54 protein-coding genes and 1 pseudogene (1 of these 55 cut by a window edge) are annotated in these 55,807 nt (G+C 63.5%); 19 read left to right on the top strand and 36 right to left on the bottom strand.

The window, feature by feature from the left end:
• From mrdA to leuS, 7 genes are all read right to left on the bottom strand, one after another.
• On the bottom strand, positions 1–675 hold the start of the coding sequence (gene mrdA / locus PG892_RS00935) for a penicillin-binding protein 2 (RefSeq protein ID WP_010673761.1). Its footprint begins 1,239 nt before the window's first position; the window shows 675 of its 1,914 coding nt (coding positions 1–675); its start codon is at positions 673–675; its stop codon lies off the left edge, out of view.
• 64 nt (positions 676–739) lie between these two features.
• A complete protein-coding gene (gene rlmH, locus PG892_RS00930) occupies positions 740–1,207 on the bottom strand; it encodes a 23S rRNA (pseudouridine(1915)-N(3))-methyltransferase RlmH (RefSeq protein ID WP_005298242.1) in 468 nt (155 codons plus the stop codon).
• Between the two features lie 21 nt (positions 1,208–1,228).
• Entirely contained in the window at positions 1,229–1,570 is a 342-nt protein-coding gene (gene rsfS, locus PG892_RS00925; protein WP_010673762.1) for a ribosome silencing factor, read from the bottom strand.
• Between the two features lie 212 nt (positions 1,571–1,782).
• Entirely contained in the window at positions 1,783–2,436 is a 654-nt protein-coding gene (gene nadD / locus PG892_RS00920; protein WP_010673763.1) for a nicotinate-nucleotide adenylyltransferase, read from the bottom strand.
• Complete coding sequence (gene holA / locus PG892_RS00915) at positions 2,430–3,464, bottom strand: DNA polymerase III subunit delta (RefSeq protein WP_010673764.1); 1,035 nt, start codon at positions 3,462–3,464, stop codon at positions 2,430–2,432. The genes nadD and holA overlap by 7 nt, the downstream gene beginning before the upstream one ends.
• Before the next feature lie 27 nt (positions 3,465–3,491).
• Positions 3,492–3,974, bottom strand: coding sequence for an LPS-assembly lipoprotein LptE (locus PG892_RS00910; protein ID WP_010673765.1), 483 nt, complete (start codon positions 3,972–3,974; stop codon positions 3,492–3,494).
• A 112-nt stretch (positions 3,975–4,086) separates the two neighbouring features.
• Complete coding sequence (leuS, locus tag PG892_RS00905) at positions 4,087–6,663, bottom strand: leucine--tRNA ligase (protein ID WP_010673766.1); 2,577 nt, start codon at positions 6,661–6,663, stop codon at positions 4,087–4,089.
• Positions 6,664–6,905: 242 nt separating this feature from the next.
• Here leuS and PG892_RS00900 point away from each other — a divergent pair, with 242 nt between their 5' ends.
• Positions 6,906–7,394: a zinc ribbon-containing protein gene (locus PG892_RS00900; RefSeq protein WP_029314098.1), complete on the top strand. Its 489-nt coding sequence runs from the start codon at positions 6,906–6,908 to the stop codon at positions 7,392–7,394.
• Between the two features lie 85 nt (positions 7,395–7,479).
• Here the strand turns inward: PG892_RS00900 and lnt are convergent, their stop codons facing one another.
• From lnt to miaB, 5 genes are all read right to left on the bottom strand, one after another.
• Positions 7,480–9,009, bottom strand: a complete 1,530-nt coding sequence (gene lnt, locus PG892_RS00895) for an apolipoprotein N-acyltransferase (RefSeq protein WP_010673768.1) — start codon at positions 9,007–9,009, stop codon at positions 7,480–7,482.
• Positions 9,010–9,189: 180 nt separating this feature from the next.
• Positions 9,190–10,071, bottom strand: a complete 882-nt coding sequence (gene corC, locus PG892_RS00890; protein ID WP_010673769.1) for a CNNM family magnesium/cobalt transport protein CorC — start codon at positions 10,069–10,071, stop codon at positions 9,190–9,192.
• Positions 10,072–10,166: 95 nt separating this feature from the next.
• Positions 10,167–10,631 carry an rRNA maturation RNase YbeY gene (ybeY, locus tag PG892_RS00885; protein ID WP_010673770.1) on the bottom strand — a complete coding sequence of 155 codons (465 nt, stop codon included), beginning with the start codon at positions 10,629–10,631 and terminating at the stop codon, positions 10,167–10,169.
• A complete protein-coding gene (locus PG892_RS00880) occupies positions 10,628–11,686 on the bottom strand; it encodes a PhoH family protein (RefSeq protein ID WP_010673771.1) in 1,059 nt (352 codons plus the stop codon). Before PG892_RS00880 ends, ybeY begins: the two co-directional genes overlap by 4 nt.
• A 50-nt stretch (positions 11,687–11,736) precedes the next feature.
• Positions 11,737–13,170: a tRNA (N6-isopentenyl adenosine(37)-C2)-methylthiotransferase MiaB gene (gene miaB / locus PG892_RS00875; RefSeq protein ID WP_010673772.1), complete on the bottom strand. Its 1,434-nt coding sequence runs from the start codon at positions 13,168–13,170 to the stop codon at positions 11,737–11,739.
• 224 nt (positions 13,171–13,394) lie between these two features.
• Here miaB and PG892_RS00870 point away from each other — a divergent pair, with 224 nt between their 5' ends.
• On the top strand, positions 13,395–14,558 hold the full coding sequence (locus PG892_RS00870; RefSeq protein ID WP_010673773.1) for an FAD-dependent monooxygenase: 1,164 nt from the start codon (positions 13,395–13,397) through the stop codon (positions 14,556–14,558).
• 139 nt (positions 14,559–14,697) lie between these two features.
• The gene (locus PG892_RS00865) at positions 14,698–15,273 is read left to right on the top strand and encodes a cysteine hydrolase family protein (RefSeq protein WP_010673774.1); all 576 of its coding nucleotides are present in this window, start codon (positions 14,698–14,700) and stop codon (positions 15,271–15,273) included.
• A gap of 36 nt (positions 15,274–15,309) precedes the next feature.
• Here PG892_RS00865 and PG892_RS00860 read toward each other — a convergent pair whose 3' ends face one another.
• Positions 15,310–16,191, bottom strand: coding sequence for a LysR family transcriptional regulator (locus tag PG892_RS00860; protein WP_029314101.1), 882 nt, complete (start codon positions 16,189–16,191; stop codon positions 15,310–15,312).
• Between the two features lie 114 nt (positions 16,192–16,305).
• On the opposite strand from PG892_RS00860, the gene PG892_RS00855 reads away from it, so the two are divergent.
• A complete protein-coding gene (locus PG892_RS00855; protein ID WP_010673776.1) occupies positions 16,306–16,530 on the top strand; it encodes a hypothetical protein in 225 nt (74 codons plus the stop codon).
• Positions 16,527–17,198 carry an HAD-IA family hydrolase gene (locus PG892_RS00850; RefSeq protein ID WP_010673777.1) on the top strand — a complete coding sequence of 224 codons (672 nt, stop codon included), beginning with the start codon at positions 16,527–16,529 and terminating at the stop codon, positions 17,196–17,198. Before PG892_RS00855 ends, PG892_RS00850 begins: the two co-directional genes overlap by 4 nt.
• A gap of 21 nt (positions 17,199–17,219) precedes the next feature.
• On the opposite strand, the gene PG892_RS00845 is transcribed toward PG892_RS00850, so the two are convergent.
• Together PG892_RS00845 and PG892_RS00840 are read right to left on the bottom strand one after the other, a co-directional pair.
• Entirely contained in the window at positions 17,220–18,680 is a 1,461-nt protein-coding gene (locus PG892_RS00845; RefSeq protein WP_069784696.1) for a sensor domain-containing diguanylate cyclase, read from the bottom strand.
• A 105-nt stretch (positions 18,681–18,785) separates the two neighbouring features.
• Complete coding sequence (locus PG892_RS00840; RefSeq protein WP_010673779.1) at positions 18,786–19,388, bottom strand: nitroreductase family protein; 603 nt, start codon at positions 19,386–19,388, stop codon at positions 18,786–18,788.
• Between the two features lie 290 nt (positions 19,389–19,678).
• Here PG892_RS00840 and PG892_RS00835 point away from each other — a divergent pair, with 290 nt between their 5' ends.
• Both PG892_RS00835 and PG892_RS00830 read left to right on the top strand, forming a co-directional pair.
• The gene (locus PG892_RS00835) at positions 19,679–21,223 is read left to right on the top strand and encodes a sensor domain-containing diguanylate cyclase (RefSeq protein ID WP_010673780.1); all 1,545 of its coding nucleotides are present in this window, start codon (positions 19,679–19,681) and stop codon (positions 21,221–21,223) included.
• 241 nt (positions 21,224–21,464) lie between these two features.
• Positions 21,465–21,946 (top strand): annotated as a pseudogene (locus PG892_RS00830) (hypothetical protein).
• A 37-nt stretch (positions 21,947–21,983) separates the two neighbouring features.
• On the opposite strand, the gene PG892_RS00825 reads toward PG892_RS00830, so the two are convergent.
• Together PG892_RS00825 and PG892_RS00820 are read right to left on the bottom strand one after the other, a co-directional pair.
• On the bottom strand, positions 21,984–22,940 hold the full coding sequence (locus tag PG892_RS00825) for a D-2-hydroxyacid dehydrogenase (protein WP_010673782.1): 957 nt from the start codon (positions 22,938–22,940) through the stop codon (positions 21,984–21,986).
• Positions 22,941–23,061: 121 nt separating this feature from the next.
• Positions 23,062–23,832 (bottom strand): DUF3530 family protein, encoded by a 771-nt coding sequence (locus PG892_RS00820; RefSeq protein ID WP_010673783.1) that lies wholly within the window; start codon positions 23,830–23,832, stop codon positions 23,062–23,064.
• 310 nt (positions 23,833–24,142) lie between these two features.
• Here PG892_RS00820 and PG892_RS00815 point away from each other — a divergent pair, with 310 nt between their 5' ends.
• From PG892_RS00815 to PG892_RS00800, 4 genes are read left to right on the top strand one after another with little or no spacing between them, the layout of a single operon-like run.
• Positions 24,143–25,183: an isopenicillin N synthase family dioxygenase gene (locus PG892_RS00815; RefSeq protein WP_010673784.1), complete on the top strand. Its 1,041-nt coding sequence runs from the start codon at positions 24,143–24,145 to the stop codon at positions 25,181–25,183.
• 21 nt (positions 25,184–25,204) lie between these two features.
• Positions 25,205–26,017, top strand: a complete 813-nt coding sequence (locus tag PG892_RS00810) for a MetQ/NlpA family ABC transporter substrate-binding protein (protein ID WP_010673785.1) — start codon at positions 25,205–25,207, stop codon at positions 26,015–26,017.
• Entirely contained in the window at positions 26,014–26,808 is a 795-nt protein-coding gene (locus tag PG892_RS00805; RefSeq protein WP_010673786.1) for a methionine ABC transporter ATP-binding protein, read from the top strand. Before PG892_RS00810 ends, PG892_RS00805 begins: the two co-directional genes overlap by 4 nt.
• Positions 26,793–27,464, top strand: a complete 672-nt coding sequence (locus tag PG892_RS00800; RefSeq protein WP_010673787.1) for a methionine ABC transporter permease — start codon at positions 26,793–26,795, stop codon at positions 27,462–27,464. The genes PG892_RS00805 and PG892_RS00800 overlap by 16 nt, the downstream gene beginning before the upstream one ends.
• Positions 27,465–27,558: 94 nt before the next feature.
• Here the strand turns inward: PG892_RS00800 and efp are convergent, their stop codons facing one another.
• The 3 genes from efp to PG892_RS00785 all read right to left on the bottom strand — a co-directional run bounded on the left by efp (position 27,559) and on the right by PG892_RS00785 (position 30,506).
• Positions 27,559–28,125 carry an elongation factor P gene (efp, locus tag PG892_RS00795; RefSeq protein ID WP_010673788.1) on the bottom strand — a complete coding sequence of 189 codons (567 nt, stop codon included), beginning with the start codon at positions 28,123–28,125 and terminating at the stop codon, positions 27,559–27,561.
• A 45-nt stretch (positions 28,126–28,170) separates the two neighbouring features.
• Positions 28,171–29,367 carry an elongation factor P maturation arginine rhamnosyltransferase EarP gene (gene earP, locus PG892_RS00790; protein ID WP_198497700.1) on the bottom strand — a complete coding sequence of 399 codons (1,197 nt, stop codon included), beginning with the start codon at positions 29,365–29,367 and terminating at the stop codon, positions 28,171–28,173.
• 95 nt (positions 29,368–29,462) lie between these two features.
• Positions 29,463–30,506, bottom strand: a complete 1,044-nt coding sequence (locus tag PG892_RS00785) for a GMP reductase (RefSeq protein ID WP_010673790.1) — start codon at positions 30,504–30,506, stop codon at positions 29,463–29,465.
• 376 nt (positions 30,507–30,882) lie between these two features.
• Between PG892_RS00785 and rloA3 the strand changes: the two genes are divergently transcribed.
• Entirely contained in the window at positions 30,883–31,377 is a 495-nt protein-coding gene (rloA3, locus tag PG892_RS00780; RefSeq protein ID WP_010673791.1) for a retropepsin-like aspartic peptidase RloA3, read from the top strand.
• A 67-nt stretch (positions 31,378–31,444) separates the two neighbouring features.
• Here rloA3 and PG892_RS00775 read toward each other — a convergent pair whose 3' ends face one another.
• From PG892_RS00775 to PG892_RS00745, 7 genes are all read right to left on the bottom strand, one after another.
• The gene (locus PG892_RS00775; protein WP_103261708.1) at positions 31,445–32,884 is read right to left on the bottom strand and encodes an ATP-binding protein; all 1,440 of its coding nucleotides are present in this window, start codon (positions 32,882–32,884) and stop codon (positions 31,445–31,447) included.
• A complete protein-coding gene (locus PG892_RS00770; protein ID WP_041215642.1) occupies positions 32,881–33,573 on the bottom strand; it encodes a response regulator in 693 nt (230 codons plus the stop codon). The genes PG892_RS00775 and PG892_RS00770 overlap by 4 nt, the downstream gene beginning before the upstream one ends.
• An 81-nt stretch (positions 33,574–33,654) precedes the next feature.
• Positions 33,655–34,302 (bottom strand): tetratricopeptide repeat protein, encoded by a 648-nt coding sequence (locus tag PG892_RS00765; protein WP_010673794.1) that lies wholly within the window; start codon positions 34,300–34,302, stop codon positions 33,655–33,657.
• Position 34,303: 1 nt separating this feature from the next.
• Positions 34,304–35,152 carry an SDR family oxidoreductase gene (locus PG892_RS00760; RefSeq protein WP_010673795.1) on the bottom strand — a complete coding sequence of 283 codons (849 nt, stop codon included), beginning with the start codon at positions 35,150–35,152 and terminating at the stop codon, positions 34,304–34,306.
• On the bottom strand, positions 35,149–35,805 hold the full coding sequence (locus tag PG892_RS00755; RefSeq protein ID WP_010673796.1) for a TenA family transcriptional regulator: 657 nt from the start codon (positions 35,803–35,805) through the stop codon (positions 35,149–35,151). The genes PG892_RS00760 and PG892_RS00755 overlap by 4 nt, the downstream gene beginning before the upstream one ends.
• Complete coding sequence (locus tag PG892_RS00750; RefSeq protein ID WP_010673797.1) at positions 35,802–37,283, bottom strand: AMP-binding protein; 1,482 nt, start codon at positions 37,281–37,283, stop codon at positions 35,802–35,804. Before PG892_RS00750 ends, PG892_RS00755 begins: the two co-directional genes overlap by 4 nt.
• A complete protein-coding gene (locus PG892_RS00745; RefSeq protein WP_010673798.1) occupies positions 37,280–37,945 on the bottom strand; it encodes a thermostable hemolysin in 666 nt (221 codons plus the stop codon). Before PG892_RS00745 ends, PG892_RS00750 begins: the two co-directional genes overlap by 4 nt.
• 187 nt (positions 37,946–38,132) lie before the next feature.
• On the opposite strand from PG892_RS00745, the gene PG892_RS00740 reads away from it, so the two are divergent.
• Both PG892_RS00740 and PG892_RS00735 read left to right on the top strand, forming a co-directional pair.
• Positions 38,133–38,774 carry a class I SAM-dependent methyltransferase gene (locus tag PG892_RS00740; RefSeq protein ID WP_010673799.1) on the top strand — a complete coding sequence of 214 codons (642 nt, stop codon included), beginning with the start codon at positions 38,133–38,135 and terminating at the stop codon, positions 38,772–38,774.
• Between the two features lie 74 nt (positions 38,775–38,848).
• Positions 38,849–40,069, top strand: a complete 1,221-nt coding sequence (locus PG892_RS00735; RefSeq protein ID WP_010673800.1) for a winged helix-turn-helix domain-containing protein — start codon at positions 38,849–38,851, stop codon at positions 40,067–40,069.
• Between the two features lie 10 nt (positions 40,070–40,079).
• Here PG892_RS00735 and PG892_RS00730 read toward each other — a convergent pair whose 3' ends face one another.
• Positions 40,080–40,721: a TetR/AcrR family transcriptional regulator gene (locus tag PG892_RS00730; RefSeq protein ID WP_010673801.1), complete on the bottom strand. Its 642-nt coding sequence runs from the start codon at positions 40,719–40,721 to the stop codon at positions 40,080–40,082.
• A gap of 93 nt (positions 40,722–40,814) precedes the next feature.
• Here PG892_RS00730 and PG892_RS00725 point away from each other — a divergent pair, with 93 nt between their 5' ends.
• A complete protein-coding gene (locus PG892_RS00725; protein WP_010673802.1) occupies positions 40,815–41,513 on the top strand; it encodes a DAPG hydrolase family protein in 699 nt (232 codons plus the stop codon).
• Between the two features lie 146 nt (positions 41,514–41,659).
• On the opposite strand, the gene frdD is transcribed toward PG892_RS00725, so the two are convergent.
• From frdD to mscM, 7 genes are all read right to left on the bottom strand, one after another.
• Complete coding sequence (frdD, locus tag PG892_RS00720) at positions 41,660–42,016, bottom strand: fumarate reductase subunit FrdD (protein WP_010673803.1); 357 nt, start codon at positions 42,014–42,016, stop codon at positions 41,660–41,662.
• Positions 42,017–42,128: 112 nt separating this feature from the next.
• The gene (locus PG892_RS00715) at positions 42,129–42,527 is read right to left on the bottom strand and encodes a hypothetical protein (protein WP_010673804.1); all 399 of its coding nucleotides are present in this window, start codon (positions 42,525–42,527) and stop codon (positions 42,129–42,131) included.
• 16 nt (positions 42,528–42,543) lie between these two features.
• Entirely contained in the window at positions 42,544–43,278 is a 735-nt protein-coding gene (locus PG892_RS00710) for a succinate dehydrogenase/fumarate reductase iron-sulfur subunit (protein ID WP_010673805.1), read from the bottom strand.
• Positions 43,271–45,055, bottom strand: coding sequence for a fumarate reductase (quinol) flavoprotein subunit (gene frdA / locus PG892_RS00705; protein WP_010673806.1), 1,785 nt, complete (start codon positions 45,053–45,055; stop codon positions 43,271–43,273). Before frdA ends, PG892_RS00710 begins: the two co-directional genes overlap by 8 nt.
• 516 nt (positions 45,056–45,571) lie before the next feature.
• A complete protein-coding gene (locus PG892_RS00700) occupies positions 45,572–47,449 on the bottom strand; it encodes a methyl-accepting chemotaxis protein (RefSeq protein WP_010673807.1) in 1,878 nt (625 codons plus the stop codon).
• Between the two features lie 156 nt (positions 47,450–47,605).
• Positions 47,606–48,283 (bottom strand): glycerophosphodiester phosphodiesterase, encoded by a 678-nt coding sequence (locus tag PG892_RS00695; protein WP_010673808.1) that lies wholly within the window; start codon positions 48,281–48,283, stop codon positions 47,606–47,608.
• A 29-nt stretch (positions 48,284–48,312) separates the two neighbouring features.
• Entirely contained in the window at positions 48,313–51,588 is a 3,276-nt protein-coding gene (mscM, locus tag PG892_RS00690) for a miniconductance mechanosensitive channel MscM (RefSeq protein ID WP_010673809.1), read from the bottom strand.
• A 153-nt stretch (positions 51,589–51,741) separates the two neighbouring features.
• Between mscM and PG892_RS00685 the strand changes: the two genes are divergently transcribed.
• Positions 51,742–53,076: an MATE family efflux transporter gene (locus PG892_RS00685; RefSeq protein ID WP_010673810.1), complete on the top strand. Its 1,335-nt coding sequence runs from the start codon at positions 51,742–51,744 to the stop codon at positions 53,074–53,076.
• 79 nt (positions 53,077–53,155) lie between these two features.
• Here PG892_RS00685 and PG892_RS00680 read toward each other — a convergent pair whose 3' ends face one another.
• On the bottom strand, positions 53,156–53,983 hold the full coding sequence (locus PG892_RS00680; RefSeq protein ID WP_010673811.1) for a M23 family metallopeptidase: 828 nt from the start codon (positions 53,981–53,983) through the stop codon (positions 53,156–53,158).
• Between the two features lie 137 nt (positions 53,984–54,120).
• Between PG892_RS00680 and PG892_RS00675 the strand changes: the two genes are divergently transcribed.
• From PG892_RS00675 to PG892_RS00665, 3 genes are all read left to right on the top strand, one after another.
• Positions 54,121–54,441, top strand: a complete 321-nt coding sequence (locus PG892_RS00675; RefSeq protein ID WP_010673812.1) for a hypothetical protein — start codon at positions 54,121–54,123, stop codon at positions 54,439–54,441.
• 40 nt (positions 54,442–54,481) lie between these two features.
• Positions 54,482–55,264, top strand: coding sequence for a BPSS1780 family membrane protein (locus tag PG892_RS00670; protein WP_010673813.1), 783 nt, complete (start codon positions 54,482–54,484; stop codon positions 55,262–55,264).
• Positions 55,265–55,383: 119 nt separating this feature from the next.
• Positions 55,384–55,807: transposase domain-containing protein (locus PG892_RS00665; protein ID WP_270825077.1), on the top strand; the 424-nt coding region annotated here is incomplete at its 3' end.

The raw sequence follows: 55,807 nt of genomic DNA, 5'->3' as shown, positions 1-55,807 counted from the left end.
ATAACCCGCCACGCCGTGCAGCTGATCCTCGTAGTACTTCTCTACCCCCTGTTTGCCGATGTCCTTGGTGGCGGCATAGTTGGCGAGCTTCTCCTCCTTCTCGAGGCGCTCCACGTCACGGGTGTTGATCTTGGCCACGTAGCCCAGGGCATGGGTCAGGGTATCGCCGAACGGGTAGTAGCGCTTGAGGTAGGCCTCGATGCTGGCCCCCGGGTAGTTGTGCTGGTTGACCGAGAAGAGGGCGACCTGGTATTCGGTCAGCTTCTCGAACAGGGGCACGGGCTTGAAGCGGCGCTGACGTTTGACCTCGGCCAGGAACTTCTCCTTGGTCCCCTCCGGCAGGGCCAGCAGGGTGATGAGGTCGTCCGCGGTCTTCTCCAGGTTCTCGGTCTCTTCGGGCACGATCTCCAGGCTGTAGACAGGGCGGTTTTCCGCCAGCAGGACACCGTTGGCGTCGTAGATGAGGCCACGGGGCGGCGCCACCGGTACCACACGGATGCGGTTGTCGTTGGATCGGGTCTGATAAGTTTCGTAAGACTCTACTTGCAGGTAGTAGAGGTTAGCCAGCAGCACCAGCATGAGGGTGACCATGCCGATGTAGGCGACCAGGGTGCGCCGGAAGAACAGACGTCCCTCGGCACTGTGATCGCGCATTTCAATGCGATTCTTCAGCATGCCGTTACCTTGTGGCTGACGTGCGGGTGAGAGAGGAGAAATGCATGCTCAGGGTCGGCATGGGTCACTCTCTGTGATAAGGGTGATTGGTGGTGATGCTCCAGGCGCGATAGAGGCTCTCGGCCACCAGTACCCGCACCAAGGGATGGGGCAGGGTCAGGGGCGAGAGAGACCAGCTCTGCTCCGCGGCAGCCTTGCACTCGGGGGAGAGCCCCTCCGGGCCACCCACCAGCAGCGCCACATCCCGGCCATCCAGCTTCCAGGCTTCCAGTTGCACGGCGAGCTGCTCCGTGGTCCAGGGCTTGCCCGGAATGTCCAGGGTCACGATACGGGAGCGGCCGGCGGCGGCCAGCATGGCTTCCCCTTCCTTTTGCAGGATGCGGGGAATGTCGGCATTCTTGCCGCGCTTGCCTGCGCCGATCTCGACCAGCTCGAACGGCATGTCTTTGGGGAAGCGGCGACGGTACTCTTCGAAGCCATGCTCTACCCAGGCAGGCATCTTGGTGCCCACGGCAATCAACTGGATCTTCATCTTTGGTTACGCTGTCGCCCTTTATTGCGAATTGACCTGGGCGGCGCCGCTCCAGAGTTTTTCCAGCTGGTAGAAGTCGCGGTACTCATCCTGCATCACGTGGACGATGACCGACCCCATGTCCACCAGCACCCACTCACCGGTGAGTTCCCCTTCCACGCTCAGCAGGTCGAGCCCCGCATGACGGGCCTCGCTGGCGAGGTTGTGGGCGATGGCACTGACGTGACGATTGGAGTTGCCGGAGCAGATGATCATGGTGTCCGTGATGCTGGATTTGCCGCGCACATCGAGGGTGATGATGTCGCGGCCTTTCATGTCATCGATCTTGTCGACGATAAAGGCGAGCAATTCTTGGCCTTGCAATGTCTTCTCCTATCTTCCGGCGCCAGAGGGCGGCGGATTATATCATGGTCACTCCCGTTTCCCAGCCTGGCAAAGGGAGCATCGCCCGGGGAGGCGTCCCGTGGGGGAGGGGCCCCTTGACGATCACTATAGTGTGCAACCCGGCCTGGCAATAGTCAGGGCCGGGCCCGGTGCGCCCGGACGTGTCGGCTGATCCGCCTGCGTGGCGCCGTTTACTGCGTTGCCGATGAGCGGTAGAGCCCGTGGCGCCGGATATAGTCGGCGACCGGGTTGGGCAGCAGGTATTTGGGATCCTGGCCTGCCGCGAGCAGGGCACGCAGGCGTGTGGCCGACAGCTCGACGGGCAGGTTGTCACAAAGCCAGACATGACCGTGGCGCTGGCGATGGAGATCCTGAATGTCCCGGGTCTGGTGGCGGGCCAGCAGCTCGGCAACCTGGACGGAATAATCCGGTTGCCAGCCTGGGCGGCAGCTCACCACCAGATGGGCGTAATCGAGCAGCTCCTGCCAGCGGTGCCAGCCCGGCAGGCCGAGCAGGGAATCCATCCCCATCAAAAAGCAGAGCGGGGTGTCCGGCAGCTCGCTCCTCAACTCGACAAGGGTGTCGATAGTCCAGGAGGGGGTGTCGCGCCTGAGCTCCCGCTCATCCACCACGAATCCCGGGTTGTCCGCCGCAGCGAGCCGGACCATGGCGAGCCGCTGCTCGCTGGAGCAGAGCGGATTGGCCCGGTGGGGCGGGATATGGTTCGGGAGCAGGCGCACCTCGGCCAGACCCAGGGCGTCCCGTGCCTCGATGGCGGGCCTCAGGTGGCCGATGTGAATGGGATCGAAGGTGCCGCCGAGGATCCCGATGGGCGGTGTCAGCATGATTCCGTCTCCAGCAGGGGGAGCGGGGTACCGTCACGAAAGCCGAGGGCGATGGTTTGCAGCATCAGCCAGGCCTGTTCGGTGTCGAAATGGCGCTGGGCATGGTCCAGCTGGGCCATCAGTTGCCAGAGTTGCCGGATCTTGGGGAAGGGAAGCCGGGTCAGCGCCTGCTGGATGAGCTGCTGGCGGCTCTGCCAGATGCGCAGGCGGCTGAAATGCTCCACCAGGGGCTGTCCGGCGCGGGCGGCCAGCGCCAGCTCGGTGAGCTGCTCCAGCTCGCGGCACAGGGTCCAGGCCAGCATGCCGGGTTCGGTGCCCTCGGCGCGCAGGGCCAGCAGGATGCGCTGGGCCCGGTTCACCTTTCCTTCCAGCAGGGTATCGACGAGCTGGAAGGGAGTGAAGTGGGCGTGGCGGATGATGGTCTCCTGCAGATAGGCGACGCTGATGGGCTGGGGCGGCGAGAGCAGGGTCAGCTTCTCGATCTCCTGGCTCGCGGCCAGCAGGTTGCCCTCGTAGGCGTGGCACATGAAGTTGACCGCATCCGGCAGTGCCTTGAGGCCGAAGCGCTGAAAGCGGGCGCTCATCCAGCGCGGGAAGAAGCGGGGCTCGGGGTGGTTGACCGGTACATAGGTGCCGCTCTGGCTCAGCTTGTCGAACCAGGCCGCCTTCATCTGGGTCTGGTTGAGGCGGGGGCCCGAGAGCACCAGCAGCAGGTCGGGGTGGAGCTGCTTGCCAATGTCGCTGATGCGGGCGGCGAGATCCTTGTCGATCTTGGCGGGCAGCTCCAGCTCGATGATCTGGCGGGCCGAGAACAGGCTCATGGCCTGGCAGGCATCGTAGACCTGGTTCCAGTCCAGCCCCTGTTCCACCACGAAGCTGTGGCGTTCATCGAAGCCCTGTTTGCGTGCCACCTGGCGCACGGCGTCGACGGCTTCCAGCTTGAGCAGGGGCTCGTCCCCAAAAATGAGATAGCAGGGCTTGAGCCCTGCCTTGAGATGATCCGCAAACTGCTCGGGATAGACTCTCATCAACACCCTCTCATCAAGATACGCGCATCAGAACTTGACCTGACTGAGCTGGCGAATAACCAGGTTGGCGGCCTGCTCCTGCATCTCCTTGCCGAGCTGTTCCTGCTCGCGGGAGGAGGCGAGTGCCGCATCCGGCTTGTTCAGGAAGCTGCGGTTGAAGGTGATGGGGAAGACCTGGGTCGGTTTGCCCGGCATGACCACGGTGAACTGGGTGCTGTAACTGAGCAGGTATTCGCGGTCCTGGCCGATGGAGTCGACGGAGGCGACCTGGCTGCGGCTACGTACCCCGGCCAGGGTCAGCACCGGGATGCCCTCCTTGTCGGCGAGCTGCACGCCAGCGGCCTTGAGGCGGGTGGTGACCAGTCGGTAGAAGTCGCTCTTGTTGTCACCGACCACTTTCATGGTCATCAGTTCGGGGGGAATGGCGGTGCCCCGCATCTGAAAACCGCAGGCCTGCAGCAACAGTCCTGCCAGCACGATGGCCATCCAGCGCGTGAAGATGGTGCCCATAAAAAATCCTCTTTGCATGAAGGGAAGAGCGGCGGGCGCAGGGCCCGCCGTCATCATCCGTGTGTCGTCAGCCCCTGGCCCAGACCGTCGGCCGCCGCCAGGGGAGGCGTCATCAGTTGGCCACGATGTTGAGCAGTTTGCCCGGCACGTACACGACTTTGCGCACGGTCAGACCGTCGGTGAACTTCTGTACGGACGCATCGGCCATGGCCAGCTTCTCGACGTCGGCCTGGCTTATCTCGGCCGGCACGGTCAGCTTGCCGCGCATCTTGCCGTTGATCTGCACCACCACCAGCTTCTCGGTCTCGACCATGGCCGCTTCGTCGGCCACCGGCCAGGCCGCGACATCGATGTCCCCTTCCTTGCCCAGCATCTTCCACAGCTCGAAGCCGATGTGCGGGGTGATGGGGTAGAGCATGACCACGACCGCTTCCAGCGCTTCCTGCATCAGGGCGCGATCCTGAGCGTCGCTGCCCAGTTTTGCCAGGTTGTTCATCAGCTCCATGATGGCAGCGATGGCGGTGTTGAAAGTCTGACGGCGACCCACGTCGTCGCTCACCTTGGCGATGGTCTTGTGCAGCTCGCGGCGCACGGCTTTCTGGTCGCTGGTGAGGGCGGCGACGTCCAGTGCGGCAACGGCGCCACCGGATACGTGCTCGAAGGTGATGCGCCACAGGCGACGCAGGAAGCGCTGGGCACCCTCTACGCCGGAGTCGGACCACTCCAGGGTCATCTCGGCCGGGGAGGCAAACATCATGAACAGACGGACGGTATCGGCGCCGTAACGCTCCACCATCAACTGCGGGTCGATGCCGTTGTTCTTGGACTTGGACATCTTGGTCATGCCGGAGTGGATCACTTCACGACCCTCAAGGTCGACCGCCTTGGTGATGCGGCCCTTGTCGTCACGTTCCACCTTGACGTCGAGGGGGCTGACCCAGACGTTGCCGCCCTTCTCATCCTTGTAGTAGAAGGCGTCGGCCAGCACCATGCCCTGGCAGAGCAGGCGCTTGAACGGCTCGTCGCTGTTCACGAGGCCCGCATCACGCAGCAGCTTGTGGAAGAAGCGGGCGTAGAGCAGGTGCATACAGGCGTGCTCGATGCCGCCGATGTATTGATCCACCGGCAGCCAGTGGTTGGCAGCCGCCGGATCCAGCATGCCCTTGTCGTAGTCCGGGGAGCAGTAGCGGGCGTAGTACCAGGAGGACTCCATGAAGGTGTCGAAGGTATCGGTCTCGCGGAACGCTTCCTGGCCGTTGTAGGTGGTCTTGGCCCACTCGGCGTCGGCCTTGATCGGGCTCTGGATGCCATCCATCACCACGTCTTCCGGCAGCAGTACCGGAAGCTGATCTTCCGGGGTCGGCACCACGGTACCGTCCGCCAGGGTCAGCATGGGGATGGGAGCGCCCCAGTAGCGCTGACGGGAGACACCCCAGTCGCGCAGACGGTAGTTGACGGTGCGCTTGCCCTTGCCGAGCCCTTCCAGCTTGTTGGCGATGGCATCGAAGGCACCCTGGAAGTCGAGGCCGTCGAACTCGCCGGAGTTGAACAGCACGCCCTTCTCGGTATAAGCCGCTTCGCTCACGTCGACGTCACCATCAACCGGCTTGATGACAGGCTTGATCTCGAGGCCGTACTTGGTGGCGAATTCGTGGTCACGCAGGTCGTGACCCGGTACCGCCATCACGGCGCCGGTGCCGTAGTTCATCAGCACGAAGTTGGCGACCCAGACGGGCACCTTGCGGCCATCCAGCGGGTGAATGGCGTAGAGGCCGGTTGCCATGCCCTTCTTCTCCATGGTGGCCAGTTCAGCTTCGGCTACCTTGGTGTTCTTGCACTCTTCGATGAAGGCGGCCAGCTCCGGATTGTTCTGGGCTGCTTGCTGCGCCAGCGGGTGACCGGCGGCGATGCCCACATAGGTCACACCCATGAAGGTGTCCGGACGGGTGGTGTAGACCTCGAGGTGCTCGGCCTGACCGTCGATATTGAAGCTGATGTTGACCCCTTCGGAGCGGCCAATCCAGTTGCGCTGCATGGTCTTGACCATCTCCGGCCAGCCTTCCAGATTGTCGATGTCGTTCAACAGCTCTTCGGCGTAGTCGGTGATCTTGATGAACCACTGAGGGATCTCTTTTTGTTCCACCGGGGTGTCACAGCGCCAGCAGCAGTTGTCCACTACCTGCTCGTTGGCCAGCACCGTCATGTCGTTCGGGCACCAGTTGACGGAAGAGGTCTTCTTGTAGACCAGGCCCTTTTCGTAGAGCTTGGTGAAGAACCACTGCTCCCAGCGGTAGTAGTCCGGCTTGCAGGTGGCCAGCTCCCGATCCCAGTCATAGCCCAGACCCAGCATCTTCAGCTGGTTCTTCATGTATTCGATGTTTTCGTAGGTCCAGGGGGCCGGCGCCGTGTTGTTCTTGATGGCGGCGTTTTCTGCCGGCAGGCCGAAGGCGTCCCAACCGATGGGTTGCAGCACGTTCTTGCCATTGAGCCGTTGATAACGGGAGATCACATCACCTATGGTGTAGTTGCGAACGTGCCCCATGTGTAGACGACCAGACGGATAGGGGAACATGGAGAGGCAGTAGAACTTTTCCTTGTCTACTTTCTCCACCGCCTTGAAGGTTTTCTTGGCATCCCAGTGCTTCTGCACTGCTGGTTCTATGGATTGGGGAACGTATTGCTCTTGCATTGGTGACATCCGGATCTGTGAAATGAATAGATAAAACGGCTGGGAAATCCCGATAGAATACCCATATCCTGCGGCGGCAACAACCGCCAGCATCCGCCCGGTCTCGGGCCAGGTCCGGTACCCGCGAGGATTTGCAGAGCCGCAAGAGTCGCAACGAAGTGAGAATGGCAACCGCCGCCCGTATCCGCCGAGCCCGAGGTCAGGGTCTGGCTCGATCGGGATTCAGCAGAGGAGTGATGGCCATGGACAAACGTCGACAAGGGTATGAAGCCTTTATCGCCCAGCTCAAGAAGCAGTGGGAAGAGACGGAAGCGTTTCAGGGAGAGCACCTCAACCGGATGATCGCCAAGGTGCAGGCCTATCTGGAGGCGGCCGGGGATCTGACCCAGGACGAGCTGGCGCTGATCGCCGAGTATGTGAAGCGGGATCTGGGCAACTATGACGAAGGGCGCAAGGATGAGCAGGTGGAGGAGTCCGCCTTCATGCTGGCGCTCAAGGACACCGCCTGGTCCTGGCTGGCGGACGTGACCGACCGTACCCAGGTGGAGTGGCAGGAGTTGGCGGACGAGCTGGAACACAAGGGGGTCTACCGGGCGGGGGACTGGGTGGGACTCGGGGTGCTGGTGTGCGATCACTGCGAGTGGCGCCATACCGTGCTGCACCCGGAGCAGCTTGACACCTGCCCGGAGTGTGGGGCCGATGAATATCATCGCGAGCCGCTGTCTCCTTGAGCCGCCAGACTGTGCCAAGCCATAAGCCAAACCATAAAAAGAGGCGCCCAAGGGCGCCTCTTTTGTTTATTGGCGTTGTGTGGTCTTAGCCCTTGCGCGCCCAGGGGTGGGCACGTGGGCGCAGCCACAGGGCCAGCCCCAGCAGGGCGGCGGCCAGGCCATACATGGGCCAGCTGCCAAAACGCAGATAGGGGGTCTGGCCGTGGGCGGGGCGTACCTCGGCACGCAATACTCCAGCCTCGAACTGCGGGATCTGGGCGATGATGCTGCCGTCTATCTCGGTGACGATGGTGATGCCGGTGTTGGTGTCGCGCAGCAGCGGGCGGGCCAGCTCGAGGGCGCGCATGCGGGCGATCTCCATGTGCTGCCAGGGGCCGATGCTGGTACCGAACCAGGCGTCGTTGGAGACGGTCAGCAGAAAGTCGGTATCCGACTGCACGTTGCGGCGCACCTCGTCCGGGAAGATGATCTCGTAACAGATGGCGGCGGCAAACTTGAGCCCCTTGGCGATCAGGTTTGGCTGCACCTCGTCCCCCCGGCTGAAGGAGGACATGGGCAGGTTGAAGAAGGGGGCGATGGGACGCAGCAGATCTTCAAAGGGCACGAACTCGCCGATGGGCAGCAGATGGTACTTGTAGTAGCGGTTCTTGTGCTCGTAGTAGTAGGACTCCTTGCCCTCAGCATCCTGTACCCCCATGCCGAGTACGGTATTGAAGAAGCGCTGCTGTTTCAGATCGTAATGGATGATCCCCGCCAGCAGGCCGGTGTCGTTCACCTTCATCGCCTTGTCCAGGCTCTCCAGATAGGTACCCATCTCCTTCTCGATGGCTGGGATGGCGGACTCCGGCCAGACGATGATGTCGGCATCCTGGTTCTCGCGGCTGAGATCCTGATACTTGCGCACGGTCGGCACCAGGGCCTCCGGATCCCACTTGAGGGACTGCTCGATGTTGCCCTGCACCAGCGCGACCTTGACCGGTTCACCCCGGGTCACCCAGTTGAGCTGCATCAGCCCCTGGGCGGCGCCCACCAGGGCGACGGGGAGCAGCAGCCAGGCCGGCTTGCGGTGTTGCCATACCAGCCAGAGGGCGGAGGCGGTGAGCAGCAGGGCGAGGGTGATGCCCTGCACCCCGAGAAGGGGAGCGAAGCCCTTGAGGGGGCCGTCTATCTGGGTGTAGCCGAACCAGAGCCAGGGGTAGCCTGTCATCACCCAGCCCCGCAGCCAGTCGGCCATCAGCCAGAGCGCCGGGAAGGCGAGCAGCCAGCGGCTCCAGTGGCGGCCGGCAAAGAAGCGGGCGAAGAGCCAGCAGGCCAGGGTCGGATAGAGGGAGAGATAGGCGCAGAGCCCGGCCAGCAGCACGAAGGCGGCTGGCAGCGGAATGCCGCCAAACTCCGTCATGCTGACGTGGATCCACCACTGCCCGGGCAGGAACAGACCCATGGCGTAGCCGAAGCCGCGCCAGGCTGCCTGTTTGGGGGTGGCCTTGTCCAGCAGGGCGTAAAGGCCGAGCAGGGAGGGGATCACCAGGGGCCAGTAGCCGAAAGGGGAGAAGGCCAGCACGGCGATGGCGCCGCTGGCAATGGCAAACAGGCTGGTCAGGAGTTTCGATTTCACGGGGGATCGGGGCTCGAATTGGACTGAATGGAAACACAATGGCCGACATCTTAACCGCAAACCGGGTCAACGGCGAGCCTCGCGGTCGGCGTGGGCCCAGGGGCGGTCGCGCGGCGGGAGAGAGGCAAAAAAAGCGCCCCTGACGAGAGGGGCGCGGGATGTGCGTGGGGTTGGGCGGGATCAGGACTCCGGCTGCGCCGCCGCATGATGCTCGGGGATCTTCACCTGCAACTGTTGCAGGCGACGGCGATCGGCGTGCATCACCTTGAACAGGTAGCCGTCGAGTTCGATCTCTTCACCCTTCTTGGGCAGGTGGCTGAAGGCGTGCATCACCAGACCGCCGACGGTGTCCACCTCTTCATCGCTGAACTGGGTGCCGAAGAAGTCGTTGAAGTCCTCGATCTCGGTCAGCGCGCTCACCGAGAAGACCCGCTTGCTGATGCGGCGGATCTCTTCCGGCTCGTCCTCGATGTCGTCGAACTCGTCGTCAATCTCGCCGACGATGAGCTCCAGAATGTCCTCGATGGTCACGAGACCAGAGACACCGCCAAATTCGTCCACCACGATGGCCATGTGGTAGCGCTCTTCCCGGAACTCCTTGAGCAGGCGATCGACCCGCTTGCTCTCCGGCACGATCACCGTGGGACGCAGGATCTTCTCCAGCTGGAGCGGTTCGCTGGCATGCTGGCCGCCAAAACCGAACGGCAGCAGATCCTTGGCCAGCAAGATGCCCTCCACGTGATCCTTGTCTTCGTTGATCACCGGGAAGCGGGAGTGGCCGGATTCGATGATGACTGGCAGGAACTCGTCCACCGGCTGGGACTTCTCGATGGTCACCATCTGGGAGCGGGGGATCATGATGTCACGCACGCGCAGCTCGGCAATTTCGAGCACGCCCTCGATCATGTCCTTGGTGTCCTGATCGATGAGGTCCCGCTCTTCGGCATCGGCGATGACCTCTACCAGATCGTTGCGGTCTTTTGGCTCGCCCTGGAAGAGTTGGCTGAGTTTGTCGAGCCAGGTTTTCTTCGGCGAGCCGGTACTAGGGTGATCGTCGGTCATTTTCTCTCTTGGTTACTCGTATGAACACACTTGAAATCGTTGTGGCTATATGAGGATGGGCATCGGCTGTTTCAAGACGATGACCATCCGGTTCGTTACTCTTCGTCGTTCAGATAAGGATCGGCGAAGCCCAGTTCCTGCATGATGTCGCGCTCGAGCTGCTCCATCTCCTCGGCTTCCTCGTCCTCGATATGGTCATAACCTAGCAGATGCAGACTGCCATGCACAACCATGTGAGCCCAGTGGGCCATCAGGGGCTTGCCCTGTTCGACGGCTTCGGCCTCGACCACCTGGCGGCAGATCACCAGATCCCCGAGCAGTGGCAGCTCGAGACCCGGTGGCGCCTCGAAGGGGAAGGAGAGCACGTTGGTGGGCTTGTCCTTGCCGCGATAGGTGTGGTTGAGCTCGCGGCTCTCCGCCTCGTCCACCAGGCGCACCGTCACCTCGGCCTCGGGCTGGAAGCCCAGAATGGTGCCGTCGAGCCAGCCTTGCAGCTGGGCCTCGGTCGGCAGGCCGTCCGTGCTGGCGCAGGCCAGTTGCAGATCCAGGGTCACGCTCATTGGGCACTCTCTTTGCTGGTGTTCTCGTTGCGGGGAGTGGCTGCGCTCTTCTCGGCCGCCTGCTGGGCATCGAATGCCTCGTAGGCCTGCACGATGCGGGCCACCACGGGATGGCGCACCACGTCCTTGGACTCGAAGAAGTTGAAGGAGAGACCATCGACCCCCTGCAACACCTCCAGGGCGTGGCGCAGACCGGATTTGGTGCTGCGAGGCAAGTCCACCTGGGTGATGTCGCCGGTCACCACCGCCTTGGAGTTGAAGCCGATGCGGGTCAGGAACATCTTCATCTGTTCCGTGGTGGTGTTCTGGGCCTCGTCCAGGATGATGAAGGCGTCGTTGAGGGTGCGGCCGCGCATGTAGGCAAGCGGCGCCACCTCGATGACGTTGCGCTCCATCAGCTTCTCCACCCGCTCGAAGCCCAGCATCTCGAACAGGGCGTCGTAGAGGGGGCGCAGGTAGGGGTCCACCTTCTGGGAAAGATCGCCGGGCAGAAAGCCGAGCTTCTCACCGGCTTCCACCGCCGGGCGGGTCAGCAGGATGCGGCGGATCTCCTGGCGCTCCAGGGCATCCACGGCGGCGGCCACGGCGAGATAGGTCTTGCCGGTCCCGGCGGGCCCGATGCCGAAGCTGATGTCGTGGCGCACGATATTGGCGATGTACTGGGCCTGGTTCGGGCTGCGGGGCTTGATGAGACCGCGCTTGGTCTTGACCGTGACCTCCTTGCCATACGGCAGGGAAGGGGCGGGTTCGTCGTCCTGCTCCAGCACGCGGGACTCCTGCACCGCCAAGTGCACCATCTCGGGGGTGATGTCGCTCACCTTGCTCCCCTTGAGGGGCTGGGTTTCCACATAGAGGTGCTTGAGGATGACGGCAGCCGCCTCCACCTGGGCCTGCTTGCCGATCACTTGGAAGTGGTTGTCCCGGTAGCTTATCTCGATGCCGAGACGGCGCTCCAGCTGCTTGAGGTTGTCGTCAAAGGGTCCGCACAGGCTGGCGAGGCGCTGGTTGTCGGCGGGTTCCAGATGCAGATTCAGGGTGGAGATGTGTCGGCTCAAGGTGTCCTCTTATCGGTTGTTCCCCCGCCAGGGGGCGGGGGAGAGAGTCATCAATGGGGTCTGAAGGCCGCAACGCCCAGATCATCGGGCACGTTGTCAGGACGACGGGCGAGGATCTCGCTCGGGGCCGTGGCGATGCGCAGGTTCATTTCGTCCTCGCCGCGGATGAAGCGGCCGCGCAGGGAGTAGGGGCGTACGTCGGTGATCTCCACGTCGGCGAAGCCGCCGATGAGGCGGTGCGGCCCCTCGAAGTTGACCACCCGGTTGTTCTCGGTGCGGCCACTGAGCTGCATGGGATCCATCTTGGAGGGCCCCTCCACCAGGATGCGCTGCACCGAGCCCAGCATGGCGCGGCCGATGAGCATGGACTGGTGATTGATGCGGTTTTGCAGTCGGGTCAGGCGGGCCTTCTTCACTTCCATGTCGACGTCATCGGGCAGGTCCGCGGCTGGGGTACCGGGGCGCGGGCTGTAGATGAAGCTGAAGCTCATGTCGAAGTTGATCTCCTCGATGAGTTTCATGGTGGCCTCGAAGTCTTCGTCCGTCTCGTTCGGGAAGCCGACGATGAAGTCGGAGCTCATGGTGATGTCGGGACGCACGGCGCGCAGGCGGCGGATCTTGGACTTGTACTCCAGCACGGTGTGCGGGCGCTTCATCATGGTCAGGATGCGATCCGAGCCGCTCTGGATGGGCAAGTGCAGGAAGCTGACCACCTCGGGGGTATCACGATAGACCTCGATGATGTCGTCGGTGAACTCGACCGGGTGGCTGGTGGTGTAGCGAATGCGGTCGATGCCGTCGATGGCAGCCACCAGGCGTAGCAGTTCGGCGAAGGTGCAGACCTCCCCGTCGAAGGTCGGCCCCCGGTAGGCGTTGACGTTCTGGCCGAGCAGGTTCACTTCGCGCACCCCTTGCTGGGCGAGCTGGGCGATTTCATAGAGCACGTCATCCAGCGGCCGGCTCACCTCCTCGCCACGGGTGTAGGGCACCACGCAGAAGGAGCAGTACTTGGAGCAGCCTTCCATGATGGAAACGAAGGCGGTCGCCCCCTCGGCACGGGGTTCGGGCAGGTTGTCGAACTTCTCGATCTCGGGGAAGGCGATGTCCACCTGGGCACCGCGCCCCTCCTGCACCTGCTTGATCATGGTCGGCAGGCGGTGCAGGGTCTGGGGTCCGAAGACGATGTCCACATAGGGCGCCCGGCTGCGCAGGTTCTCCCCTTCCTGGGAGGCGACGCAGCCGCCCACCCCGATCACCAGCCCCGGTTTTTTCGCCTTGAGCTTCTTCCAGCGACCGAGCTGGTGGAACACCTTCTCCTGGGCCTTCTCGCGGATGGAACAGGTGTTGAGCAGCAGCACATCTGCCTCTTCCGGCTCCTCGGTAAGCGTGTAGCCATTGCTGGCATCCAGCAGGTCCGCCATCTTGGACGAGTCGTACTCGTTCATCTGGCAGCCCCAGGTCTTGATATGAAGTTTCTTGCTCATTGCTTCTCGTGACTGGTTTTGAAATCGGCAGGGTCAAAGGACCGGCCATTTTACTCCGCAATCCCGGTGCTGACCAGTCTGGGGCCGCCCGTCGCCATCAGGGCCAGCTTGTCGTCGGCAATTGCGCATCCCTCTCACTGTTTCTGCCGCCTCCTTGCGTTATCATGCCCCATTCGGTTCGGCCCTTGCCCCTTATCGCGGGGACTCCTTGCAGGAATCAAGTTATGGAACAGTGTGATATCGCCATCGTCGGCGCCGGCATGGTGGGCGCCGCTACCGCCTGCCTGCTGGCGGCAGAGGGGCTCTCGGTACGGGTCATCGAGACCCGGTTGCCCGAGCCCTATGCCCCCGAGCAGTCGCTGGATCTGCGGGTTTCCGCCATCAGTCAGGCCTCGGTGGCGCTGCTGACCCGGGCCGGTGCCTGGCAATATCTGCAGCAGATGCGGCTGTGCCCCTATCGCCGGCTGGAGACCTGGGAGCTGGACGGCTTCGCTACCCGCTTCGACGCGGTGGATCTCGGGCTGCCCCAGCTCGGCTACATCATCGAAAACCGGCTGATCCAGCTCGCGCTGCTGAAAAGGATGGAGGATTTCCCGACCATCCAGACCCATACCCCGGCGGCGGTGACGAGTCTGCGCCAGAGTGCGGATGACGCCGTGCTGACCCTGGATGACGGCACCGAGCTGCAGGCGCGCTGGGTGCTGGCCTGCGATGGTGCCGAATCCCACACCCGGCGATTGGCCGGTATCGGGGTGTCGCGTTTCGAGTACCGCCAGCATTGCATGCTGATCAACATCGACACCGATTTTGCCCAGGAAGACATCACCTGGCAGCAGTTCACCCCGAGTGGCCCGCGCGCCTTCCTGCCGCTGCCGGGCCGCCATGGCTCTCTGGTCTGGTATGACAGCCCGGCCCGCATCCGGGCGCTGGCCGCCATGAGCAACGAGGCCCTGGCCGTCGAGGTGCGCCGCCACTTCCCGAGCCGCCTTGGCGGTTTCACCGTGACGGCCAAGGGGAGCTTCCCCCTGGTGCGCCGCCACGCCAACGACTATCACGCCGGGCGAGTGGTGCTGCTCGGGGATGCGGCCCACACCATCAACCCGCTGGCGGGACAGGGGGTGAACCTCGGTTTCAAGGACGTGGCCTGCTGGGCCGGGTTGCTCGGCAAGGCGGGGGCACAGTGGCACGAGCTGGCGCTGGCCGGGCGTTACGAGGGGCGACGCCGCCCTGACAATCTGCTGATGCAGTCGGGGATGGATCTCTTCTACGGGGTCTTCAGCAACGAGATAGGCCCCCTCAGGCTTGCCCGCAACCTGGCGCTGAATCTGGCGGACAAGGCGGGCCCCCTCAAGGAGATGGCGCTACGCTATGCGCTTGGGCTGGTATGAGGCAGTGCGTGGCACTGCCAGGTGCCAATCGGGTGGCATATCAATCCGTGTGATGGTGCCAGCCGGTTTTTTATATGGCCGCGAGGAGTGATCCTGGCGGCGCAGGGGCAAAACGGCCTCAGGCAAGGGGGAGAACACCATGAACAAGGCATTGCTGGTGATCGATTTCATCAACGACATCGCCCACCCGGACGGGCGCATTGCCGCCTCGGCGGCCCAGGTGCTCGAGCAGGACGCCATTGCGCACGCCAATCAGGCGCTGGCCCATGCCCGCGCTCACGGCTGGCTGGTGGTGCTCATCAAGGTGGGGTTTGACGAGGGCTATCTGCTGCATCCCAGGGGTTCCCCCATGTTTGGCCGTGCCCGGCAGTTCGGGGCCCTCTCCCTGGCGGACAGCGGCACCGACTTTCACCCGGAGCTCGATGTGCAACCCGGGGATCTGGTGCTGACCAAACCCAGGGTCAGCCCCTTCTACGGCACGGCGCTGGAGCCTGCGCTACGGGCCAATCGCATCGAGCATCTCTATGTGTGCGGCGTGAGCACCAGCTGGGCCATTCAGGGGGCGGTACGGGATGGCCACGATCGGGACTACGCCATCACCATCCTGGAGGATGCCTGCGCGGCGGCGGATGCCGCAGAACACCAGGCTTCCCTGCGCATGCTCGGTCGCATTGCCGAGATCATCAAGGTCGCGGAGCTGGCGGAACGGGACTGAGCCCGGCCATCCTCTCCTGCAGGTATCTCATGCACCTCATGCGGGCTCGGGGTGCGTCTCTCTCACCATGGCGAGGAAGCGATCCCGAATGGGATCGGCAAATTCCGGGTTCCACACCAGGCTGATTTCCCATTCCGACCAGGGGCCGGAGAGAGGGTAGAGGGTCACCTCCTTGCCCGCGATGAACCCCACGCTGCGCGGCAGGATGGCGTTGCCGATACCGGCGGCCACCAGGGCGACCAGGGTCTGGATGTCTTCCGCCTCCTGGATGAGACCGGTCAGCCGGTTGGCACCGAGGAAGCGAGCGATCTGCTGGCTGAGACCCGGGCAGCGATGGCCCACCATCTGCAGCAAGGGATCGCGGATCAGCGCCCGCTCCAGGTCGAAGTCCGGCCCTGCCACCTGGGTGGGGACGGCCAGGACCAGTCTGTCCGTCAGCAACCTGTGTTCCCTCAGTTGTGGCGCATCAGGCCGTCGCATGAAGCCCAGTTGCAGCCGACCCGCCAGCAAGTGCTCCTGCTGGATGGCGGAGGTGGTGTCCCGCAGGTGAACCAGCACGTCGGGGGCCTGCTGTTTGAAACGGGCCACCAGGGAGGGGGCCAGTGCGAAGCTGGAGAGCCCGAACCCGATATTGAGGCGTCCGGCGGCACCGCTTGCCAGCGCCAGGGCATGCCGCTCGAATCCCTTGCCGTGATCCACCAGAGCCTTGGCCTGGGGCAGCAACTGGAGGCCGATGGCTGTCAGCTCGGCCCCATGGCGGCCCCGGTTGAACAGGGTGCTGCCGAGGGCCTGCTCCAGCCCCTGGATCTGCTTGGTCAGGGCCGGTTGCGTCACAAAAAGCCGGCTGGCCGCCTCCCGGTAGTTGGCACTCTCGGCCAGCATGACGAAGGCCTGCAATTGTCTCAGGTCGAATCTCATTCCGTTTGGTTATCAAATGTGGCGATTTATTGATTATAAATTATCTAATCTCCTTGTTCTAATGGTCTCGAAACGGGCCTGCTTGCCCGCTGTTCAGCCACAAGGAGTCATGTCATGTCGAGCGAACGCTATCTGTTCTTGATCAAGGGGAGCCTGGTGATGGCTCAGCCGCTGGCCGCACCGGAGACCGGGGAGCTGCTGACCAGCCTGTTGCAGCAGGGGTTCGTCGTCGCCCCCTTGCCGGTGTGGGCCAGCAATGCGGAGCAGGCGCTCGCCTGTTACGAGGCCGCTGCCCAGCGGCAGGTCTTCGCCGATGCGCTGGCGGGGAGAGCCCTGTGAGCGCGGTGCGCGTGAGGGCCGAGGCCCTGCTGCTGGACATGGATGGGACCTTGGTCCACTCCACCGGCGACGTGGAAGTCGTGTGGCGGCGCTGGTGTCAGCACCATGGGCTGGATCCCGCTCCCGTGCTCGCCATGTGCCACGGCGTGCGCTCACGGGAGGTGATAGGGGCCCTGGCTCCCCAGCTGGACATGGCGGTGGAGGTGGCCCTGCTCGACGATCTGGAGATGGCATATGCTGCGGCGCCGATGCCCCTGGACGGTGCCCGGCGACTGCTCGAACAGCTGCCATCGACGCGCTGGGCGCTGGTGACCTCCGCAAGCCGGAGGGTGGCAGAGCACCGGCTGCTGCACGCCGGATTGCCGCTGCCCCGTCTCCTGGTGTGCGCCGGGGATGTGGTACGGGGCAAGCCGGATCCCGAGCCTTATTTGCTGGCTGCCAGCCGGTTGGGACTGGCTCCGGCCGATTGCCTGGTGTTCGAGGATGCGCCAGCGGGCATCGCCAGCGCCCTGCAGGCGGGTTGCCAGGTGGTGCAGATGGGGGGAACAAGGCGGTATGACGACAGGCTCAAGGGCTGGCTGCGGGACTGGCGCGGGATCGAGATCGAGGTGGCATCGGACGGGCTCCATCTTCATCTGCCCGCCCCGCAGCCGGCAGAGGCCGGATGATGACGACAAGAGCCACGCCATTCAGGTGCCGCAAGATTGCCCGACGCTGGGGGAAGCCTGCTCGGCCGAGTAGCGTTCCACCCGGTTGCGGCCATTGTGCTTGGCCAGATAGAGCGCCTGATCGGCGCGAGAGAGCAGCTCGTCCAGATTGAAGGGGCCCTCTCTCTGGGAGGCGATACCGATGCTGACCGTGATGCAGACGGCGGGCTCGGCTCCATTTTCTTCCCCTGGCTGCGCGACGATTTTTCGCAGCCGCTCGGCCACCGCCATGGCCTGCTCCTCGCTGAGGCCGGGCAAGATGGCCACGAATTCCTCTCCCCCCAGGCGACAGAAGAGGTCCCCCGGTCGAAGCTGGTCGCGCACCCGGGCCGCGAAGCCGCTCAACTGGTTGTCCCCCTCTTCGTGACCGTGCCGATCATTGATGCGTTTGAAATGATCGATGTCCAGCATGCAGACCGCCACAGGGTAGCGCTGCACCGTGAGGTGCTGGAGCAGTTCGTTGGCGGCCGACCAGAAGCCGGCCCGGTTCAGCGCACCGGTCAGGTGATCGTGGTGGGCCAGGTGTTTCATCTCCCGTAGCAGGCTGTTGCGGGCCGCCATGATGCTGGCGGCGGTCAGGGGGGTGAGAGCGATCAGCATGACCCCTATCCGGACGGAGAACATCCAGTACTGAGTCTGGACATCGTGATTGATGACGAGATGGCCGTTTGAGAGGGCGATCAGGATCAGAGTGCTGTAACTCAGGGTCAGCAGGCTGGTGGCGAAGACGGAGTAGGTGACTGCGCACCAGAGCAGTGCCGGTACCGGGAAGGCGATGGATCCCGGCCCCTCGATGAGCAGGGTGAGCAGCAGGGAGGCCACCAGGCTCAGCAACGGCATCAATCCGGCCCAGGAGAACTCGGTGCGATAGAGGAGGGTACACCAGGGGGGCACGCTGTCATGGGGAGGCAGTGTCAGGAGCACCGGCAGTATGGTCATGTAGTTCACCAGCTCGCTGGCAAACCAGAAGCCCAGCCCGTAGAGCGGGGAGCCCAGAGACAGGATGGGATTGATGATGGCGCCGACCACGCCGGCGGCGAGGGAGGCGGCCAGGGTGTTTCGCAGCAGGAGCACGAGGGAGGTGGGGCGCCTGAGGAGCTTGTCGGCAGGCGCGAGCCGATGCATCAGCAGATACCCGACGCCGATGCCGGCCAGGTTGCCGCAGGTCAGCAAGATGGTTTTGAACAGGGGCTCGCCGGTGAAGAGGGCGGCGAGAAAAAAGCCCAGTATGCCGCCGGCCCAGCCCGCCGGGGTGGCCAGGCGCGGATAGCGCACCATGCAGCCGAGCATGACCGCATTGGCAGGCCAGAAGGCCGCCAGCAGGTTGGGGGGGCGGGTGAAGATGCCGATCAGCGAGAACAGCAGTACCAGGGCGGCGACACACAACAGAGCGGACAAGGGCGTCAATGTGCATGAGGTACGTTGGCGTGCGATGTCCCCCATGGGGACCTCCTGACAAGAGAGGGTTTGCTCAGAGTATGGCTGGCACGTGACAAGGGTGAACGAGTGCGAGATGAAAACGCCCCCTGGTGGAGGGGGCGTGAAGGCTTACTTGAAGACCCGGAAACGCACGTCGTCGTCGATGAAGGTCTTGTCGCCGGCAGGTTGCTCTATGCTGCCAAAAGGCATCTGGGCACGAAGCAGCCAGCTGGCGGGCAGGTCCCACTCCTTGCGCACCGCATCGTCGATGAGCGGGTTGTAGTGTTGCAGGGAGGCGCCGATGCCCTCCTGGGCCAGGGTGGTCCAGACCGCGAACTGGGCGATCCCGGTGGCATGTTCGGACCAGATGGGGAAGTTGTCGGCATAGAGAGCGAATTTCTGCTGAAGATCCTCGATGACGGCGGTGTCTTCGAAGAAGAGCACGGTGCCAGCCCCGGCGCGGAAGCTGCCGTTGATCTTGGCTTCACTCTGGGGATAGGCCTCCGGCGGCACTATCTTCTTGAGCTCCGCCTTGACGATGTCCCACAGCTTGTGGTGCTGCTCGCCGAACAGGATGACGGCGCGGGAACTCTGGGAGTTGAACGAAGAGGGGCTGTGCTTGACGGCATCCTTGATGAGGGCGGTCAGCTGGGCCTCGGAGTGGGTCACCCTGTTGCCCAGGGCATAGATGGTACGACGTGCTTTGATCTGTTCGATAAACGGACTGCTCATAACATCTCCTTGGTTGATGAATCATCACCGCCAGCGTTGCCGACAAAGGTCATCTGGCTCCGATTTCTCGAGTCATCGACTATATCACCTTGCGGGCAATAAACCGTCAACGAGGAGTAATGACTGTTTCTACTTTTTATGGATATTCACATGACGGATGTGAATATGGCCGTGAGACACCTTGATATCTTTTTTATCATTAGCAGTGGATGTTAATGACTTCAATCAATATCTTTTGCAGATTTTTAATCTATAAAATTCATCCAATATGACATTTTATAGAGGGTGGCATGACGGCGGCGCTGATCAAGGAACGCTATTACATACTGACTCCGCTGTCGTTTCTCCTGGGAGGGCTGGTGCTGATCGCCACCCTGTTGCTGGCGGCAGCCAGCTACCTGAGCAGCATCGACAAGACGGTGGCGGGTTACGGTCACATGCTGGCCGCCCTCGACGCCACCCTGTTCCAGGACATGGCGCAGGACAACCGCCGCCAGCTTGGCGTGCTGGAGGCGTCCCTGGACAAGCAGGCCATCGCTGCCGGGGCATCGGCCATCAATCCCATCTGGGCCATTGCCCATCAGTTCAAGTACGACGCCCACTTCCTCTATTTCTACAACGCGCGCACCCATCGGCTCGACGGCTATCCCGACTGGCAGCAACCGGAGGGCTACCGGGCACAGGCGCGGCCCTGGTTCCAGACCCTGTCCGGCGAGGGCGATGATCTCGTCTGGTTCGGTCCCTACCCGGCGTTTGATTTGGCCGGAGAGGTACTGACTCTCATCAAGCGGGTCAAGGATGATGAGGGGCAACTGCTTGGGCTGCTGATGGTGGACATGTCGTTCAGTGCCTTGCAGGGGGCGTTGCACCGGGCAGTGGGTGAGGATCCGGTGGCTCTTTACATCACCGAGCGCAAGGGCGGCAAGCTGGTGGTGGGGCACAATTTGTCGCTGTTGCCGCCCCGTCTCGAGCGGGAGACGCAGGCGGTCGGCCTGGACGGGTTCTGGGCCGGTCGCCACCTGCAACACGCTCTGGAGGGGATGGAGTGGGATCTCAACGTCTATCTCCCCCCCTCCCATTTTCATGAAAACCTGCAAGACACCCTGCTGATGGTGGTGCTGCCCGCCCTGGCATTGCTCTGCATCTGGCTGTGCAGCCTGTGGTTTCTGATGCGGATCTTTCGTCAGGAGCAGGCGCTGGTGCAGGGCTCGCTCAGCGGCCTCATCCGGGATGAGGCGAGAAAGGAGATCCAGCGGCGTCAGCGAACCTGGTTCGTGCACGGCAGCCTGGGAGAGATAGAACAGGTGCGAAACAGCCTGCTGCAAGGGCAGGATGCCCTGCTCCACGACCCTCTCACCGGCATCCTGAACCGGCGAGCCTTCGATCAGCAGCGGGCGGAGCTGGAGCAGGCGAGGAGGCCCTACTGGCTGGTGCTGTTCGATGTGGACAACTTCAAGCGCGTCAACGACAGCTGGGGACACGGTGTGGGGGATGCGGTGCTATTTCGGGTAGCCACCATCATGGCGAGAACCCTGGGGGATGAGCAGGTCTACCGCATCGGGGGCGATGAATTTGCGGCCTTGCTGCCCTGGGAGCAGGCGGAGGTGGAATGTCGCCTGACCCACCTGCTCGGTCGGGTGAAGGCCCTGAAATGGCGGGAGTTCGCCGACGCCATCACCCTGAGCGCCGGCGGCGCGCGCTATCCGGATGATGCCCTGACGCCGCTCGAGCGGGCGGATGCCTGCCTGTACGAGAGCAAGCACCAGGGGCGGGATTGTTGGCATCTGGCGGCGTCGTCGCCCGTTGACGGGGAGGTTGTGACAGTATCTGTCTGACGGTGATTGCTGCAAAAAAGGGCCTTTGGGCCTAGAAAAGGGTCATGACGGGGATGATTTCTCGTGTGACCTTTTTTTTTGATGTGGTTTCAGGTGGTTAGCCTGCTTTCTTGCATCGTGTCGCGAACCGGAGACAGGGAGGGCTGGCCGTGAGGTGCCCCTTGCGGCAGTGGCGCAGGTCAGGGGGCTTTGTATAGTGCAGGGAAAAATAATCAATCATCAGGTTTGACAGGAGTACCCCATGAAAATGAAACCGTTTGGCATGAGCGCACTGGCGCTGCTGGGGGCGTTGCTGTTGGGCACAGGACAGGTGCAGGCATCCGAGACCCTCAATACCATTCTCGGCGGCGGAGCCGGCGGGGTGGCGGGCACCATGATCGGCAAGGAGCTGGGTGGCGACACCGGCGCCCTGGTGGGGGCCGCCCTGGGGGCGCGGCCGGTGGTGCGGCCACGGCCAATAGGGGCAACAAGAACGAAGCTGCGCTCGGCGGCGCCGTCGGTGCCCTGGGCGGGGCAGCCATCGGCAAGAGCGTCGGTGGCAGTACGGGCCAGCTGATCGGCGCCGGTATCGGTGGTGCCGGTGGCTCCGCCATCGGAGCCAGGACCGGGGATGGTCACGAGAGCCGCGGCGATCGCTATTACGATGACAGGCGCTATCACAAGCACCACAAGCACCACAAGAAACACAAAAAGCACCGCAAGCACAGATGGCATGACGACTGATCCCGCTGCCGGCCCGTGAGGGGCGGCGAGCGGCCTCTTACACCAGCCGGTGCTGGCGCCTGCCAAGGGAGAAGGCGTTGATGTTGTCGATGAGCTGATCCGCGAGGCGCTGCATCGACTCTTCGCTGGCCCAGGCCACGTGGGGAGTCAGGATGAAATTGGGGTAACGCAGGGCCTGCATCAGGGGGTGGTCGGGGGGCGGCGGCTCGACGCTCGCCACATCGAAGCCGGCGCCCCCCAGACGGCCGTTGCCGAGGGCTTCGAGCAGCGCCGGCTCGTCCACCAGGCCGCCACGGCCCACGTTGATGAGCAAGGCGCCCGGTTTCATCAGGGCCAGCTCCCGCTCCCCGATGAGATGGCGGGTGTAGGGGGTGAGCGGGCAGTGCAGGCTGATCACATCCGAACTTTGCAGCAGGGCATCCAGGGGCAGCCTGTCGTCATCCCCCGGGGAGCCGACCTGGCTCTGGGCATAGTAAACCTCCATCCCGATGGCGCTGGCCCGCTGTCCCAGCGCCTGTCCCAGGGTTCCCTTGCCGATGATCCCGAGGCGCTTGCCATGCAGATCCGTGATGGGGTGGTCGAAGAAGCAGAACTGGCCGCTTTGTTGCCAGCGCCCCTCCAGCAGGGACTGGCGCCAGGCGAACAGGTTGCGCGACAGGGCGAGCATCAGGGCCATGGCGTGCTCGGGGACGGAAGGGCCCGAGTAGTTGCGGATATTGCACACGGCGACATTGGCGGCGCGGCACGCCTCCAGATCCAGGTTGTCGCTGCCGGTGGCGGCCAGGGCGATCAGGCGCAGTTCGGGCAGCTGGGCCAGTTCATCGGCCCCGATGCGCACCTTGTTGATGATGGCGATGCTGGCGCACTTGAGCCGCTCCACCACCTGATCCGGCGCCGTGGTCGAGTAGCTTTGCCAGTGATGGGGAAAATCGGGGCGGCGCAGATTGATGCCGGTGTCCAGGGTGTCGCTGTCGAGAAACACGATTTGCTGCATGAAGCCTCCTGCCATTGGTTCGGACATGATGCCAAACATGGAGGGCGGCTGACCAGCGCGGTGGCATCGGGCCAAGTCCGATGGGGAAGGCAAAAGGCGGGTGGCTGTGCCTCGGAGGGCCTCAGATCCAGCCCAGGTGCGTCAGCCAGCCCTGGATGCGCCCCGGCGTCTCCTCCAGATCCATCAGGGCATAGGGGCGGTAGTTGAGCTTGTGGCTGCGGCGACTCTCGCTTCTGCGGGCTTCGGCCGCCAGCAGGGGCCAGCGTCCTCCCTCCTCCTGATAGAGATCCAGGGTAGGGATGCTGCCCTGGGCTATCTGCTTGGCGAGGGTCTGGTTGCTCAGCTGGTTGGGGAAGAAGCCGTCGAGCAGCACCAGAGCATCGGGGGCGGGCAACTGCTCGCTGGCGATGAGGTTGGCGGCCCAGGCGGCGCTGGTACCTTGGGCCAGCAGCAGCTTGAAGCCCCCCTCCTGCAGCTTGGCATCCCCCAGCTTGCTGATGCGGGAGGCAAACTGCTTGCGAAAATCGTCGATGACCTGCTGTTTCTTCTCGGCGGCGGGGTCGAGCTCGGTCTGCTGCGGCGAGGGGAGCAGCAGCAGGGTATCGAAACCGAGGCGCCCCAGCTCCCGGGTCAGTTGCCACAGCTGGCCGCTGCGCTGCCAGTCGGGCAGCAGGATGACCAGACCCACGTAGTTGTCGCTGTCGTGCTTGGCAAACAGTACCTGTTGCTTGTCCACTCTGGTGCTGTCGGGTATTCCCTGCCAGTCGCTGCTCTGCCAGTAGTCGGGGGGAACCAGGGGGGCTGGATCCGGGGCGGCGCCTGACGGTGCCTGCCCGGTGCCGTGGGCGGCAAAAGCAAGCAAGGTCAGCAGCAGATAGGGGCGAAATGTCATGGGGGATCCTCCAGCACTCCCTCATAGCGGCCTCGCCGGGGGTTTCTTTAGGGCAAGGGGGCACATCGGCATCGGCGGTGGCGAAGAGGGTCTGACCGGCGGGCCGGACACGGGCCCGGGATTGTTCCAAATGGCAAAGCATTCCCGGTTTTGATTGTTCCATCCCGTGACCCATACATGGTTCAGTAAGGGCAGACAGACAGGGGGCCGGGGCATGTCGCCACTGGCCGCAGGCGGAGAATTCTCCCCCCCTGTCTCGTCAGAACGAGAGGTTCACCCTCACTTTCCATCGACAGGGAGCGTTATCGCCATGAGCACCTTGGTTCACTTGCCCATCCTCGACCTGAGGCAGCTGGATGCCTCGCCCGACGCTCGGGCCGATTTTCTGGCATCGTTGCGCGATGCCGCGAGAGAGACGGGATTTTTCTACCTGACCGGCCACGGCATCGATCCCGAGCTGCAACAGGAAGTGCAGCAGCTGTCGCGGGCCTTCTTTGCGCTGCCTCTGGCGGCCAAGCAGCAGGTCGCCATGATCCACTCTCCCCATTTTCGTGGCTACAACCGACCGGGGGCGGAGCTGACCCGGGGTCAACCCGACTGGCGAGAGCAGTTTGATATCGGTGCCGATCGCCCTGCCTTGCCGCGCGCGGCGGGCGACCCGCCCTGGTGGCGGTTGCAGGGGCCGAATCAGTGGCCGGAGGCGCTGCCGACACTGCAACCCGTGCTGACGCGCTGGCGTGGGCAGATGACCCGCATGTCCCGTACTCTGCTCGGGGCTTTTGCCGAGGCGCTCGCACTGTCGCCAGATGCCTTCGATGCCCTGCACGGAGAGCGTCCCAACGAACATATCAAGCTGATCCGCTATCCCGGTGAGCGGGGCGCCACTCAGGGGGTCGGTCCCCACAAGGATTCGGGCTTCCTGAGCTTCCTGCTGCAGGATGACCAGCCCGGCCTGCAGGTGGAGGTGGCGCCGGATCACTGGATCGATGCGCTCCCGCTCCCCGGCACCTTCGTGGTCAACATCGGTGAGCTGCTGGAGCTGGCCAGCAACGGCTACCTGCGGGCGACCGTGCACCGGGTGGTGCCGTCGGCGCCGGGGCAGGAGCGTCTTTCCATCGCCTTCTTCCTGGGGGCCCAGCTCGACGCCGTGGTGCCCGTCTATCCGCTGCCCGAGGCACTGGCCCGTGAAGTCAGAGGGCCTGCCACCGACCCGCACAATCCGCTGCTGCGGGAGGTGGGCTGGAACTACCTCAAGGGGCGGCTGCGTTCTCACCCTGATGTGGCATTGCGCCACCATGCCGATCTGTTGCCGGCGCCCCGGGCGCTGGCGGTCGGCGAAACCACCCATTGATTGCATGGCAAGGAGCACAAGATGAACAAGCACGGACTGTTTTCCCTGAGCGGCCTGGTATTGGCCCTCGGACTCTCTCTCTCCGCCCAGGCAGCCCAGGCGCTGCGGGTTGCCGCGGATCCACTGCCCCATGCGGATATCCTCGGCGAGGTGAAACGCCAGGACCCTTCGCTGGATCTGCAGGTGATCGAGCTCAGCGGCGGCATCAATGCCAATGCCCTGCTGGTGGCGGGTGATGTGGATGCCAACTATTTCCAGCACGTCCCTTACCTGCGGGATCAGGAGAAGGCGCTCGGCACCGAGCTGGTGGTGGCCGCGACCGTACACGTGGAGCCTCTTGGCATCTATTCGAAGAAGTTCAAGCACCTGAGGGAGGTACCGGAAAAGGCGGTGATAGCCCTGCCCAACAATGTCACCAACCTGAGCCGGGCCCTCTATCTGTTGCAGCACGAGGGGCTCATCACCCTCAAGGCCGGCCATGAAGATCCGGCGCGGGATCTGGCGACGGTGCACGACATCGCCACCAACCCCAAGGCGCTCAAGATCCTGGAGATCGAGGCGCCGCAGCTGCCGCGCTCCCTCGACGACGTGGATCTGGCGGTGATCAATGGCAACTATGCCCTGGAGGCGGGGCTGGAGCCTGCTCGCGATGCCCTGGGGCTGGAGAGCGCCCAGAACAATCCCTACGCCAACATCCTGGTGACCACCCCGGCGCTCAAGGATGATCCGCGGATCCGCCAGTTGGCGCGGGACCTGGAGTCCAGGGCGATCGCCGACTTCATTCGCAAGAGCTACAAGGGGTCGGTGATCCCGGTGGCCGGGCGGCAGTCATGATAGTGCTGGAGGGGCTCGGCAAGCAGTACCCGGGGCACGGGCAACCCGCTCTGGAGGGGGTGTCGCTCGAGATCCCGGATGGGGCCATCTACGGCATTCTCGGGCGCAGCGGCGCGGGCAAGAGCACGCTCATTCGTTGCCTCAATCTGCTGGAGCGGCCAAGCCGGGGCCGCATCCTGTTCGATGGCCGCGACATCACGGCCCTGGAGGGGGCGGCCTTGCGCCGCCACCGTCAGGGGACCGGCATGATTTTCCAGCACTTCAATCTGCTGCACGCCCGCAGCGTGGAGGAGAACGTGGCAGTCCCGCTGGAAATCGCCGGAGTGGCGCGCCGGGAGCGGGCGGCCCGGGTCAGCGAGCTGCTGGAACTGGTGGGGCTTGGCGAGCACCGTCGCGCCTTTCCCTCCCAGTTGTCGGGGGGACAGAAGCAACGAGTGGGCATCGCCCGCGCCCTGGCCGCCAATCCGCGCCACTTGCTCTGTGACGAGGCGACCAGTGCCCTGGATCCGGAGACCACGGAGTCGGTGCTGGCGCTGCTTGCCGACATCAACCGCCGCCTCGGGATCACCATAGTGCTCATCACCCACGAGCTGGAGGTGGTCAGGGCCATCTGCGATCACGCAGCATTGCTTGAACGGGGTCAGCTGGTGGAAAGCGGCGCTCTGGGCACCCTGCTGGCCAACCCCGACTCCCGCGTGCGGCAGGCCTTGTTGCCGGATCCCGAGATCCTGCGGCGTTTCATGGCGCGTCACGGAGTCACAGAGGAGGTGCGTTTATGCAGAGTCGCCTGAGTGTCGATGCCTTGCTCGAACTGATGTATCAGGGGTCGCTCGAAACGCTCTACATGGTGGGAGTGGCGGCCGTGTTCACCCTGTTGCTGGGGTTGCCGACCGGGGTGCTGCTGGTGGTGACCCGTCCCGGGGGCGTGCTGCCCTTGCCCCGTCTCAACATGGTGCTGGGGATCGGTATCAACATCGGGCGGTCGCTCCCCTTCGTGGTGCTCCTGATCGCCCTGATCCCCCTGACCCGGCTGGTGGTCGGCACCTCACTGGGCAGCACCGCCGCCATCGTTCCCATTACCCTGGGGGCCTTCCCCTTCTTTGCCCGGGTGGTGGAGAGCGCCCTCGATGAGGTGGACAAGGGGCGCGTCGAAGCCGTGCTCGCCATGGGGGGCAGCGGCTGGCACGTGGTCGTCAAGGCGCTGCTGCCCGAGGCCTTGCCGGCGCTGCTGGCCGGACTCACCCTGACGGTGGTGATGCTCATTGGCTTCTCCTCCATGGCGGGGGTGGTCGGTGGTGGCGGGCTCGGGGATCTGGCGATCCGCTACGGCTACCAGCGCTTTGACGACAAGGTGATGGCAGGGACAGTGGTCATGTTGCTGCTGCTGGTGCAACTGGTACAGGGGGTGGGGGACAGGCTGGTGCGGGCACTGGCCCATCGCCGCTAGGGGCACGGCTTCTCATCAGGCCGGCCGTGAGGTGCCAGCCAATAAAAAAGCGAGCCTGGGCTCGCTTTTTTTGCAATCACATCAAGGGGTCAACTTAGTTGACGCGACGCTTGAATTCACCGGTACGGGTGTCGATTTCGATCTTGTCACCGATCTCCACGAAGGCGGCAACGGCCAGCTCGTAGGAGGTGCCCTTCAGGCGGGCAGGCTTGGTCACTTTACCGGAGGTGTCGCCACGGGCGGCCGGCTCGGTGTACTCGACTTCACGCACGATGGTGGTCGGCAGTTCTACGGAGATGGCTTTCTCGTTGTAGAAAGTCACTTCGCAGAGGTCTTCCATGCCGTCTACCAGGTAGTTCAGGGCATCACCCAGGTTGTCTTTCTCGACGTCGTACTGGTTGTACTCGGTGTCCATGAAGACATACAGCGGGTCGGAGTAGTAGGAGTAGGTGCACTCTTTACGCTCCAGCTGAACGACTTCCAGCTTGTCGTCGGCCTTGAAGACGGTCTCGGTGGCGCTGCCGTTCAGCAGACCCTTCAGCTTCATCTTGACCACGGCGGAGTTACGGCCGGATTTGTTGAATTCAGCCTTCTGGACCACCATCGGCTCGGTGCCGATCATGACTACGTTACCAGCGCGGATTTCCTGTGCGGTTTTCATGTAAAAAATTCCTGTTCGTGAAACGGACGGATAAAAACTGCCAGATTATATACGGCTTTCTAAAAATTTCACCAACCTCGTGACGAGATCCCCGTCCGCCAGCAGCCTCTGTGGCCAGGTGTGCCCATGTTGCTGCCATATGGCCGCGTATTGCGGCCATTGTGCCCAGAGTTCACCGGTGTGTTCCCCCCGGTTTAGGGCATGGTTGAAGCGGCGCAGCCACTGACCGGCCGACGCTGGCAAGGGGGAGAGGTAGTGGTCGAGAAAACCGTCCAGCTTGACCATGTGGGCATCCTCTTCCTGCTGGTAGATGTGCCAGAGGAAGGGGCGCCCCGCCCACTGGGCCCGCACGAAGGAGTCCTCCCCGCGCACCAGGTTGAGATCGCAGCTCCACAGCAGGCGATCGTAACCCCTCTGATCGGTCATCGGCAGCAGCTTGATGGTGAGGTTGCCCGCCTGGAGCAGATCTCCGGCCCGGGCACCGGGAATGGCCTCTGCCAGCCCTGCACCGATGAGCACGTCGTCGAGGGAGCGCCCCAGCGGCAGCAGCAGGGTGACGGGGGTGACGCTCTGGCGCCAGCCCTCGACCAGGCTCCTGAGCGCCTCGCTCTCGTAGGTAAAGAGGCTGACCCGCAGCTCGTCTTCTCGTTGGGGTGGCAGGCCGAGGCTGGCCCAGTAGGCAGTCAGTCCCGCTTCATCCTGCTGCCAGCGCTCGCGCTCGACGATGAGGCCGTGCTCGCACAAGAGGCCGCCGGTTCTGGCGGTGAAACCCGGGAAGAAGAAGTACTTGTCGAGGCGCCGGCTGCCGACCTGCTGGGGCGAGGCGAGGCCATGGCAATCCTCGACCCAGCTCTCGGCCGAGAGGTATTCGAGGTTGATCCAGCAGGGGGGCGTGGTCTGCTCGGTCATGCGTTCGATAAAGGGGGCGGGCAGCTCGCAGGCAAACGCCTCGATGACGACCCTGGCCGGGGTCATGTCGGCGGGGAGGCGCTCGTGCCAGTGCTGGACATAGATGCCATCGACCCACTGACCGTCCTGTGCGGGGTCGAGCGCCGGGCAGATGCGGGCGAAGCTAGCCAGATCGTCCACCCAGAGCCGCACCTGCACCTCACTCTTCTGCGCCGGGAGCGCGCCTTCCTGTTTGAGCTGGCGGGCGAGTCGCCAGGTGACGCCGATGTCACCGAAGTTGTCGACGACGCAGCAGAAGATGTCCCAGTCGAAGGGGGGGAGAGGGCTTGTCATGGCGCGGGATCCCAGATGCAAAAAAACCGGTGCGCAGGGTAGCACACCGGTTGGTCGGCTTCTAACCGTCAGCGCGTGACGGGGTCTGTGGCAGGTTACTCCTTGCCGTAGACGTTGTTCTCCTGCTCGCGCACCCGGATGAAGGTGGTGCGTTTGGTGAGCTCTTTCAGCTGGCTGGCCCCCACATAGGTGCAGGTGGATCGCACCCCGCCCAGGATGTCGCGCACCGTGTTCTCCACCGGGCCGCGGTAGGGCAGCAGCACGGTTTTGCCTTCGGAGGCGCGATACTCGGCGACGCCGCCGGCGTGCTTGTCCATGGCGCTGGCCGAGCTCATGCCGTAGAACTTCATGAAGGGCTCGCCATCGACCTCGACGATTTCACCGCCGCACTCTTCGTGAGCGGCCAGCATGCCCCCCAGCATCACGAAGTCGGCGCCGCCGCCGAACGCCTTGGCCACATCCCCCGGGCAGGTGCAGCCGCCGTCGCCGACGATCTGGCCACCCAGGCCGTGGGCCGCATCGGCACACTCGATGATGGCGGAGAGCTGCGGGTAGCCGACCCCGGTCTTGACCCGGGTGGTGCAGACCGAGCCCGGGCCTATGCCCACCTTGACGATGTCGGCGCCGGAGAGGATCAGCTCCTCCACCATCTCGCCGGTCACCACGTTGCCTGCCAGGATGACGTGGTTCGGGCAGGCCTCGCGGATCTTGCGCAGAAACTCGACGAAGTGCTGGGAGTAGCCGTTGGCCACGTCCACGCAGATGAAGCGCAGGGCGCTGGACATCGCGAGGATCTGGCGGGTCTTGGTGAAGTCCTCCTCCGAGGTGCCGGTGGAGACCATTACGTGGCCCAGCAGGGCCGGGTCGGTCTCATTGACGAAGGTTTGCCACTGCGCAAGGCTGTAGTGCTTGTGCACCGCCGTCATCATCTCGAAGCTGGCCAGGGTACGCGCCATGGCGAAGCTGCCGACGGTATCCATGTTGGCGGCGATGACGGGCACGCCCTGCCATCGGGTCTGGGTGTGCTTGAAGGTGAACTGGCGGGTCAGGCTGACTTGGGAACGGCTCTTGAGAGTAGAGCGCTTGGGGCGAAACAGGACATCCTTGAAACCGAGCTTCAAGTCTTCTTCGATACGCATTGCGAATTCCTTATTGAGCCTTGTGTGAGAGGTCACTTTGCAGTGGCAACTTTTCGGCAGGCGCAAAAAAACCGGTGGTTTTCAGGCCCTCCGGTTTACAGCAGTGTAGGCAAAAATCCCGTCAGAACAAGACTGATAATTCACGCACCGCTGTGGTAGCCTTTGGCGTCACAACCTGAGGATGGCCGCCAGCGTCATCCAGCACCCTGTTCTCCCCTCGTTTTCCTGCTGCATTCCCCACTCACGCGCCGTGCCCGGCATGGATTGTCGCCTGTTGGCACCGCGTCCAGAGCCAGCTCCCCTGCGCGCCAGAATCCGGTTGACCCGGCAGTTGGCTGTGATACATCTGGGCGCAAGACTGACAAGGCGAGAGAGCATGATGGGCAAGAGAATGGTGGCGGCGGCCATGATGTGGGCGCTGTGCGGCAGCGCGATGGCGGCCCAGACCAGCTATGGCTGGATCGAGAAGGGGGTGCTGATGCCCTACGGGGTGGCGGTCAAGATGAAGCTCGATACCGGTGCCCTCACTTCGTCGCTGGATGCCCGCGACCTGAAGCATTTCAAGAAGGATGGCAAGCCCTGGGTGCGCTTCAACCTGGTGCTGACCGATGCCAATACCGACAAGGTGGTGCGCCGGAGCGTGGAGCGACCTGTGGAGCGCAGCGTGACGGTGCGCGGGGCGGGCGGCATGGAGCAGCGCCCGACGGTGACCATGTCCGTCTGCGTCGGGGACCAGGTCTACAAGGAGTGGTTCACCCTGCGGGATCGCAGCAAGATGATCTACCCGGTGCTGCTGGGGCGCCGTCTGCTGGCGGAGCTGGGACCGGTGGATTCGAGCCGGACCTTCACGGTACAGCCCACCTGCGACTAGGGTGGTGCAGCCATGAAAAACGGGGGCCTGGCCCCCGTTTTTCATGGCGTGCGCAAAGGCTGACCCCTCATGCCTGGCGCGAGGTGGGCAGCAGCACGCTCACTTCGAGCCCCCCTTCGGGCCGGTTGTGGATGTCGAGATCCGCTCCGTGAAGCTGGGCGATGCGCGAGACGATAGCCATGCCAAGGCCCACGCCATCCCCCTGCTGGGGATTGACCCGGAAGAAGCGCTCGCACAACCGGGAGAGGGCGGCGGTGGGGATGCCGGGGCCGTTGTCCCGCACATCCACCCGGATCCGGTTGCCCACCTGGCTCACCACCACGGCGACCTCGCCGCCCACCTGGGTGTAGCGCAGCGCATTGTCGATGAGGTTGCCGAACATCAGCTCCAGCAACATCGCCTGTCCCATTACCTGCACCTGTTCGGCGCCCTCCAGGGACAGCTGCTGATCCTTTTTCAGGGCGATGGGGGCCAGGGTCGCCAGGGTGCCCTGCAACAGGGGGAACAGGGGGAGGGCGGTGAGGGCCGGGCTCTGCTGGTTGTCGATGCGGGCCTGGGTCAGCAACTGGCGGATCAGCCGATCGCTGCGATCGAGGGCCAAGAGCATCTTGCGCAGGGCCTGCTCCCGGCTCTGATCATCCTCGGCTGTCATGGCGTTCTCGCTGTGGATGCGCAGCACCGCGAGGGGGGTGCGCAGCTCGTGGGCGGCCTCGTTGGTGAACTGTTTCTCCCGATCCAGAGTGTCAGCGAGGGCGTGCATCAGCCGGTTGATCTCCCCCACCAGCGGCGTCAGCTCCTCGGCCTTGATGGCGAGATTGAGGGGGCTCAGGTTGGCGGGATGACGCTCGCCGATGGCTTGCGCCAGCTGGTGCAGCGGTGACAGCCCCCGGGTGATCAGCCACCACAGCAGACCGAGCAGGAAGGGCAGGGTGATGAAGAGGGGCAGCATGGTGAGGGTGGCCATCTTGCTGGCCAGCTCGCTGCGTTCGTCATCCCGCTCCGCCACGATGAGCCAGGTCTGTTCACCTTCGTTGTAGAGGGTAAAGGTGCGCCACTCGTGGTGATCCTTGGTCTCGCTGTTGAAGCCCCGCTCCAGGGTGGTCAACGGTTGGGCCGGGGCATTGGGCGAGCGCAGCAGCACGGCGCCCTGCTCGCTCAGCAACTGGAAGTAGAGGTTGTGCTCGAATTCATGGCCATAGGGGGTGAACTCGTTGTCCTGGCCGAACTGGAAGAAGCCGCCCTTCTCGATGTGGGGCGTCTCGGGGACGGCCTGCACCCACTCCTGGTACACGGTGCCGTTGCGCGGCAGCTCGCCGCTCTGCTTGAGATAGCGGCTGAGCAACTGGTTGGTGATGCGGCCGGACTGGGCGAGACGGGCATCAAACAGCTCTTCCATTTCGTGGTTGGCCTGCAGGTAGCCGATAAGGCCGCTGATGGCGAGGCTGAGGCTGACCAGGGCCAGGATGCCGGAGAGCAGGAAACGGCGGATGGAACGGACACGGCTCATGGGGCGGAGGCTCCTCTTGCGCCCTGGACGTCGAGCTGGGGCACGATGTAACCGACGCCGCGAATGTTGCGGATGAGCTCGGGGAAGAATTTCTTGCGCAGGTGGTGAATGTGCACCTCCACCGCGTTGCTCTCTGCCCCCTCGTCCCAGCCGTAGAGGCTCTGTTGCAGTTGATCCCGGCTCAATACCCGGCCGCTCTGGGTGATGAGCTCCTGCAACAGCTTGTACTCGTGGGGGGTGAGCTTGACCGGCTCGCCCCGATAGGTGACCTGTTGTGACGCGGGGAAGAGCTGCAGCTCCCCGTACTCCAGCACCGCCTGGGCCTGCCCCTTGCTGCGCCGCACCAGGGCGCGCAGCCGGGCGTTGAGCTCCTGCAGGGCGAAGGGTTTGACCATGTAGTCGTCGGAGCCTGCATCCAGCCCCAGTACCCGGTCGTCCAGGGCATCACGGGCGGTCAGGATGAGCACGGGCAGGGTCTGCCCTTCCCGGCGCAACTTGCGCAGCAGGCTGATGCCGTCGATGTCCGGCAGGTTGAGATCCAGGACAAGGGCGGCAAACTCCTCGCTCTTGAGCGCCGAGAGGGCCGGCATCCCCTGCTGGAGCCAGTCCACCGTGTAGCCGCTGCTGCGCAGGGCATCCACCATGCCGTCTCCCAGCATCACATCATCTTCCACCAACAGGATCCGCATTGTTCTCTCCCTCAAACGACACTGCCCACCAGTATGCTAGCTGGTGGGCAGAGTTGAAATAGCGCACTGTGCTGCTTGTGTTTACAGCTTGGCGAGACGCTCGCGGATCTCCTTTCTGCGGCCCTCGTCCGCCACCTCGCGGCCAGGGCGCGCCGGGGCGGCCAGGGCCTTGTCCAGATAGACCTTCGCCTGTGCCTTGTCACCCTGATCCAGCAGGAAGTCGCCGTAGAAGAAGTTGGGGTCGATGCCGGTGGGATTGATGGCCAGCGCCTGCTTGAGCAGCTTCTCCGCCTTCTCGTCGTCTCCAAAGCCCACCGGCCAGCCCGGCACCTGGTAGTAGAGGGAGCCCAGGCTGGTGTAGGCCGAGCCTTCCAGCGCCTTGGGATCCTGCTTGATGGCGATCTCGAGCTTGGCCTTGGCCTCCTTTACCAGGCTCAGGGCGCCGAGGCCACCCTTGGCCCCCGCCCAGGTGCTCTTGACGATGGCGGACCAGATCAGCAGATCGGTGCGAAATGCCTCCTTGGCGCTCGCCTCATCGGCCTTGGCACTCAGGCTCTCCAGGCAGCTCTCCTTGGCTTTTCCGGTCTGCTGGTACTGGCAGTGGGCCCACTCCTGCTGAATGGTGGGCAGGGCATCGGCGGCCTGGGCCAGACCGCTTGCCAGCAGGCCTCCCAGGGCGAGCAACAGGGGGCCGTGACCAAATCGGGGACGGAAAGTGGCGTGCTTCATCTCAATGTTCCTTCTCGTTTGTCGCACAGGCGGGATCGCTCCTGTGATCGGGGGCTGGGGAGGCGGTGCGGCGGGCGTGGCGCTCGATGATCGGGCGCTGCTTGGCCAGGGCCATGTCCACCAAGGCGGGCAGCAGGCCGTTGAGCCGCACAAAGAGCTTTTCCGGCCAGCCGAGCCAGCGGCGGCGTGTCTCGTTGCACAGGGCGATGACGGCCTCCTCGGCCACGTCCTGTGGGCTGTCGGTCCGGGTGCCGAGCTCGGCATTCATGGCATAGGCCGCCTCGGAGTTGAGCAGGGTGCGGGTGGCGCGGGGGGCAAAGTGCAGCACCTTGATGCCGGTTCCCTCCAGCTCCCTCCCCAGAGACTCGCTGAAGCCGCGCATGGCGAACTTGCTGGCGCAATAGACGCTGTAGCCGGCAAAACCGATGGCCCCGAGGCTGGAGCCGATGTTCATGATGATGGCGGGCTTGCGCAGCCGGGGCAGCAGGGCTCGGGTGAGCTGGATGGGCGCCTCGACGTTGAGCAGCAACTGGCGTGTCACCTGCTCGCTGCTCTGATCTTCCAGCCAGGCGAACTGGTTGCAGCCCGCACTGTTGATGAGCACGTCCAGCCCCTCGTCCAGGGCCGGATGTTGCAGCAGCTGCGCCCGCTCATGGGGAGAGCCAAGATCGGCCGTCACCGTCTGGTGGCGATCCGGATGAGGCAGCTCCCGGCGCAGGCGCTCCAGGGCGCTGGCCCGACGACCGTGCAGCAGCAGATGGGCACCCTGGGCCGCCAGTTCATGGGCCAGGGCTTCACCAATGCCGCCACTGGCGCCAGTCAGCAGTATGCGTTTGCCTTCAAGCTTCATTGGCAGGATCCCGTGAGCTGATAGAGCATGTCGCCATAGAGGCGGTAGACCACCTTGGCGGCGTGAATGATGGCGGCCTGATCGGCGGGGTTCTCCACCCGGTCCATCAGGGACTCGAAGAATTTGAGGTGCTCCTGATCCAGGGCACCGTGGGAGCTCAGGTAACTCATGGCCTGGGGGGGCAGGCCGAGGCCGCTCTTGAGCTGGTCGGCAATGGTCAGGGCGATGGCGACGCTGGTGCCTTCCAGCACCTGCACCATGCCGAAGAAGCCCATGGGATTGCCGCGCTGGATCTGGTCGTAGAGGAAGGCCACCATCAGCTCGATGGGCAGGCCCGGCTGGCCGTGGCGTACCGCCTCGGCATCACCGCCGCAGGCACGGATGTCGTTCAGGATCCACTCCTGATGGCCGTACTCCTCGTCAATGTACTCCCTGATGGCGCCACGCACCCATTCGTACTCCTGCCCCAGTTTGCCGCCGGTGGCCATCAGGAGCGGCACCGTGTGGCGCACGTGGTAGTAGGCCTGTGCCAGGAAGGCGAGGTAGGTGTCACGGCTGATGTCGCCGCGGCGGCAGGCCTCGATGATGGGGGCGTTGAACAGGCGTTCGCGCTCGCAGGCGGTGGCTTGTTGCAGGGTCTGGTAGAAGCTCATGAGGTCTCTCCTGTGAGGCATTGGCTGATCTGCCGGGAAAAATGGTGATAAATCTCGTTGCGACGGGGGCGCCCGTTGGCCGTCAGGAGGCCAGGGAGCTGATCCAGGGCGACCGGCAACCAGTGATGGATGCGGGCGTAATCGGGCAACTGCTGGTTGAGCCGGGCAATCTGCTCTGGCAATTGGGACTGGCTGCCCGGCAGCGGCTGGATAAGGGCCACGTTGGCGGGCTGACCATCACCGAAGATGACGATGCGGGCGATGGCCGGGCAGAGCTGGGCCTGGGCTTCCACCCACTCCGGGGAGAAGTTGCGGCCAAAGGCGGTGATCTGCACGTTCTTCTTGCGCCCCGTGATATGGAGATAGCCCTCCTCGTCGATCCGACCCAGATCCCCTGTGGCGATCTGGCTGCCCGTCTCGCCCTCTTCCCCCAGGTAGCCCAGCATGGCGCTGCCGCTGACCATGACTTCGCCGTCTGCGGCGATCGTCACCTGGCAGTGGGGCAGGGGCAGGCCGACGCTGCCGGGACGATCCCCGTGGGGGCCGTTCAGGGCGACCACGGAGCCGCATTCGGAGAGACCGTATCCCTCGTAGACCGGCAGCCCCGCCGCACGGGCGTGAGCGATGAGTTCGGGGGCGACCTTGCCGCCGCCCACGGCGACGAAGCGCAGGGTGCCGAGCTGTGTCGCCAGGGCAGGGGTATTGAGGCACAGGGCCAGCAGCAGGCGCAGCAACTCGGGTACTAGCACCAGGCTGTGGCTGGGCCAGCGCAGCAGTGCCTGGGCCAGGGCCGCAGGATCCAGCTTGCTGGAGCCCGAGAAGCCGAGTTCCCCCAGGGAAGGGATGCGGCTGCAGGCGCCGGTCAGCAGCGGTACATACAAGCCGGTCAGGTTCTCCAGCAAGGTGGTGAGGGGCAGCAGGGTCAGGTGTTTCTCAACCCGGGCAGGGGCCACCCGCAGGGCAAGGGATCCGCAGACCGCCGTCATCTGTTCCAGCGACAGGCAGACGCCCTTGGGTTGCCCCGTGGTGCCCGAGGTATAGGTGATCTTGGCGGTGCCCGCAGGCAGCTCGGGGAGGCGTGCCGGGATGCGGCGCCACAGGGGCACGGCCTGCTCATCGGGCCTGCCTGCCATGAGCACGAGGGGTGAGGCGGCTTGCCACCCCTGGTGCTCCGGGCCGACCAGGGCGTCTGCTCCGCTGCTTTCCAGCAGCCACGTCTGCTGCGCCGGACTGAAGAAGTGGGGAACCGGGATGACCACGATGCCGGCCCAGGTGCAGGCGAGATCGATCAGCGCCCAGGGCAGGCCGTTGTCGAGTTGCAGGGCCAGGCGGCGGATGCCGGCCCCTTGCAGCACGCCAGCCAGTTGCTGGATCTGCTGCCACAGGCTCTGGTAATCCAGCTCACCCTGGCTGCCTAGCAGCGCAGGCTGGCGCGGGGTCTGGCTGGCATGGTGGGCGATGGTGTCGAACAGCGTCATTGCGCGCACCTCCTGTCGATGTCGGCATGGTTAAAAAGGCGGGGCATGGGCCCCAGCAGGTTGAGCAGCAGGCTGCTCTGTGCGAGCACCTCGCGCCCCTGGTTGATGTCGCCTGCCATCACCTTGGGCTGGCAGCGGTAGTATTCGCCCCAGGCGCTGGCATCCTCTCCCACCTGATGGGCCTCTGCGAGTGCCAGCTCCACCGGGTTGAGACGCAGGCGGGTAAAGCTGTTGCGCAGCTTGGCGGTGCCGGTGAACACCACGTAGTCCAGGGCGTTGTCACACAGCAGACGGCACAGCGCGGCAAACATCAGGCGGGCGTGACCCGGTTCGCTGCAGGCAAGATTGCCCACTTCGATGATGCGGTGGCGGGCCGGACGGACCCCGAGGCGGGTCTCGATGGCGGCCTCGACAGGCTGCTCCAGATATTGCTCCAGATAGAGCGGTTGCTCGTGCTCGCCATGGCAGGCCTGGTTGAGGCCGCAGGCACCGACCAGCACGCCATCTGCCCGGTAGAGCCCGAGCAGGCAGGGCTGGAAATGGGGAATGCGGGCGTTGAACTCGAGGGTATAGGCGGCCTGGATATAGGTTTGCAGCGCCATGACCTGCTGCGGGGATTCGGCCAGGATCAACCGGTAGGGGGCTTGGATCTCGATGGTCATGGTTGGCTCCTTCTCTTGCGATGGGATGAGAGTAAAAGGGCAAACTTAAGAAACCCTTAAGGCGCAAAAAAAGACGAAAAAAACTGGCGGGGGGTGAACGGGGGTCGATGGGGGCACCAGACAAAACAGTTGCCAGCAGCGGGCGTGGCAGGCAATCTGCCCCGCTGTCGCCACCCGAGGAGCTGCCATGTCATCCCCTGTTCACTGTCCCCTGTGTCTCTCCCCTCGGCACCATGCCCTGCCGGTGGCGGGCAAGGGCTATTACCGCTGCCTGGCGTGCGAGCTGGTCTGGATGGACGAGGCGGACCACCTGGACGAGGGGGCCGAGAAGGCGGTCTATGACGGGCACGACAACCGGGTGGACGATCCCCGCTACCGGGCCTTTCTGATGCGTGCCTTTGGCGAGGTGCTGGCCCGGGTGTCGCCTCCTGCCAGCGGCCTCGATTTTGGCTGCGGCCCGGGCCCGGCGCTGGTCGCCATGGGGCGGGAGGCGGGCTTCGAGATGGCGGGCTACGACAAGTTCTATGCCGACGACCCCGAGTGCCTGACAAGGCAATACGACTTCATCACCAGCACCGAGGTGATAGAGCACATCGCCACCCCCCGCGCCGTGCTGGACACGCTCTGGGGCTGCCTCAAGCCCGGCGGGGTGCTGGTGTTGCAGACCCAGCGGGTGCTGGGGGACGAGCGCTTCAAGACCTGGCGCTATCGCCACGATCCCACCCACATCGTCTTCTTCGCCGAGGCCTCGTTCCGTGCCCTGGCGGTCCGCTGGCAAGCAGCGGTCGAGTTTCCTCATGCGGATGTGGCGGTGTTCACCAAACCCTGAGCCGGGCGTTTTCATTTGGCCATGAGTTGGGCATGCTGGTGGCCTGATACCCAGGAACGGATGCCCCTATCTCCATGTCGATCCCCCACCTCTCATTGCAAGACGCTCGCCACCTGCAACTGGCGGCCCAGGGGCTGCTGACCCCGCGCCGCGCCAGAGCAACCCCCGCCGACCTGCTCGCCTGCATTCGCCGCATGGCGTTGCTGCAGATAGACACCATCTCCGTGGTGGCCCGCAGCCCCTATCTGGTGCTGTTCAGCCGTCTCGGCCACTACGATCCGCGCTGGCTGGAACAACTGCTGGCCGATGGTGACCTCTTCGAATACTGGGCCCACGAGGCCTGTTTCGTCCCCCGGGAAGATTACCGGCTGCTGCGCCATCGCATGCTGGATCCCGCCGCCATGGGCTGGAAGTTCTCCGCCCAGTGGCTCAAGACCCACGGCGGCGAGATAGCGCAGATAGTGGAGCGCATTCGCCAGGATGGCCCGGTGCGGGCGGCAGACTTCGAGCGCAAGGGGGACAAGGGCAACGGCTGGTGGGACTGGAAGCCGGAGAAGCGCCACCTGGAGGTGCTGTTTACCGCAGGCCAGCTGATGGTGCGCGAACGGCGCAATTTCCAGCGGGTCTACGATCTCGCCGAGCGGGTCATGCCGGAGTGGAATGACGAGCGGGATCTGCCGAGTCCTGATCTCGCCCGGCGGGACATGGTGCGAGCCAGTTGCCGGGCGCTGGGGCTGGTCAAGACCGGCTGGGTGGCGGATTACTATCGCCTTAAACGGGGGAAATACGACGCCCTGCTCCACCAGCTGGCGGATGAGGGGGAGCTGTTGCCGGTACGAGTGGAGGGGTGGCAGCACGGAGCCTTCGTTCACGCCTCCCTGGACGATGAGCTGGTCCGGGCCCAGGCGGGCACCCTCAAGGCGAGCCACACCGCCGTGCTCTCGCCCTTTGACCCGCTGGTGTGGGATCGCAAGCGGGCCAGCGAGTTGTTTGGCTTTGACTATCGCATCGAGTGCTATACCCCGGCCCCCAAGCGCCAGTACGGTTATTTCGTGCTGCCGTTGCTGCATCGCGGCAAGCTGGTGGGCAGGATGGACGCCAAGGCCCATCGCAAGGAGGGGGTGTTTGAGGTCAAGAGCCTCTATCTGGAGCAAGGGGTCAGGATCACCCAGAGCCTGGCCCAGGATCTGGGCAAGGCCATCCAGAAGCTGGCGGAGTGGCACCAGACCCCGCTGCTGCGTTATGGCAACGTTCCTGCTCCCTTGCTGGCTCAATGGCAGGAGGTGGCATGCTGAGGAAGGACGCCTACCCTCGCATCAAGCCGGGCAGCACCAGCGTAACGGCCGCGGTGATGCGCTCGCGGATGTCGCTGCCCGGCGCCAGCAAGCCGAGCGCCATCTGGCGCAGGGGCTCCGCCATGGTCATCGCCAGCAGCAGATCGCTGGTCTGGGCGGCGTCCAGCTCCCGCAGCCAGCCCAGTTGTTGCTGGCGCTGCAACCACGCCGCCAGCGTCGCCCTGCCGCGGGCAATGCCGTTCTCCTGATAGGCCGCCAGCAGGGCATCCCGCCCCGCGAACTCATGCTGCAGCAGCCGGAACATGCCCACCGCCGGTGCGCTCAGCACCTGTCCCGCTATGGCCTGCAAGCCCTGCTCCAGCATCTCCCCCAGCGCGCCTGGGTGGGCGGCATCCTGCTCGAAGGCCGGTTGAAAGGCATCGGTCCAGCTGCGCACCGCCTGCGCCACCAGCTCGTCACGGTTGGCGGCGAAGCGGTAGAGGGTCTTCTTGGCGACCCCCGCCTCTTTGGCCACCGCATCCACGGTCGCGGCGCCGTAACCCCCCTTGAGCAACAAGGTCAGCGTCGCTTCGGCAAGGGCGGCGCGAAGGTCGGCTTCCGGGGTGACCGGACGGCCTCGTGAGCGTGTTTCTTCATCGTTCGGGTGCGACATATGGGCTCCTGGAAAGCATTGACAGACCCAGCATACAGGCATAGCGTAATTTAAGAAACGAACTTCGTTTCCTAAATTTATGGGAGTCATATCATGCATCCTTCTGCCCTGTTTGCCCCTTGGGGCGTCAATGACATCAACGAGTTGCTCAGCCCGCAACCCCTTCGCCTGGAAATGGGTCTGACCCGCAGCACCGACGGCCTGCTGACGGTCGCCATCCGCACCGATCTGCACGGCTGCAAGGGGCGCATGCTGGATTGGTGGTTCACCTTCTTCGAGACGACCCAGCACATCAGGTGGTGGCACCCCCACGATCATGTCGAGCACCGGGGCTGGGATCATCACTGGAAAAAAGGGGAGCGCTTCGTGGGAGCCAGCATAGAGGCTGTGGAGTGGCTTGCCGAGCTGCCGCCGGTGGCAGCTCGCCTCAAGTTCCACGGCGCCGAAGAGGTGTTCGCCCCGCAATCGCTACAGGAGGCGCGGGAGACGCAGGCTCTCTCTGCCGCCATCTGCGCCCGTATCGGCTTTGGCGACGAGGTAGCTCTGGATGGCAATGGTGCGCCGCTGGATGGCGAGATGCTGCACCTGGCGCGCGATACCCCATACGGCTGTGTGCTGCGCAGCCGCTTCCTGCTGGGCAAAGCCTGCGCCAACCCGTTTGACGAGGTGCCGGACGAGGTAGGTTTCAACCTGATGCGCCACTGCTACAGCGAATTCAGCTATCTGGCGCAGTTTCTGCCGTCGCTCTACTACGCGGAAAACGGTCGTGAACCGGCGCCGACGCTCTGGTGACGGGGCTGACAGTTGGCGCTGAATGTGGCTGAGTGCCTTGACACATCCAGTGGGAATGCCGGCTATCGGGCTGTGGCGTGAGCCGCGGAAGATGGTCATAAAAAAACCGGGCACTGGGCCCGGTTTGTTATGCAGTCAGGATGTGCTTACTGGAGCACCAGCACCATCAGCAGACCGACGGTGATGGCGGACACCAGGAAGGCGAAGCCATAGAACACATAGTGGTGCAGCTTGGTGGTGTGGATCCCCAGATCATGCAGGCCGTGGTAGATGCGGTGCATGCCGTGCCAGACGGGCAGGGCGATGATCACCAGCAGGATGCAGGCACCCCACCAGGAGCTGGCGAATGCCAGCACGCGCTCGTAGCTCATGGTCTCCACGTCCATGATGCCCATGGGCACCAGCAGACCTGTGATGAGGACAATGACCGGCAGCAGCATGGCAACCACCATGCCACCCGCACCAAACAGACCCCAGTAAATTGGCTCGTCAGAACGTCTCATATTTTTTCCTCAAATCATGATTGAGTGATCGTGGCCAACGTTTCTGAGTGAGAGCCCGGTACCAAACAGACACCAATAACCGGGTTCGTCAGAACGTCTCATTGTTTTCCCCTCAGGCCACGATGATCAGGACAAGCAGGGATACCGCCGCCAGCGCCACATACTGGGCGATGACGATCGGCTTCTCCGGCACCAGGTCTTCGCCACGGAAGATGCGCATGGCTTTCGGGGCCAGGGCGAACCAGGTCTTGGCGTGGAACAGGCAGGCTGCCAGGGCGATGACGTGGAACAGGATGGCAATGGGGCTCTGCAGGGATTCCAGCCAGCCATTGAATGCCTCCTGACCCTGTACCAGCCGCAGCAGACCCCACATCAGCACGACGGCGTAGATGGAGACGAAGATGCTGGTGCCTTCGCGGATCATGTAACCGGTGTAGAAGGCATTCTTCAGCCACCAGTCTTTTTTCATCTCGCGCACGTAAGGCTTACGTTTGCTCTCAGTGTTGTTCATGGTCTCACTCCTGGTCTCAATCCGGCTTGAACATGGCGATCATGTAGTCCTTGGCGCTCTCGACCTTGCCAAGCTGGATGGCGGCGGCCGGATCCACGCCTTTCGGGCACACTTCGGAGCAGTAGCCCACGAAGGTACAGCCCCAGACGCCCTCGTCCTGGCTGATGATCTTCATCCGCTCCCTGGACGCGCTGTCGCGATTGTCGGCGTTGTAGCGATAGGCCAGTGCCAGGGCCGCCGGACCGGTGAACTTCTTGTTGATGCCATATTGCGGGCAGGCCGCGTAGCACAGACCGCAGTTGATGCACATGGAGAACTGGTGATACTTCGCCATGTCAGCTGGGGTCTGGGTGTACTCGCCATCGCACAGGTTGCGCGGCTCGGACGGGATGATGTAGGGCTTGATGCTCTCCAGCTTCTCGATGAAGTCGGACATGTCGACCACCAGATCGCGCTCGATGGGGAAGTTGTTGAGCGGTTCGATAGTCATCTTGCCCGGCAGGTAATCCCGCAGGAAGGTCTTGCAACCGAGTTTCGGAATGCCGTTGACCATCATGCCGCAGGAGCCGCAGATCGCCATCCGGCAGGACCAGCGGAAGCTCAAGGTGGAGTCCAGATGATCCTTGATGTATTGCAGCGCATCCAGCAGGGACATCTCTTTGAGGTAGGGCACCTGGAAGGTCTGCATCCAGGGCTCGTTATCCTGCTCGGGACGGTAGCGCAGGATTTCAATTTCGATCATCTCAGCCATTCTTCTTAGCCTCGTCTTGTTTCTCACCCTCGGAACCGTACACGCGCTTGGCCGGTTGGGATTTAGTGATCTTCACATCGGAATAGTCGATGGTCGGGGCCCCTTCGCCGTTGTAGAAGGAGAGAGTGTGCTTGAGGAAGTTGACGTCATCGCGCTCCTCGTAACCGTCCAGACGCTGGTGGGAACCGCGGGACTCTTTGCGGTTGATGGCGGAGTGCGCCATGGCTTCCGCCACGTCCAGCATGTAGCCCAGCTCGATGGCGTACAGCAGGTCGGTGTTGAAGACCGAGGACTTGTCGTTGATCTTGATCTTCTTGTAACGGGCTTTCAGCTCGTTGATCTTGTCGATGGTGCCCTGCATCAGCTCTTCGGTACGGTAGATACCGACACCGGCTTCCATGGACATGCCCAGTTCGTTGCGGATATCCGCCGGGTTTTCGGTGCCGTCGATGTCCAGCAGGGAGAGGTGCTGCTTGATGAGCGCCTCGGCCTTGGCGACCAGCGCCTGGGTGTTGCCGTGTTGCTGGGTGGCGGCAAACTCGGCTGCCTGCTCACCGGCCACCTTGCCGAAGACCACGATCTCGGACAGGGAGTTGGAACCCAGACGGTTGGCGCCGTGCAGACCGACGGAGGCACATTCGCCAGCGGCATAGAGACCGGCCAGACGAGTGGCGCACTTGCCGTCGGTTTCGATGCCACCCATGGTGTAGTGGGCGGTCGGACGTACCGGAATCGGCTCTTTTACCGGATCCACACCCACATAGGCCTTGGCCAGTTCGCAGATGAAGGGCAGACGCTCTTTCAGGTACTTCTCGCCAAGGTGGCGCAGGTCGAGGTGAACCACGTCGCCCATGGGGCCCTGGATCACGCGGCCTTTTTGCTGCTCCTGCCAGAAGGCCTGGGAGAGACGGTCGCGCGGACCCAGCTCCATGTGCTTGTTCTTTGGCTGGCCGACCGGAGTTTCCGGGCCCAGACCGTAATCTTGCAGGTAGCGATAGCCATCCTTGTTGAGCAGGATGCCACCCTCACCACGACAACCTTCGGTCATCAGGATGCCGGTGCCCGGCAGACCGGTCGGGTGATACTGGACGAACTCCATGTCCCGCAGCGGTACGCCGTGGCGGTAGGCCAGGGCCATGCCGTCACCGGTGACGATGCCGCCGTTGGTGTTGTAGCGATAGACACGACCTGCGCCGCCGGTGGCCAGCACCACGGACTTGGCCTGGATGAAGCGGGTGATGCCGTTCTGGATGTCAAAGGTGACGACACCCTGGACGCGGCCATCTTCCACGATGAGATCCAGACAGAAGTGCTCGTCGAAGCGCTTGATGGTCGGGTACTTGATGGAGGTTTGGAACAGGGTGTGCAGGATGTGGAAGCCGGACTTGTCGGCGGCGAACCAGGTGCGGGGGATCTTCATCCCGCCGAAACGGCGCACGTTGGCCTTGCCGTCCGGTTTGCGGCTCCAGGGGCAACCCCAGTGCTCCAGCTGGATCATCTCGTTGGTGGCGTTGTTGACGAAGTACTCGACTACGTCCTGCTCACACAGCCAGTCACCACCGGAGACGGTGTCGTTGAAGTGGTTTTCCAGGGAATCGTCATCACGGACGACGCCTGCGGCGCCACCTTCGGCGGCCACGGTGTGGCTGCGCATCGGATAGACCTTGGAAATCAGGGCGATTTCCAGCTCCGGGTGGGCTTCTGCAATGGCGATTGCGGCACGCAGGCCACCGCCACCGGCACCGATGATGGCAACATCGGTCTTGATAATATCCACATCTGCCTCCTTAGGGATAGATTTGCTGGGCACGATTTTGCTCTATGAAAAAAATTCAGGCTTGATGCAAGTCAAACTGCTTTGTTTTAGTGCTTGGCAACGGTGATTTTTATTACAACCACCCCATTCCTTGGATGAAAATGCCGTCATTATCGCCATCCATCAGTGATCTGGATCAGCCGTACTCGTTACTCTGGTGATTTTAACTCCAAGATTATACGTAGTTTTCTTTCAAAAAAATGAGAAATGCCTCTCTTTTTGGGTATTGCCCATAAAGTTTTTAAGTTTTTTATCAAAACAGTTTAATGATAACTATTATCACGATGACATATCGAGGTTAGGCATCAAAAAAGTAATGCGAATATAGCCATGACAGACTGGGCCCGTCTCCCACACATGGGCAAAAGGAGATGTCGATCACAGGGTTGAGGGTCTCGAAAGGGGATTATAACCGTTGAAACAAAAAGGGTTTATAAAAAAAAGGGGCCTGAACGGCCCCTTTCTTCCCATGGTCGATCAGATGCGGAACATGCCGACCTGATTATTCAATTCACCTGAAATATTTTTAAGCTGGGCCGACAGATTGCGGGAGCTGTCCGCATCCACTGCCAGCTCGTCCGAGACATCCTTGACCGCCTGAATGTTGCGGCTCACCTCGTCGGTGACGGCACGCTGTTCCTCTGCGGCGCTGGAGATCTGGGTCGCCATGTCGGAGATCTGGTTGATGGAGGTGGTGATCTGCTCCAGCGCCTGGGTCGCATCGTTGGCATCTTCCACGCTGTTCTGGGCCAGCAGCTGACCCTCGTGCATGGTACTGACGGCGCCCTGGGTGTTGCGCTGCAGGGTCTCGATCATGCTGCGGATCTCGACGGTGGAGCTGTGGGTGCGCTGGGAAAGCACCCGCACCTCGTCGGCCACCACGGCAAAGCCGCGTCCCTGCTCGCCAGCCCGGGCGGCCTCGATGGCGGCGTTGAGCGCCAGCAGGTTGGTCTGCTCGGCGATGCCCTGGATGGTGGAGAGGATGGTGTTGATCTCCTGGGCGTTCTTCTCCAGTTCCTGAATGATGCCGGAGGCCTGCTTGACCTGGGTGGCGAGATCCGTGATGGAGCGCTGGTTGCGGGCAATCACCTGCTTGCCGTGCTCGCAACTGCTGGAGGAGCTGCGGGCCGCTTCCGCGGTCTGCTCGGCGTTGCTGGCCACTTCGACGGCGGTGGCGGACATCTCGTGCACTGCGGTCGCAATCTGGGAGATCTCGTTTTGCTGGCGGGCCAGCCCCTGGTTGGATTTCTCCGCCATGTCGTGGGAAGACCTGGCCTGCTGGTTGAGCTGGGTGGAGGAGTTGGAGATGTCCTGCACCATAACGTGGATGCGCTCGATGAAGGTGTTGACGTGCTTGGCGACGGTACCGACCTCGTCTTCACGCTCGATCTTGATGCGACGGGTGAGATCGCCGTTGCCGCGGGAGAGATCGGCAATGGCCTCGCCCAGGGTTTTCAGCGGCGCCAGGGAGCCGTTGATGGCGACATAGGAGAAGCCCGCCACGATGAGGATGGTCAGCAATCCCTGGATGAGGGCGGAGGTGACCATGCGGGAGACGGACTGGTAGGCGACCGCTTCGTCCACCACGATGCCGAAATACCAGTTGGTGTTGGGGATCTCGGTGAGGTCGAACACGCTCGCCTTGCCGCTGATATCCATCTCGGAGATGGTGTTGTCATGGGCCAGCTCGTTGACCTTGGCTGCCGTCAGTTCCGGGGAGATGGCGGTGGCGGGTTTGAGGGTCAGATCCTTGTCCGGATGGGCGATGATGGTGCCGTTGCTGTCCACCAGAATGGCATAGGTGCCTTCCGAGTTCATGGCAAGCACGTCTTTCACCAGACCGTCGATGGAGACGTCACCGGCGATGACGCCGTCGGTGTTGCCGCGACTGAAGGGCTCGGCGATGGTGATGATGAGCTGGCCGGTGGTGATGTCGGCATAGGGGGCCGTGATGGCGAGCTTGCCGGCGGCCATGGCGTCCTTGTACCAGGGGCGCTGGCGCGGATCATAGCCGGCCGGCAGATCGGTCGGCTTGCTCTGGATCATCCGGCCATCCTTGGTGCCCACGTAGACGAGATCGAAGTTGCCCGCATTCATGGACTGGGCCAGGTGGCTGAGGGGCTCGTCTTCCTTGGCGAAGGCTTCCTTGGTGGCGGTGACGAGATTGATGCGGGCGTCGAGCCAGCGGGAGATCCCCTTGACGTTGGCGACCGAGCTGTCGTCGATGAAGCTCCAGATCAGCCGCTGGGTTTCACTGCGCAACTGGGAGGTGTTGTACCAGACCTGCAGGCCGGTGATGACCAGAATGATGGCCCCGATGGAGAGGACCAGCTTGTTCTTGATGGATAGGTTCATGTTTACATCCTTGTGAGCGTCAGTCAGAGATCCATGGTGTTTGTTATTGTTATGAGCCAACTCTGTATCGGCTGGCTATGGACTTTATGTATCCCGGTGCACCGCATTTTTTCAATTCTTTTCACCTCCTTGTGGCCTGCCAGGCCGCGCCGATACTCAGCTGAATCGATCTGGCCGGTTGGTGAAGATGCCATCGACACCCATGCTGGCGAGGGCGCTCCCATCACTCACTTCGTCGACTGTATAGACCAGGATCTTGAGCCCCCGGCGATGGGCATCCGCCACCAGGGTCTCGTCGACGAAATCCACGTCGCAGTTCAGTGACCAGGCCCCCAGCGTTTCGGCGAAGGCGGCGCCGTCGAGGGGCAGGCTGGCCATGAGGGCGCCGATCCTGATTTCCGGTCGCAGTCCCTTGAAGCGTAACAGCTCGGGATGATGAAAGGAGGAAACGATCCAGTGCGCCTGGGTAAAGCCAAGCTCGGCCTCGGCCCGCCTGGTCAGGGCGGCCACCGGCTCGGCGGTGTGGGCGCCCTTGAGCTCGATGTGCAGTTCGCAGCGCCCCGCCACCAGTGCCATCACTTGCCACAGGGTCGGGATCCGCTCCCCGTCCCCCGCATCCAGGCTCGCCAGGTACTCCCGGGATTGCCCGGTCAGCACACCCTGGCCGTTGGTACAGCGCTCGAGCCGCCGGTCGTGGAAGACCCAGAGCTCTCCGTCGGCCCACTGCACGTCCAGCTCGATGGCTTTGGCACCCAGATCCAGCGCCAGGCTCATCGCCTTGAGGGTATTCTCCGGGGCCAGGTCGCTGGCACCGCGATGGGCAATGATCTGCATGATGGCTCCTGTTGTCGTCTTTGGGGGCTTCATCCCCGGCTCATCCGGATGTCGATCTGCTGATGTGGCAGATGCATGCCGACCTGGCCGAGTTTCTCCAGGATCAGGGAATGTACCTCATGTGTAATGGGCATCCGGTGATCCATGTTGTTGACGTAGAGCCGGATCTCGTAGATGAGGGCCGAGTCGGTGAACTCGATGAGGAACACCTCCGGGGCGGGCGTATCCAGCACCAGGGTGGATTCGCGCACGCTCTGCTCCAGCAGTTGCTGTACCTGCTTGGGATTCTGGGTCAGGCCGATGCGAATGCGCAAGCGGACCCGGGTGATGGCATCGGACAGGGACCAGTTGATGAACTGCTCGGTGATGAAGGCCTTGTTGGGGACGATGATCTCCTTCCTGTCCCAGTCCACTATGGTGGTGGCGCGGGTCTTGATCTTGGTGACGGTGCCGGTGAGATCACGGATGGTGACGGTGTCACCCAGGCGGATCGGTTTTTCGAACAGGATGATGAGGCCGGAGACGAAGTTGGCGAAGATCTCCTGCAAGCCGAAGCCCAGCCCCACAGAGAGTGCCGCCACCAGCCACTGGGTCTTGGACCAGTCGATGCCGAGCATGGAGAAGCCGGTGAGAGCGCCAATCAGCAGTACCAGGTACTTGCTCACCGTGGTGAGGGCGAAGCCGGTGCCTGGGGAGAGGCTCAGGTGCTGGAGCAGGGTGAGCTCCATCAACCCTGGCAGGTTGCGGGCGGTGACCACCGTCAGGATGAAGGCGAAGACGGTTAGCATCAGATCCTGCAGGGTGATGGCGGAGAGCTGCTCGATGCCGGCCACCTTGCTGCTCACCTGCCACACCTCGATGCTGCTGAGGAAGCTGAATGCCGAGTTGAGATCCGACCATTGCACCACCACCAGCATGGTGAAGCCCAGCATCAGCAGGGTGCGCACCAGGCCGAGGGACTGGGCGCTGATGGTATCCAGATCCAGCTCGGGCTCCTCCACCACATCGGGGATCTCGGAGCTGAGATCGTCCTCTTCCCGCTCCCGCTGCGCCAGGATCTCGGCCCGCTTCTGCTTGGCGCGATCGAAGGCGAGTCGGCGGCGCTGGATCAGCATCCAGCGGTGGGCCAGATAGTAGACGAGCAGGCAGCCGAGCCCCGCCAGCAGGCTCAGCTCCAGCTGGCGCAGCAGGGTGCGGGAGGTGTAGAAGTAGCCGAACAGGGCGCCCAGCACCGCCAGCAGCGGGGCCAGCATCAGGCTGTTCCAGATGAAGTGGTGCAGCAGATGGGGCTTGGTCATGTCTGCCTGACCCCAGGTGAGGGGCAGTTTTTCCCGGTTGAGGCGGGCAAAGAAGAGCAGCAGCCAGAGGGCCCCGATGATGAAGGCGAGGCGTCCCAGGGAGTCGTAGAAGGCGTGCTCCTGATAGCTGCTCGCCATGCCCTGCACGAAGAAGCTCGGGATCAGCACCAGCAGCAGGGTACGAAACTGTCCCCACACTCGCTGCACCCGCTCCTTCTGCCAGCGGAAGTGGAGGATGAGGATCCCCTTCTCCAGGGTGAGGTGGCGCGCCACCAGCAGGGCCAGCAGCAGGAACCAGATTTCACCCAGGCCCCGGGCCACCGCCACCGCGAAGGGATATTGCCAGGCGCCGTCCAGCAGGCCGTGCACCATGAGCACCATGGCGGGCAGCGGCAGGGCGGCGAGCACGGAGCGCACCAGCAACCGGCTGGTGAGGCTGAACTTGTCCTGGGTTACCTTGCCGATGCGCGGGGCAATGTAGTGGCTGTATTGAAGGAGGTGGCGGGCCAGTTTCAACCAGCACCAGGCCAGCCCCAGCAGCCCGAGGCCAGCCAGGGTCAGGCTCAGGGGGTTGTTCTCGGCGATGGCCCTGGGCAGTTGCAGCCAGTTGGCCGGGTTGAAGGCAAGGCCGAGGGCGGCCGGGACGCCGAGCAGCACCGCCGGGCTCAGGGGGCGCACGTCCGGCATCCAGAACAGATGGCTGGCGCTGAGTTCGCGGATCTCGTCGATCTTGCTGTTCTGGCGGCTGTAGAGCAGCTTGAGGCGGGTCTGCTCCTGAATGAGGGTGTCGGAGGCATCGTTGAGCCGGGTCAGCAGTTGTCGCCTCGCCTTGAGCAGGTTATCCAGCACGGCGCGCTGGGCCCTGTCCAGGGTGATGTCGTCTCCACTGAGCAGGCTGTTGCGCAGTTGCACCGGATCCTTCAGGGCATCCTGCTCGGTCTCGTACTGGTATTTGGCCATGCGCGCCTTGACGATGGCGGACTCCAGCCGCTCCAGCGGGAAGTAGGCGGGCAGATCGGCCAGCTTGCTGCGCAGGTTCTCGCCGTAGGCGTTGCTTATCTGCAACCACTCCAGCTGTTCGCGCACCGAATTGACCAGCTCGTTGAGCCCGGAGAGGGAGGTGTCCACCCCCCGTTGCTCGTCCTGCACCCGTTCAATCTGGTCCTCGAGAGCCCCCAGTTGGAGGGAGAGGGCCTGGTTTTGCTGCTGTTGCTCCTGCAAGAGGGGGAGGTCAGAGGTGAGCTGGCGGCGCAGGCGTTCGCTCTCGGCCAGGGCCTGCTCGGTCTTGTCCCGGCGCAGCTGGTTCTGCTGGGCAAGCAGACTGGTCTGCCACTCATCCTCGTCGGTGATGGCGAGGTTGAGCTCCTGCAGCTTGAGCTTGCCCAGATCGTTGCGCTGCTGGGCGGAGAGCTGCTCCAGCTCCAGCATCTGGATCCGGTCGGAGAGGCTCTGCTCTTTGAGTCGGGTGGCCAGTTGCTGGGCCTCCTGCAACCTGTCCGACTCGTTGCTGAAGCTCAGGCGATCGAGCAGGGAGCGGGTCTGGAGCAACTGCTTGCGCAACTCGTCGACCCGCAGGTGATATTCCTGGCCCGTGCTCTCAAGCTGGTTGAGGCTGTCGGTCACCGCCTGACGCTCCTTGCGCAGGTTGAGCTGGCGGTTGCTGCTCAGGCTGATGGCCTGGCGAAGGGCATCCTCCTTGAGGGAGGAGAGGGACGGGCGGGACTGGGGCTGATAGTTGTGCAGCCCCTCCTTGAGACGGGCGGACTCCTTGGGGTAGTCGATGAGGATCTGCTGGTAGGCCTTGCCCTGTTCCCGGTAGCGCTGGGCATCCCGGGCATATTGCAGCGCCTGCTGGTAGCTCTCCCGCAGTTGCTGGTTTTCCGGGGTATCCGTCTTGGGGACGCTTTGCAGCAGCTCCTCTACCTGAGTGATGGCATCATCGGCCTGGACAGCGGAGAAGGGGAACAGGCTGAGACAGAGCATCAGACAGAGCAAGCGTTGCAACATGGCGCACGTTTCCGTTCAGGAGAAGTCGCCCTAGCCTAAAGCAGGGGCCGGGGCGGGTAAAGCCCTCAAGATGAATGATCCACGGCACAAATAACGGGTGATCCGGGTCTTGTTTGGCTATTATTCTGGCCGTTCCCCTTCATTGAGCAATTTATGTCCTCCGTCGATCTGGGCACGGCCCCCCTTTCCCGCCTCTTCTTGCGTTACGTCACCCCCACGGTGGCCGCCATGCTGGTCACCGGCATCTATGTCACCATTGACGGCATCTTCGTCGGCCATATCCTGGGCCAGGACGGGCTGGCCGGCATGATGCTGGCGTACCCCATCTGCGCCGTGCTCTACGCGGTGGGTGCCCTGATCGGCATGGGATCCTCGTCGCTGGCCTCCTTCTATCTGGGCAAGGGGGAGCAGGCTAGGGCGCGCCACATCGTCGGCAATGCCCTGGTGATGGTGCTCATCGCCTCCGCGCTGCTCGCCTTCATTGGCATTCGTTACGGCAAGGCCATGCTTGTCTGGATGGGGGCGCAGGGGGTCATCTTCGACGCAGGCTTCGCCTATCTGCAGTGGTACGCCTGGCTCGGGGTGTTCGCGGTGCTCTCCATGGCCTTTACCGCCCTGCTGCGCAACGACGGGCGACCCGGCCTCACCACCTGGATCCTGGTGGGGGGCGGCGTGCTCAACGTGCTGCTCGACTACCTGCTGATGGCGGTGATCCCCTGGGGGCTGGCGGGGGCCGCCATCGCGACCATGCTCTCCCAGGCGGTCACCGGGGGCCTGTGCCTGTGGCACTTCTTCACCCCCCGCAGCCAGTTGCGCATTCGCTGGGATACCCTGGTGCCCGACTGGCGGCTGATGGGGGAGACATTGCGACTCGGGGTGTCGAGTTTTCTGATGTACCTCTACCTCTCGGTGGTGCTGGCGCTGCACAACAAGGCGCTGCTCTCGGTGGGCACTTCGCTGCACGTGGCCGCCTATGGGGTCATCAGCTACAGCGAGGCCTTCTTCTATCTCATCTTCGAGGGGATCGCCATGGGCATCCAGCCTATCGCCAGCTTCAATGCCGGGGCGGGCAACTGGTCGCGAGTACTGCGGGTACGCAACCTGGCATTGGGAGTGACCATGGCGGTGGCACTGTGCGGGATGATCCCGCTGTATCTGTGGCCGGAGGCAGTGGTTTATCTGTTTGCGGGGGACAATGCTGCCCTGTTGCCGGTAGCCAGCCTCGGTATCTGGCTCTACTTCTGGGGGCTGCCCATGGAAGGCTTGCTGCTGGTGGGGGCCACCTATTTCCAGGCCATCAACCGGGCCCGCATCGCTTCCCTGCTCACCGGCGGCAAGTTGGTGCTGATCGGCGGTTTCCTGTGGGGCTTCTCCTCCCTGTGGGGAGTGGCCGGTGTCTGGCTGGCGCTGCCTACTTGCAGCACTCTGCTGGTCCTGGTGATGTGGCGGGTGATGAACAGGGAGGGGCGCCAGCACAGCGCTGCCTGAGATGTGGTCATGCGTCCATGAAAAAGGCAGCCTCGGCTGCCTTTTTCATTCCCTGCCTGTGGGCGGCAGGTCGCCGGCCTCAGGGCTTGAAGGCGCCGATAAAGATGGCGGGGTCGACGCGGGCGTCGTTGAGGCTGACGTTCCAGTGCATGTGGGGACCGGTGGCGCGGCCGGTGGCGCCGACCCGGCCGACGATGCCGCCGCGGGGCAGGCTCTGGCCCAGTTTCACGTCCACCTTCGACATGTGACAGAACATGCTGATGAGGCCCTGGCCGTGGTCGACGAACACCGTATTGCCGTTGAAGAAGTAGTTGCCGATGAGGATGACCTTGCCAGCGGCTGGTGCCTTGATGGGAGTGCCGGCTCCGACCGCGAAGTCGAGTCCGGAGTGGGGGTTGCGCTCCTCGCCGTTGAAGAAGCGGCGCAGCCCGAAGGGACTGGAGAGCGGGCCCTGGACCGGCTTGTCAAACAGCAGGTTGCTCGGCTGAGCCGGGCTGAAGGTCTGGTAGGCGCGGGTCTGTTCGGCAAGCTCCCGGTTGATGCGGGTCATGTCTTCGGCCAGCGGATTGACCTGGCGGCTGTTCTTGAGCTTGATGTGCTGCTCACGGTAGTGCTTGGTGCCGACTTTGAAACTCAAGGTGCGGCCATCGCTGGTGGTCACCTGATGGGGGCCGGGCGCGCTCTTGAGCGGGATGCCGACGATGGCGATCCACGTCTTCCCGTCTTCCTGTACCACCAGCACAGGCTTGTCCTGATAGCGCACTGCGGGCGCCTTGGCCCCGCTTCCCAGTGGTACCACGGCCACGCCCCCCGGCACCGGGTGGTTGAGCAAGCGGCTGATAAACCCCGGTTCGGCGTGAAGCGCAGGGCTGCCGAGCAGCAGGAGAAGAAAGAAGAGGCGGCGCATGATGGCTCCATCGGATCAGGGGGAAAGCAAGAGGGGGGAGATGATGCCACATTCTGGCGGTGCTGTCCGTCAACCGTGGCCGATAAACTCGTCGGCTGCGGCCCAGAAAGACGCAACGGACACGCCATTGCAGCGAGGTGAATGCTCTGGTTGCGGGTGCCCGCCTTCCCTTCGACCTTGCCAGCCTGATCAGGGGGCCGCTGCGCTACAGCTTCTCGGGGGTGCTCGCGAGCGACAACCGCTTCATTACCACCAGCCTGGCCGGTGTCGGGGTGGGCATGGTCGAGCAGGGGGCCCTGACCCCTATTCCATTCGATACCGCCATCGCGGTACCCTACTCGGCGGCGACCCAGGCCACCGACTACAAGGTGAGGCTCTACCCGACCCGGCTGCCGGGCCAGGTAGTACGCACCGGCCCCTACACCGGCACCATCATGGTCACGGTGAGCGTGCCCTGAGGAGACGCCGCTTCGCCCCTATTTTTCGACGAGGTCAATGATGAACAGTGACAGGGCCCTGCGCCACGAACCCAAACGCCATGGCATAGGACAGGGCTGGATCTGGATCCGCACCGGATTCGACATCTTCAACAAGGGGATGGGTGCCAGCGTGGCCATGATAGTGCTCTGGTTTGTGGTGGGCATCGTGCTGGATCAACTGCCGGCGGGGGGCTTGATCTCCCAGTTGCTCTACATGGTGTGGGGGGCTGGCTGGGTGGCGGTGGCGCGGCGAGGTCACCAAGGCGAGGCGCTGCAATTTGGCGACTTCTTTGCCGGTTTCCGCCATCGGTTGACCCCCTTGATGCTGGGGGGCCTGATGGTGCTCGGCCTCATCATGGGGATCCTGATGATCTGCGTGTTCCTGCTGCACCAGTGGGGACTCACCGGCCTGTTGTCCGCGGATCCGGGCTCCCTGGCGCTGACCCCGGAGCAGGCACGGGGCTTCCTCGTGTGCGCCCTGGTGGGACTGGCACTGTTCGTTCCCGTGCTGATGGCCATCACCTTCGCCCCCGCCCTTATCCTCTTCCATCAGGTCGGGGTCTGGCAGGCTGCCCGGCTCAGCTTCAAGGGATGTCTGCGCAACATGTGGCCCTTCCTCTGGTGGGGGCTGCTCGGGGCCGTGCTGATCTTCTTTGGCGCACTCCTGATGCTGGTGGGCCTGCTGGTGGTGCTGCCTGCCATCAACTACTCCATCTATGCCGCCTATCACGACATCTATCTGGAGGATCAGGAGGCCGAGGAGGGAGAGACCCCGGTCAAGGCATTCGGTTTCGAAGCCTGACCGGCACAGGATGGAGCAAAGAGGGGCCGCGAGGCTAATGCCGATCAGTTAAGGATCCATTGACCGATCCTCAGGCTGTGTAAGAATCCGAAACTCCTTGTTGGGTTTCGGATTTTTTTATGCGTATCGACCAAGCTCTCGACTTCATTCACGCCTGTCCTCCCGGAAAGTTTGAGTCCCTGTCTGACCTGCTGTCACCTGAACTGGTGCAGGCTTGCTTGGCCGAGACGGGCTCCGTCTCCTTGCGCCGACGGCGCATGCCCATGGAGCGGGTGCTATGGGCCATTATCGGGATGTCCTTGTTTCGTCATGTCCCTATGGCCCAGCTGGCCAACCAGCTCGATATCCTGTTACCCGGCGACCGGCCGTTTGTCGTCCCCAGCGCCTTCATCCAGGCGCGCCAAAAACTGGCTGACCAAGCCGTTCGACAGGTGTTCCAGCAGACCGCCACACTCTGGCATCAGCAGTGTCAGCACCCCACCTGGGCCGGCTTGCAGCTGCTGGCCGTGGACGGGGTGGTCTGGCGCACGCCCGATACTCCGG

The organism is Aeromonas sp. QDB68 (assembly GCF_027707405.1).
GTDB lineage: Bacteria > Pseudomonadota > Gammaproteobacteria > Enterobacterales > Aeromonadaceae > Aeromonas > Aeromonas caviae.
This window is presented reverse-complemented; position numbering and strand designations above follow the sequence as displayed.

What these genes read in the sequence shown, in the direction of transcription:
- rlmH (WP_005298242.1), bottom strand. Translation starts at nt 1,207, where the DNA reads ATGAAGATCCAGTTGATTGCCGTGGGCACCAAGATGCCTGCCTGGGTA.
- nadD (WP_010673763.1), bottom strand. Translation starts at nt 2,436, where the DNA reads ATGCTGACACCGCCCATCGGGATCCTCGGCGGCACCTTCGATCCCATT.
- holA (WP_010673764.1), bottom strand. Translation starts at nt 3,464, where the DNA reads ATGAGAGTCTATCCCGAGCAGTTTGCGGATCATCTCAAGGCAGGGCTC.
- PG892_RS00910 (WP_010673765.1), bottom strand. Translation starts at nt 3,974, where the DNA reads ATGGGCACCATCTTCACGCGCTGGATGGCCATCGTGCTGGCAGGACTG.
- leuS (WP_010673766.1), bottom strand. Translation starts at nt 6,663, where the DNA reads ATGCAAGAGCAATACGTTCCCCAATCCATAGAACCAGCAGTGCAGAAG.
- PG892_RS00900 (WP_029314098.1), top strand. Translation starts at nt 6,906, where the DNA reads ATGGACAAACGTCGACAAGGGTATGAAGCCTTTATCGCCCAGCTCAAG.
- corC (WP_010673769.1), bottom strand. Translation starts at nt 10,071, where the DNA reads ATGACCGACGATCACCCTAGTACCGGCTCGCCGAAGAAAACCTGGCTC.
- ybeY (WP_010673770.1), bottom strand. Translation starts at nt 10,631, where the DNA reads ATGAGCGTGACCCTGGATCTGCAACTGGCCTGCGCCAGCACGGACGGC.
- miaB (WP_010673772.1), bottom strand. Translation starts at nt 13,170, where the DNA reads ATGAGCAAGAAACTTCATATCAAGACCTGGGGCTGCCAGATGAACGAG.
- PG892_RS00870 (WP_010673773.1), top strand. Translation starts at nt 13,395, where the DNA reads ATGGAACAGTGTGATATCGCCATCGTCGGCGCCGGCATGGTGGGCGCC.
- PG892_RS00865 (WP_010673774.1), top strand. Translation starts at nt 14,698, where the DNA reads ATGAACAAGGCATTGCTGGTGATCGATTTCATCAACGACATCGCCCAC.
- PG892_RS00860 (WP_029314101.1), bottom strand. Translation starts at nt 16,191, where the DNA reads ATGAGATTCGACCTGAGACAATTGCAGGCCTTCGTCATGCTGGCCGAG.
- PG892_RS00855 (WP_010673776.1), top strand. Translation starts at nt 16,306, where the DNA reads ATGTCGAGCGAACGCTATCTGTTCTTGATCAAGGGGAGCCTGGTGATG.
- PG892_RS00845 (WP_069784696.1), bottom strand. Translation starts at nt 18,680, where the DNA reads ATGGGGGACATCGCACGCCAACGTACCTCATGCACATTGACGCCCTTG.
- PG892_RS00840 (WP_010673779.1), bottom strand. Translation starts at nt 19,388, where the DNA reads ATGAGCAGTCCGTTTATCGAACAGATCAAAGCACGTCGTACCATCTAT.
- PG892_RS00835 (WP_010673780.1), top strand. Translation starts at nt 19,679, where the DNA reads ATGACGGCGGCGCTGATCAAGGAACGCTATTACATACTGACTCCGCTG.
- PG892_RS00825 (WP_010673782.1), bottom strand. Translation starts at nt 22,940, where the DNA reads ATGCAGCAAATCGTGTTTCTCGACAGCGACACCCTGGACACCGGCATC.
- PG892_RS00820 (WP_010673783.1), bottom strand. Translation starts at nt 23,832, where the DNA reads ATGACATTTCGCCCCTATCTGCTGCTGACCTTGCTTGCTTTTGCCGCC.
- PG892_RS00815 (WP_010673784.1), top strand. Translation starts at nt 24,143, where the DNA reads ATGAGCACCTTGGTTCACTTGCCCATCCTCGACCTGAGGCAGCTGGAT.
- PG892_RS00810 (WP_010673785.1), top strand. Translation starts at nt 25,205, where the DNA reads ATGAACAAGCACGGACTGTTTTCCCTGAGCGGCCTGGTATTGGCCCTC.
- PG892_RS00805 (WP_010673786.1), top strand. Translation starts at nt 26,014, where the DNA reads ATGATAGTGCTGGAGGGGCTCGGCAAGCAGTACCCGGGGCACGGGCAA.
- PG892_RS00800 (WP_010673787.1), top strand. Translation starts at nt 26,793, where the DNA reads ATGCAGAGTCGCCTGAGTGTCGATGCCTTGCTCGAACTGATGTATCAG.
- efp (WP_010673788.1), bottom strand. Translation starts at nt 28,125, where the DNA reads ATGAAAACCGCACAGGAAATCCGCGCTGGTAACGTAGTCATGATCGGC.
- earP (WP_198497700.1), bottom strand. Translation starts at nt 29,367, where the DNA reads ATGACAAGCCCTCTCCCCCCCTTCGACTGGGACATCTTCTGCTGCGTC.
- PG892_RS00785 (WP_010673790.1), bottom strand. Translation starts at nt 30,506, where the DNA reads ATGCGTATCGAAGAAGACTTGAAGCTCGGTTTCAAGGATGTCCTGTTT.
- rloA3 (WP_010673791.1), top strand. Translation starts at nt 30,883, where the DNA reads ATGATGGGCAAGAGAATGGTGGCGGCGGCCATGATGTGGGCGCTGTGC.
- PG892_RS00775 (WP_103261708.1), bottom strand. Translation starts at nt 32,884, where the DNA reads ATGAGCCGTGTCCGTTCCATCCGCCGTTTCCTGCTCTCCGGCATCCTG.
- PG892_RS00770 (WP_041215642.1), bottom strand. Translation starts at nt 33,573, where the DNA reads ATGCGGATCCTGTTGGTGGAAGATGATGTGATGCTGGGAGACGGCATG.
- PG892_RS00765 (WP_010673794.1), bottom strand. Translation starts at nt 34,302, where the DNA reads ATGAAGCACGCCACTTTCCGTCCCCGATTTGGTCACGGCCCCCTGTTG.
- PG892_RS00760 (WP_010673795.1), bottom strand. Translation starts at nt 35,152, where the DNA reads ATGAAGCTTGAAGGCAAACGCATACTGCTGACTGGCGCCAGTGGCGGC.
- PG892_RS00755 (WP_010673796.1), bottom strand. Translation starts at nt 35,805, where the DNA reads ATGAGCTTCTACCAGACCCTGCAACAAGCCACCGCCTGCGAGCGCGAA.
- PG892_RS00750 (WP_010673797.1), bottom strand. Translation starts at nt 37,283, where the DNA reads ATGACGCTGTTCGACACCATCGCCCACCATGCCAGCCAGACCCCGCGC.
- PG892_RS00745 (WP_010673798.1), bottom strand. Translation starts at nt 37,945, where the DNA reads ATGACCATCGAGATCCAAGCCCCCTACCGGTTGATCCTGGCCGAATCC.
- PG892_RS00740 (WP_010673799.1), top strand. Translation starts at nt 38,133, where the DNA reads ATGTCATCCCCTGTTCACTGTCCCCTGTGTCTCTCCCCTCGGCACCAT.
- PG892_RS00735 (WP_010673800.1), top strand. Translation starts at nt 38,849, where the DNA reads ATGTCGATCCCCCACCTCTCATTGCAAGACGCTCGCCACCTGCAACTG.
- PG892_RS00730 (WP_010673801.1), bottom strand. Translation starts at nt 40,721, where the DNA reads ATGTCGCACCCGAACGATGAAGAAACACGCTCACGAGGCCGTCCGGTC.
- PG892_RS00725 (WP_010673802.1), top strand. Translation starts at nt 40,815, where the DNA reads ATGCATCCTTCTGCCCTGTTTGCCCCTTGGGGCGTCAATGACATCAAC.
- frdD (WP_010673803.1), bottom strand. Translation starts at nt 42,016, where the DNA reads ATGAGACGTTCTGACGAGCCAATTTACTGGGGTCTGTTTGGTGCGGGT.
- PG892_RS00715 (WP_010673804.1), bottom strand. Translation starts at nt 42,527, where the DNA reads ATGAACAACACTGAGAGCAAACGTAAGCCTTACGTGCGCGAGATGAAA.
- PG892_RS00710 (WP_010673805.1), bottom strand. Translation starts at nt 43,278, where the DNA reads ATGGCTGAGATGATCGAAATTGAAATCCTGCGCTACCGTCCCGAGCAG.
- PG892_RS00700 (WP_010673807.1), bottom strand. Translation starts at nt 47,449, where the DNA reads ATGAACCTATCCATCAAGAACAAGCTGGTCCTCTCCATCGGGGCCATC.
- PG892_RS00695 (WP_010673808.1), bottom strand. Translation starts at nt 48,283, where the DNA reads ATGCAGATCATTGCCCATCGCGGTGCCAGCGACCTGGCCCCGGAGAAT.
- mscM (WP_010673809.1), bottom strand. Translation starts at nt 51,588, where the DNA reads ATGTTGCAACGCTTGCTCTGTCTGATGCTCTGTCTCAGCCTGTTCCCC.
- PG892_RS00685 (WP_010673810.1), top strand. Translation starts at nt 51,742, where the DNA reads ATGTCCTCCGTCGATCTGGGCACGGCCCCCCTTTCCCGCCTCTTCTTG.
- PG892_RS00680 (WP_010673811.1), bottom strand. Translation starts at nt 53,983, where the DNA reads ATGCGCCGCCTCTTCTTTCTTCTCCTGCTGCTCGGCAGCCCTGCGCTT.
- PG892_RS00670 (WP_010673813.1), top strand. Translation starts at nt 54,482, where the DNA reads ATGAACAGTGACAGGGCCCTGCGCCACGAACCCAAACGCCATGGCATA.